At 45.6% G+C, this 44,126-nt stretch carries 44 protein-coding genes and 1 tRNA gene; 20 read left to right on the top strand and 25 right to left on the bottom strand.

The window, feature by feature from the left end:
• Positions 1–270: 270 nt before the first annotated feature.
• The gene (locus JGK22_RS22845; RefSeq protein ID WP_293175109.1) at positions 271–3,687 is read right to left on the bottom strand and encodes a PAS domain S-box protein; all 3,417 of its coding nucleotides are present in this window, start codon (positions 3,685–3,687) and stop codon (positions 271–273) included.
• Positions 3,688–4,480: 793 nt separating this feature from the next.
• On the opposite strand from JGK22_RS22845, the gene JGK22_RS22840 reads away from it, so the two are divergent.
• The 6 genes from JGK22_RS22840 (at position 4,481) to JGK22_RS22815 (ending at position 11,038) form a co-directional block, all read left to right on the top strand.
• A complete protein-coding gene (locus JGK22_RS22840) occupies positions 4,481–5,476 on the top strand; it encodes a LysR family transcriptional regulator (RefSeq protein ID WP_293175107.1) in 996 nt (331 codons plus the stop codon).
• 173 nt (positions 5,477–5,649) lie between these two features.
• The gene (locus JGK22_RS22835; RefSeq protein ID WP_293175105.1) at positions 5,650–6,714 is read left to right on the top strand and encodes an anthranilate phosphoribosyltransferase family protein; all 1,065 of its coding nucleotides are present in this window, start codon (positions 5,650–5,652) and stop codon (positions 6,712–6,714) included.
• 134 nt (positions 6,715–6,848) lie between these two features.
• On the top strand, positions 6,849–7,454 hold the full coding sequence (locus JGK22_RS22830; protein ID WP_293175103.1) for a molybdenum cofactor guanylyltransferase: 606 nt from the start codon (positions 6,849–6,851) through the stop codon (positions 7,452–7,454).
• A 73-nt stretch (positions 7,455–7,527) separates the two neighbouring features.
• Complete coding sequence (locus JGK22_RS22825) at positions 7,528–8,727, top strand: aminotransferase class V-fold PLP-dependent enzyme (RefSeq protein WP_293175101.1); 1,200 nt, start codon at positions 7,528–7,530, stop codon at positions 8,725–8,727.
• 596 nt (positions 8,728–9,323) lie between these two features.
• Positions 9,324–9,668, top strand: a complete 345-nt coding sequence (locus tag JGK22_RS22820) for a DUF6717 family protein (RefSeq protein WP_293175099.1) — start codon at positions 9,324–9,326, stop codon at positions 9,666–9,668.
• Between the two features lie 17 nt (positions 9,669–9,685).
• Positions 9,686–11,038: an LCP family protein gene (locus JGK22_RS22815; RefSeq protein WP_293219615.1), complete on the top strand. Its 1,353-nt coding sequence runs from the start codon at positions 9,686–9,688 to the stop codon at positions 11,036–11,038.
• A gap of 49 nt (positions 11,039–11,087) precedes the next feature.
• Here the strand turns inward: JGK22_RS22815 and JGK22_RS22810 are convergent, their stop codons facing one another.
• The gene (locus JGK22_RS22810) at positions 11,088–11,213 is read right to left on the bottom strand and encodes a hypothetical protein (protein WP_293313760.1); all 126 of its coding nucleotides are present in this window, start codon (positions 11,211–11,213) and stop codon (positions 11,088–11,090) included.
• A 24-nt stretch (positions 11,214–11,237) separates the two neighbouring features.
• Between JGK22_RS22810 and JGK22_RS22805 the strand changes: the two genes are divergently transcribed.
• Positions 11,238–11,747 carry a pentapeptide repeat-containing protein gene (locus tag JGK22_RS22805; RefSeq protein WP_293175093.1) on the top strand — a complete coding sequence of 170 codons (510 nt, stop codon included), beginning with the start codon at positions 11,238–11,240 and terminating at the stop codon, positions 11,745–11,747.
• A 264-nt stretch (positions 11,748–12,011) separates the two neighbouring features.
• Here the strand turns inward: JGK22_RS22805 and JGK22_RS22800 are convergent, their stop codons facing one another.
• Positions 12,012–13,265: an S-layer homology domain-containing protein gene (locus tag JGK22_RS22800; RefSeq protein WP_293191808.1), complete on the bottom strand. Its 1,254-nt coding sequence runs from the start codon at positions 13,263–13,265 to the stop codon at positions 12,012–12,014.
• Positions 13,266–13,810: 545 nt separating this feature from the next.
• Positions 13,811–14,503 (bottom strand): GDSL-type esterase/lipase family protein, encoded by a 693-nt coding sequence (locus JGK22_RS22795; protein WP_293175089.1) that lies wholly within the window; start codon positions 14,501–14,503, stop codon positions 13,811–13,813.
• Positions 14,504–14,582: 79 nt separating this feature from the next.
• Here JGK22_RS22795 and JGK22_RS22790 point away from each other — a divergent pair, with 79 nt between their 5' ends.
• From JGK22_RS22790 to JGK22_RS22775, 4 genes are all read left to right on the top strand, one after another.
• The gene (locus tag JGK22_RS22790) at positions 14,583–14,816 is read left to right on the top strand and encodes a DNA-directed RNA polymerase subunit omega (protein WP_293175087.1); all 234 of its coding nucleotides are present in this window, start codon (positions 14,583–14,585) and stop codon (positions 14,814–14,816) included.
• Positions 14,817–15,164: 348 nt separating this feature from the next.
• The gene (locus JGK22_RS22785; protein ID WP_293210639.1) at positions 15,165–15,809 is read left to right on the top strand and encodes a hypothetical protein; all 645 of its coding nucleotides are present in this window, start codon (positions 15,165–15,167) and stop codon (positions 15,807–15,809) included.
• A 227-nt stretch (positions 15,810–16,036) separates the two neighbouring features.
• A complete protein-coding gene (locus tag JGK22_RS22780) occupies positions 16,037–16,402 on the top strand; it encodes a DUF1818 family protein (RefSeq protein WP_293195992.1) in 366 nt (121 codons plus the stop codon).
• A 37-nt stretch (positions 16,403–16,439) separates the two neighbouring features.
• Positions 16,440–16,513, top strand: a tRNA-Pro gene (locus tag JGK22_RS22775).
• Between the two features lie 122 nt (positions 16,514–16,635).
• Here JGK22_RS22775 and JGK22_RS22770 read toward each other — a convergent pair.
• The 7 genes from JGK22_RS22770 to petB all read right to left on the bottom strand — a co-directional run bounded on the left by JGK22_RS22770 (position 16,636) and on the right by petB (position 23,881).
• Positions 16,636–17,262, bottom strand: coding sequence for a hypothetical protein (locus JGK22_RS22770; protein ID WP_293175049.1), 627 nt, complete (start codon positions 17,260–17,262; stop codon positions 16,636–16,638).
• Between the two features lie 187 nt (positions 17,263–17,449).
• On the bottom strand, positions 17,450–18,496 hold the full coding sequence (locus JGK22_RS22765; RefSeq protein WP_293175046.1) for a PDDEXK nuclease domain-containing protein: 1,047 nt from the start codon (positions 18,494–18,496) through the stop codon (positions 17,450–17,452).
• 173 nt (positions 18,497–18,669) lie between these two features.
• Positions 18,670–19,215 carry a hypothetical protein gene (locus JGK22_RS22760; protein WP_293175043.1) on the bottom strand — a complete coding sequence of 182 codons (546 nt, stop codon included), beginning with the start codon at positions 19,213–19,215 and terminating at the stop codon, positions 18,670–18,672.
• Between the two features lie 225 nt (positions 19,216–19,440).
• Positions 19,441–20,781 (bottom strand): cytochrome 450, encoded by a 1,341-nt coding sequence (locus tag JGK22_RS22755; protein ID WP_293195994.1) that lies wholly within the window; start codon positions 20,779–20,781, stop codon positions 19,441–19,443.
• A gap of 536 nt (positions 20,782–21,317) precedes the next feature.
• Positions 21,318–22,025: an HAD family hydrolase gene (locus JGK22_RS22750; protein WP_293175037.1), complete on the bottom strand. Its 708-nt coding sequence runs from the start codon at positions 22,023–22,025 to the stop codon at positions 21,318–21,320.
• 136 nt (positions 22,026–22,161) lie between these two features.
• Positions 22,162–22,644, bottom strand: coding sequence for a cytochrome b6-f complex subunit IV (gene petD, locus JGK22_RS22745; protein WP_293175034.1), 483 nt, complete (start codon positions 22,642–22,644; stop codon positions 22,162–22,164).
• A gap of 568 nt (positions 22,645–23,212) precedes the next feature.
• Positions 23,213–23,881: a cytochrome b6 gene (gene petB, locus JGK22_RS22740; protein WP_293175031.1), complete on the bottom strand. Its 669-nt coding sequence runs from the start codon at positions 23,879–23,881 to the stop codon at positions 23,213–23,215.
• Positions 23,882–24,016: 135 nt separating this feature from the next.
• Here petB and JGK22_RS22735 point away from each other — a divergent pair, with 135 nt between their 5' ends.
• Both JGK22_RS22735 and ctpA read left to right on the top strand, forming a co-directional pair.
• Positions 24,017–24,289 (top strand): hypothetical protein, encoded by a 273-nt coding sequence (locus JGK22_RS22735; protein WP_293175028.1) that lies wholly within the window; start codon positions 24,017–24,019, stop codon positions 24,287–24,289.
• 183 nt (positions 24,290–24,472) lie between these two features.
• The gene (gene ctpA, locus JGK22_RS22730; protein WP_293195996.1) at positions 24,473–25,762 is read left to right on the top strand and encodes a carboxyl-terminal processing protease CtpA; all 1,290 of its coding nucleotides are present in this window, start codon (positions 24,473–24,475) and stop codon (positions 25,760–25,762) included.
• Between the two features lie 203 nt (positions 25,763–25,965).
• On the opposite strand, the gene JGK22_RS22725 is transcribed toward ctpA, so the two are convergent.
• Both JGK22_RS22725 and psaM read right to left on the bottom strand, forming a co-directional pair.
• Complete coding sequence (locus tag JGK22_RS22725) at positions 25,966–26,382, bottom strand: hypothetical protein (RefSeq protein ID WP_293194033.1); 417 nt, start codon at positions 26,380–26,382, stop codon at positions 25,966–25,968.
• Between the two features lie 280 nt (positions 26,383–26,662).
• On the bottom strand, positions 26,663–26,758 hold the full coding sequence (gene psaM, locus JGK22_RS22720; RefSeq protein ID WP_015174804.1) for a photosystem I reaction center subunit XII: 96 nt from the start codon (positions 26,756–26,758) through the stop codon (positions 26,663–26,665).
• A gap of 535 nt (positions 26,759–27,293) precedes the next feature.
• Here psaM and JGK22_RS22715 point away from each other — a divergent pair.
• Positions 27,294–28,307: an RNA-guided endonuclease TnpB family protein gene (locus JGK22_RS22715; protein WP_293313756.1), complete on the top strand. Its 1,014-nt coding sequence runs from the start codon at positions 27,294–27,296 to the stop codon at positions 28,305–28,307.
• A gap of 146 nt (positions 28,308–28,453) precedes the next feature.
• Positions 28,454–29,236 (top strand): DUF475 domain-containing protein, encoded by a 783-nt coding sequence (locus JGK22_RS22710; RefSeq protein WP_293198801.1) that lies wholly within the window; start codon positions 28,454–28,456, stop codon positions 29,234–29,236.
• Positions 29,237–29,677: 441 nt separating this feature from the next.
• On the opposite strand, the gene JGK22_RS22705 is transcribed toward JGK22_RS22710, so the two are convergent.
• The 10 genes from JGK22_RS22705 to JGK22_RS22660 form a co-directional block, all read right to left on the bottom strand.
• Complete coding sequence (locus JGK22_RS22705) at positions 29,678–29,806, bottom strand: hypothetical protein (protein ID WP_293198799.1); 129 nt, start codon at positions 29,804–29,806, stop codon at positions 29,678–29,680.
• 259 nt (positions 29,807–30,065) lie between these two features.
• Positions 30,066–31,118 (bottom strand): hypothetical protein, encoded by a 1,053-nt coding sequence (locus JGK22_RS22700; RefSeq protein ID WP_293275219.1) that lies wholly within the window; start codon positions 31,116–31,118, stop codon positions 30,066–30,068.
• A gap of 106 nt (positions 31,119–31,224) precedes the next feature.
• The gene (locus tag JGK22_RS22695) at positions 31,225–31,584 is read right to left on the bottom strand and encodes a hypothetical protein (protein WP_293226241.1); all 360 of its coding nucleotides are present in this window, start codon (positions 31,582–31,584) and stop codon (positions 31,225–31,227) included.
• Between the two features lie 246 nt (positions 31,585–31,830).
• A complete protein-coding gene (locus JGK22_RS22690; protein WP_293313753.1) occupies positions 31,831–32,493 on the bottom strand; it encodes a Na(+)/H(+) antiporter subunit B in 663 nt (220 codons plus the stop codon).
• A complete protein-coding gene (locus JGK22_RS22685; protein WP_293210649.1) occupies positions 32,490–33,092 on the bottom strand; it encodes a DUF4040 domain-containing protein in 603 nt (200 codons plus the stop codon). Before JGK22_RS22685 ends, JGK22_RS22690 begins: the two co-directional genes overlap by 4 nt.
• On the bottom strand, positions 33,089–33,391 hold the full coding sequence (locus tag JGK22_RS22680; protein WP_293186455.1) for a monovalent cation/H(+) antiporter subunit G: 303 nt from the start codon (positions 33,389–33,391) through the stop codon (positions 33,089–33,091). Before JGK22_RS22680 ends, JGK22_RS22685 begins: the two co-directional genes overlap by 4 nt.
• A complete protein-coding gene (locus JGK22_RS22675; RefSeq protein ID WP_293143050.1) occupies positions 33,388–33,639 on the bottom strand; it encodes a hypothetical protein in 252 nt (83 codons plus the stop codon). Before JGK22_RS22675 ends, JGK22_RS22680 begins: the two co-directional genes overlap by 4 nt.
• A complete protein-coding gene (locus tag JGK22_RS22670; protein WP_293186457.1) occupies positions 33,636–34,019 on the bottom strand; it encodes a Na+/H+ antiporter subunit E in 384 nt (127 codons plus the stop codon). The genes JGK22_RS22675 and JGK22_RS22670 overlap by 4 nt, the downstream gene beginning before the upstream one ends.
• Before the next feature lie 291 nt (positions 34,020–34,310).
• Positions 34,311–35,753, bottom strand: a complete 1,443-nt coding sequence (locus JGK22_RS22665; RefSeq protein WP_293313750.1) for a cation:proton antiporter — start codon at positions 35,751–35,753, stop codon at positions 34,311–34,313.
• A gap of 8 nt (positions 35,754–35,761) precedes the next feature.
• Positions 35,762–36,097: an NADH-quinone oxidoreductase subunit K gene (locus tag JGK22_RS22660; protein ID WP_293198789.1), complete on the bottom strand. Its 336-nt coding sequence runs from the start codon at positions 36,095–36,097 to the stop codon at positions 35,762–35,764.
• Between the two features lie 269 nt (positions 36,098–36,366).
• Between JGK22_RS22660 and JGK22_RS22655 the strand changes: the two genes are divergently transcribed.
• The 5 genes from JGK22_RS22655 (at position 36,367) to JGK22_RS22635 (ending at position 40,365) form a co-directional block, all read left to right on the top strand.
• Positions 36,367–36,609, top strand: a complete 243-nt coding sequence (locus JGK22_RS22655) for a hypothetical protein (RefSeq protein ID WP_293186461.1) — start codon at positions 36,367–36,369, stop codon at positions 36,607–36,609.
• A gap of 55 nt (positions 36,610–36,664) precedes the next feature.
• Complete coding sequence (gene mnmG, locus JGK22_RS22650; RefSeq protein ID WP_293220609.1) at positions 36,665–38,581, top strand: tRNA uridine-5-carboxymethylaminomethyl(34) synthesis enzyme MnmG; 1,917 nt, start codon at positions 36,665–36,667, stop codon at positions 38,579–38,581.
• A complete protein-coding gene (locus tag JGK22_RS22645) occupies positions 38,578–39,024 on the top strand; it encodes a hypothetical protein (RefSeq protein ID WP_293313747.1) in 447 nt (148 codons plus the stop codon). Before mnmG ends, JGK22_RS22645 begins: the two co-directional genes overlap by 4 nt.
• A gap of 27 nt (positions 39,025–39,051) precedes the next feature.
• Complete coding sequence (locus JGK22_RS22640) at positions 39,052–39,579, top strand: hypothetical protein (protein WP_293186466.1); 528 nt, start codon at positions 39,052–39,054, stop codon at positions 39,577–39,579.
• Positions 39,580–39,732: 153 nt separating this feature from the next.
• Positions 39,733–40,365: a hypothetical protein gene (locus tag JGK22_RS22635; protein WP_293313744.1), complete on the top strand. Its 633-nt coding sequence runs from the start codon at positions 39,733–39,735 to the stop codon at positions 40,363–40,365.
• 191 nt (positions 40,366–40,556) lie between these two features.
• Here the strand turns inward: JGK22_RS22635 and guaA are convergent, their stop codons facing one another.
• Together guaA and cbiD are read right to left on the bottom strand one after the other, a co-directional pair.
• Positions 40,557–42,170 carry a glutamine-hydrolyzing GMP synthase gene (guaA, locus tag JGK22_RS22630; protein ID WP_325315854.1) on the bottom strand — a complete coding sequence of 538 codons (1,614 nt, stop codon included), beginning with the start codon at positions 42,168–42,170 and terminating at the stop codon, positions 40,557–40,559.
• A gap of 335 nt (positions 42,171–42,505) precedes the next feature.
• Positions 42,506–43,633, bottom strand: a complete 1,128-nt coding sequence (cbiD, locus tag JGK22_RS22625; protein ID WP_293313741.1) for a cobalt-precorrin-5B (C(1))-methyltransferase CbiD — start codon at positions 43,631–43,633, stop codon at positions 42,506–42,508.
• Positions 43,634–44,126 lie beyond the last annotated feature (493 nt).

Raw genomic sequence — 44,126 nt, 5'->3', positions numbered from 1 at the left:
TGAAAAAAGCCTCAAATGATTGCAGAGCAATTATTTGAGGTTTTGAGAATTCTGAATTCTTTTGAAATTAAATCCGATCGAATATCTGCGGAATGTGGGTAGTAGAATTAAGAAAAGACGGCGAATAGAATTCGCGACTACACAAACGATGTCCGCCTCCGCGGACTGAAGAGGATAAGGTAATTTCAACCGGACACTCTTTAACCCGCGGAGGCGGGTTTTGTCTGTTTAGGCGCGGTTTCAACCGCCGTCTGTCTTCTTCTGTCTTCTTTACCTCTTTTCAATAGGCAATCGCACACCGAAAGTCGAGCCGAGTCCCAGGCCGGGACTTTGGGCCCAGACAGTGCCGCCGTGGAGTTCCACGAGATGGCGGACGATCGCCAATCCGATTCCCAGCCCGCCGTAATTGCGTGTATGACTGCTGTCAGCTTGGCGGAAGCGATCGAACACAAACGGCAAAAACTCCTTGCTGATGCCAATTCCCGTATCACTAACGGCGATCGTCACAGAGTGAACCGGAGACGGAGACAACATGGCACTACCAGCCGATCGCGGTTCCCCCTCCTCCGAGAGCCTGATTTCCACGCTACCGGACGGTGGCGTAAACTTAATGGCATTCGAGACCAAATTCCACACTACCTGCTGCAAACGAGTAGCATCGCCCCTCACCAAGCTCACCCCTTCGCCATAAAAAGTCGCCAATTCAACTCCCCGAGCTTCAGCATCAGGGGCGAGCGCTTTGACTGCGGTTTCTACAATCGGCACCAAATCCACGGGGCGCAGCTTCAAACATACTTTGCCACTCACAATCCGGGAAACGTCCAGCAAATCCTCAATCATCTGAGTCTGCAACCGCCCGTTTCGCTCGATCGTCTCCAAACCCACAGCCGTTTTTTCGGCACTCAACTTGCGCTGTCGCAGTATCTGGGCCCAGCCGACAACTGCATTCAGAGGCGTCCGCAACTCGTGAGAAAGCGTTGCCAAAAACTCGTCTTTAATCCGGTTGGCCTCCGCTGCTTCCCGGTAAAGCCGCGCATTATCGATCGCCACCGCCGCATCCCGCGCCAAATCCGAGAGCAAAATCAAATCGCCCTCGCCGCAGCGGCGGCCGGACTCTCCGCACAGCAACGAAATCGCTCCCAGCGTCCGCCCGCGAGCGATCAGCGGCACGCAGATTGCCGACAGCGGGTTCTGGTAGCACAGCACTTCCAACAGTTCGTTGTCCGACAGCACCGCCTCGATCGCCCAATGCGGTATTTCTGGGTAGAGCTTCGATTCTCCAGTCCGCAGCACCTTTGCTACTCCGTGGCGTCCCTGGGGGTCTACCGGCAAACGGCGATTGATTTGCCACAACAGAGCGACTTTGCTCGGATCTGAGTGAGCAACTGCTTGCAAGCCGATCGAGCCGTCGGCCTCGATTAAATGCACGCAGCACCAATCCCCCAGCCCCGGTACTGCTAAATCTGCCAAATCTTGCAGCGCCTCTTGGTAATTCAAAGAAGCCGATGACAGCACAGCCAAAGCTCGGGCGCGCAAATCCGCTGTTTGGGCCGATCGCTGGCGATCGTCAATATCAGTAGAAGTCCCGAACCACTTGAGGATGTTTCCGTCAGCGTCCCGTACTGGCATGGCGCGACCCAGATGCCAGCGGTAAACCCCGTCAGATGCCCGTTTCAAGCGGTATTCCACCTCGTAGGTCTCCCCCATCTGCACCGACTCATTCCAGCGTTCCAGGGAATTTTTCAAGTCATCTGGATGCACCACTGGCTGCCACCCCCAGCCTTGAGTTTTTTCTAGGGTCAAACCGGTGTATTCAAACCAGCGTTGGTTGTAGTAGTCGATCCAGCCGTCAGGCCAAGCAGTCCAAACTATTTGGGGGATAGTTTCAGCGAGAATGCGGTACAACTGTTCGCTGGCTTCGGCTGCGCGGCGGGCGGTTTGTTCCCGCGCCCAAGCCTGATTTCGCTGTTCTTCGGCCTCTTTGCGATCGCTGATGTCGCTAATCACGCCGATCCATTTCCACGGATGGCCTTGTTTGTCAAGAACTACTTTGCCCCGATCGATCCAGTGGAGCAAGCCACCACCGGAGCATTGCACGCGGTATTCCTGAAAAAATGGGGCAGTCCAATTGTCTGGCGCGCTCAAATATCGATCGACTGCGGCCTCGATTTGCGATCGGTCTTCCGAATTTAAAATACTGTTCCAAGCTGCTCTCGTCCTCGGAAATCTGCCTTTTTCGTACCCCAAAATTTCATCTACACGACCAAACCACAGCACGATACCGGTCTCGATATCCCATTCGTAAATTAAATCGCTAGCACTTTCTGCCGCAATCCGAAACCGCTCTTCTGACTGTCGCAGCACTTCCATAAACTTAAAGCGTTCCGTCACGTCCAAAACCAGAGACAGCATCGAGATCAACTGTCCAGAATCGCTGTAAAAAGCCGAATTGTGCCACTCGCAATGCACCAAAGAACCCGACTTATCATAATTGCTGTTGCGAACGACATTGCACCGTTCGTGTTGGTTTTTCAAACTCTCAATTGCCGCTTGTACATCTTTCACATCGCCGTCAAAAATAAAGTTCCATTCGCTAAAATGCTTGCCTAAAACTTCTGTTGCCTTCCACCCAAAAATCTTTTCAGCAGCCGGAGACCACCCACTGAGGCGAAAATTTTCATCCCACTCAATCACAGCTAGGGGCGTATTTTCAAAATGAGAAGTGAGTTTTTGCAGGGCGTCGCGCAGGGATGCTTCTACTTGCTTGCGGTCAGTAATATCGCTAAAAGAAATAGCCATGCCGTCGCCCAATTTAACGGTCACAATCCGAAACCAGCCGACAATACCTTCGCTGTTGTAAGAAATCTCAGTATTGAGGGGAATTCCTGTTTCTACAACTTGCACGTAACGATCGAACAAACCGCTATCTTGATGACCGGGCAGGACTTGCAGCAATCGCTTTCCGACCATTTCTTCAGGAGTGCTTTGCTGAATTTTTGCCGCAGCGGGATTGACGTATTCCCATTCAAAATCGACAATTTTAGAGCCGTCACGAATGCTGCGAAACACGTTAAATCCGTCTAGAGATAATTCCTGAAAAGCGCGAAAGCGTTCTTCGCTTGCTTGCAGCTTGTTGGCAATTTCCAGCAGGAGTTGTTGGACTCCCTCCGACTGCGCTATTTCTAGGAGCAATTGCTGGTTAATTGGCCCGAGTTCGCTGCTGGGGGATGGGACGGGATTTTCAATGGTACAGCCAGCTTGCGGTCGATCGGCCTTTTGACTTTCCAGCGCTGTATTTGCTGCTAATTGTGTCGCCCGCGTCACCGCCAACACTTGAGAAAGCGAGGGCATCAATTGGGCCACAGCCCACACAGAAATGATAGCGGTAACGGCGGCGAGCAAACTTGACAGCGCGTAGCTGGGATGAACCAGCATCGAAACTTGCATCAGGTGAGTTGTCCCACCGCAGAAAAACCCGAGTCCCAATAGGATAAAACCCTTGCTTGCAGGCACATACCGCTGCTTCCTGGCAAAGTAGATCAGCATCGCTGGAATTGAGTAATAAGCCAAGGCAATTAACAAATCGCTCACCGCGTGCAGTCCCATTAACTGCAATTGCCACTCTTCCCATCCACCTTGGGGCATAAAATTGTGCTTAAATGACATAATCTTAAGAAAATTCTGCATTTCGCCTTTCCTGTGCGATCGATCGTACTTGCACTTGTGTTGCTGACCCGCTAATTCCTAGTCTATACACAAAAAAACAGAAAACAACAGTGACTTTAGGCAGGGATGAAAGTTCATCGGAGGTTTCAAACGGGCGGCAAGATTCGGACATTTATTGACAGTAATAGGGAGAGCCAGGTACTATAATCTTGAAAGATGTACGATCTAAAATGCTAGCTTTTAACTTTTAATCTTACATACAAACAAGTTAGCTAGAGTGATTGAGGAAACCCCTATGACAGTGCAATTCATTAAATCTGTTGAGTTACAAACTTAAAAACATCGAACGCTCAACTTTGCTGAATTAAATCGTTTTATCAATCAAGTTTTCCAGTCATATAATGGATTTAATTGGGAGCATCTCAGTTTTGCATTTACAGTGCTGTCGGGAGCTAAAAAAAGTTTCGTAGTACGGACTTCAGTCCGCTCTTTAAAAAATGCAGTGCTGTCGGGAGTTCAAAAAAGGTTCGTAGTACGGACTTCAGTCCGCTCTTTAAAAAATGCTTCTTGCAAAACAGAGATGCTCCCATTTAATCTCAGAGAATGGAATAGTCTAAGTCTAATTTAGCCTAATAAATCCTGACCGAGCAAATTAATTTGTAGAGCCAAGCATCCGCGCCTCTAGAACCAGAATCCAAACTAATCTGCACCTGTATCAAGACGTACTAAATTATTCTACTAAATCGGTTAAGGTCTCTAATGTCTCTGACGATCTCCCAGTCAAAGTTCTCAAACCATCTCGAATTAAACATCCATGCGCTTAGAGCAGCTTCAAGCATTTCTTTCAGTTGCTGAAACCGGTAGCTTTCAGCAAGCAGCCCGGAAGTGCGGCGTCACCCAATCGACTATTAGCCGTCAAGTGCAGGGACTTGAAGCGGAAGTGGGTTTGTCGCTGTTTCACCGCACCGCCCACGCCAAGCTGACAGTGGGAGGGGAACGCCTGTTACCTCACGCTCGCAAAATCTGTCAGAGTTGGCGAAATGCTGCGGTCGAATTGGGAGACTTGCTGGCGGGAAAACAGCCGGAACTTTGCGTGGCTGCGATTCACTCGGTTTGCGCTGCTTATTTACCGCCTGTGCTGCAAAGGTTTTGTCGCAGCTATCCTGAGGTGCAGTTGCGCGTGACATCCCTAGGAAGCGATCGAGCTTTGAAAGTTCTCAAAGACGGTTTGGTGGACATCGCGGTGGTGATGAACAACCGCTATTTTACTCAAGCCCCGGAAATGTTGGTTGAGGTGCTCTACAATGAGCCGATCGAGGTATTAATGGCCGCGAGTCATCCCCTGGCCCAGTACGATCGAGTACCTTGGCCGGAATTGATTTGTTACCCGCAAGTGGTGTTTAAGGACGGGTACGGAATGCAGCGCATGGTACAAGAGCAATTCGGACGCATCGGTGCTAAACTTCATGCTGTTTTGGAACTCAACACTCTCGATGCTTTTCGAGGCGTGGTGCGCCAGGGAGAATTGATTGCTTTGCTGCCGCATTCAGCTTTGCTAGACGCTAAGGCCGATCGCACTTTAGCAATTCGATCGATCGCTCTTGAGCGCCCAAATTCCAAGGTTTCGGCGATCCTCTTCGAGGGCTTCGCTAACGGACAATCGGCGATCGATCCGACTTGGACTCGCGAAGTGGTGTTGGTAACAACTCACGATCGAATGCAAATTCCGCCGATCGCCCATTTCTGGAATCTGGTACGGGAACTTGTACCACCATGTGATGTCATCAAAGTAGTAAAATCCGGAAATTAATACCTGTTTATAATTGAGATTTGAAATTTGAGATTTTATGGCGTTACGAATAACCAATAACGAATAACCAATAACGAATAACGAATAACCAATAACGAATAACCAATAACCAATGCCCAATGCCCAATGCCCAATGCCCGATGCCCAATGCCCAATGACCAACTTCAATAATTATGAGTGACGCATTTAGAGAATTGCTACGAAAAATTGGCAGTGGAGTACACACAGGAGAAAACTTAACTCGATCGCAATCAGCAGCAGCCACGCGAATGATGCTGCTAGGAGAAGCAACACCGACTCAAATCGGAGCTTTCATGATTTCCCATCGCATCAAACGGCCCACCGGCGAAGAATTAGCCGGAATGCTGGATGCTTACGAAGAATTGGGGCCGATGCTTGCCCCTCCCAACCGAGAAAAAGGATTTGCCGTTTCTAGCGTCGCCGTGTTTGGCGTAGCCTACGACGGGCGATCGCGCACCGCTCCAATTAGCCCAATAACCGCCCTAATATTAGCCGCCTCTGGCGTCCCAACCGTCATGCACGGAGGGGAGACAATGCCAACCAAAGAAGGCATTCCCCTAATCGAAATTTGGCGCGGTTTAGGAGTTGACTGGAGAAAACTCCGTTTAGAAAAAGTCCAGCAAGTTTTTAACAGTACGGGTTTAGGTTTTGTTTACCTTCCCAAGCATTTTCCTCAAGCCGCGAGTTTAGTGCCCTACCGCCGCGAAATCGGCAAACGGCCGCCTTTTTCGACAATGGAATTGATGTGGTGTCCCTGCGCCGGCGACGTTAACGTCATCTCAGGCTACGTGCACCCGCCTACAGAGGGTATGTTTCAAGCAGCCTTTGAGTTGCGGGGAGTCAAAAATTATACCACAGTCAAAGGATTGGAGGGCAGTTGCGACTTGCCGCGCGATCGAACTGCAATTATCGGCATTGCTAAACCGGGCGCCGAGTTCGAGCGAGTGCTTTTAGCCCACGGAGATTACGGTTTTAGCAGTACAAATCCCGCCTTTGAATCAGCATCTGAGTTATTCAAACAAATGCAGGAAGTTTTGTTAGGAAAACACTCAGAAATGATGCAATCTGCTATCTGGAACGGCGGATTTTATCTGTGGCGCAGCGGAATTTGTTTGGATATGGACTCTGGTTTGATTGAGGCAGAAACCTTATTAAGCAGCGGTCAAGTAGTGCAAAAACTTGAGGAAGTTAGCAAAGCCGTTAGTGCTTTGAATTGAGAATCAATCAGGTTGAGTGCTAATGACAGTTGACAGTTGACAGTTGACAGTTGACAGTTGACAGTTGACAGTTAACCGTTAACTAATGACCAATGCCCAATGCCCAATGCCCAATGCCCAATGCCCAATGCCCAATGATTAACCATAAAATAGCAGTAATTGTGCTCGCAGGCGGTCAAAGTTCGCGGATGGGTACGGATAAATCTCTCCTAGAAATTGAGGGTAAAAGCCTGTTGCAGCGGGCGTGTGAGGTTGCAGCAGTTGTAACGCCACAAGTGTATGTTTTGACAGCTTGGCCCGATCGCTATCGATCGACCCCAACCCAAAAATCCCAATTTCTGGTAGAGTACAATCCGGGTTCCGGCCCCTTAGTGGCATTAACTCAAGGACTGACGGACATTTCTGCCGACTGGATTTTGCTATTAGCTTGCGATTTGCCCTTATTAGATTCCCGAATCATTGATAATTGGGCGAGTAAGTTAACAGAGTTTCCCCCATCTACCTTAGCAGTTGTCCCCTATCAAAATTCGCGCTGGGAGCCATTATGCGGTTTCTACCGCAAACAATCTCTGTCCAGCTTGCAAAGTTTTATTGACAAAGGGGGACATTCATTTCAACAGTGGTTAAATCAAATCCAAGTAATCCCTCTACCCGTAGGGGAACGAGAAGCAGTCATGCTATCGAATTGCAATACACTAGAAGAATTTGAGCAATTAAAAGGTAAAATGGTTGACAGTTGACAGTTGACAGACTAATGACTAATAGGGTTCGCGAGCGGGGACGCTCGCACTAATAACTAATGACTAATAACTAATGATTAACGAATATTGGTTACTCGATCGCGAAATCACATTCCTCAACCACGGTTCCTTTGGAGCCTGTCCGATTCCCGTACTGGAAGCGCAAACCAGTTTTCGAGAACAACTGGAAAGAGAACCATTGCGCTTTTTAATGCGGGAATTTGAGCCGCTGTTAGATAACGCCAGAAATCAGTTAGCCACCTTTATTGGTGCAGGCGAAGAAGAATTAGCCTTTGTGCCGAATGCTACCACTGGAGTCAATGCCGTTTTGCGATCGCTCTATTTTAGTCCGGGCGACGAATTGCTAACCACAAATCAGGAATACAACGCCTGTCGCAACACACTAGATTTTATCGCAGAGCGCACAGGCGCCAAAGTAATAGTAGCAGAAATACCATTTCCCATTGAATCGCCAGAACAAATTATTGAAGCAATAATTAAGTGCGTTTCCCCGCAAACAAAATTAGCCTTATTAGACCACATTGTCAGCCAAACAGGTTTAATTTTTCCCATCAAACAGTTAGTCGGCGAATTAGCTAATCGCGGCGTAGATGTATTAGTAGACGGAGCTCACGCACCGGGAATGGTAGCACTGAATTTAGAAGAAATCGGCGCCGCTTACTACACAGGAAATTGCCACAAATGGCTGTGCGCGCCGAAAGGTGCAGCTTTTCTGTACGTGAGGCGAGACAAACAAGATAGCATTCGGCCAACTACCATCAGTCACGGCGCCAACTCACCGCGCGCCGACAAATCACGCTTTCAACTAGAATTTGACTGGATGGGAACAGTCGATCCAAGTCCCTATTTGTGCGTACCTGTAGCCATTGATTTCATGGGTTCTTTGTTGAGTGGCGGCTGGCCGGAATTGATGGCAAAGAATCATGATTTAGCATTGGCTGGGAGACAAATATTAGCAGATAAATTAGATTTGCCGCTGCCTTGTCCCGATGAAATGGTAGGTTCTATGGCTGTTATACCACTAGCCGACGAACAGCCTGACGCCGCTGCAACGGGTGGAATTCCACCATTGCAAGAGGTGCTGTGGCAGATTTTTAAAATAGAAGTGCCGGTTATTCCTTGGCCAGATTCTAGCAAGCGGCTGGTGAGGATTTCAGCTCAATTTTACAATACCTTGCCACAGTATGAATATTTAGCGAAAGCGCTAGCTGAGCTAACAGGAAATTCAGCGGGAGATTCCCAAAAAACCTAAACCTTAACTATAGTAATCCTCAAAAAAAAAGGTACGTTGTTGGGCTTGGACCCTCCGAAGATTTGTGATCTACCAACTTACCCAACAACAGCTTTTACCAAATATACCTAAATACGCTTGGATTAAAGCTTTCAAATGAGTTTAATCTCACGAATTTACAGGAAATACAAGCATCTTTTAGCAGCCTGACTATTCTTAAATGAACCGTATTGGTCTACAATCTACGGTAAGAGGGCTGAAGCCCAACAACGTACCTTATCTTTCTGAGAGCCACTATATCAAAATAAATATTGCAAAAAATTATATTTAAAATATTCACTATCTAAAATTAAGCAACTAATACGAATCCTAAAAAAACTGGCAAAATATTATAAATAGTATGCGAGCATCTGTAGGGATACGACAATACCGTCTAGTTCACAGAACTGCGAGTTTTAATAATTGGTACAAGATTAAGAATTGTAGCAATTTATTTTAAATTAGCATTAAAACACGGTACGAAAATCGGATTTTACACAACTTCCGCTGCACCGAATATAATGTATCAAGACTTGTATTTATATCCCCAAAAAACAAAATAAAAAGAGGAGAATACGATGTCAAATGCCATGATGGTAATTTTCCCCTATCGCGAACAGTACACCTGGGTTTTTGACGACGAGCGAGCCGGACTTGTCCGAGAACCATTTGTTCAGGGCGTCCCCGAAATGATTAACGTACTTGTCGCAGACATTCCCAACGCCGCTCAAGGTTTCCGACTATTATTTTCAGCCAATCCATTTCCCGGATATCAAGCAGAAATGGCTTGGTTTAAAACAGAATACGGCGGAAACTGGTATCGGTGGGAAGCCGAAAATCTCGAAGGCTGGCTTTGTCCGGCTTTGTTTAAATACTTTCTAGAAGCACCGCCCAAGTTTTATTGCAAAGCTGAAAAAATGTAATAATCAAGAGCAAGTCAATGAAAAACTTGTCAATCTTTAAGAGAAACTTTGTTAAACCAGCCGATCGCAAATCTAGACAAAAGCTCAAATTAGCACTATGTATATTTGGGCTATTTGTGCTAATTGTCACAGCAGCCATCTCCGCAGGACTCGGGGCAATTACCGCCCTCTTAGCACCCGTGGAACCGCAAATGATTAGCAAAGTCCTAGACGCTACAGGCTTTAACTATATATCATCCAACCGCTCTGGATACCGCCTCTCGCGGCCTGTTAATATCTTAATCCTGGGAATTGACCGCGTACCCGGATCTGTCCCCAATTCCCGCAAGATTTTTAACGGCCGCAGCGATACAATACTCTTATTCCACCTCGATCCTAGAGAGAAATCTATTAGTTTGCTTTCAATTCCGCGAGATACAAAAGTCGAAATTCCCGGAATTAGCTTCAGCAAAATTAACGAAGCAAATGCCAGAGGAGGAGCAGTTTTGGCGGCGCGATTGGTGAGCACTATCGCCAACAATGCAACAATTGAAAGATACGTGCGAGTCAGCAGCGTTGCGTTTCGGGAATTAGTCGATTTGTTGGACGGAGTTGAGGTATTTGTACCTCGGGCGATGTCCTATACAGATAAAGCCCAAAAGTTAAGCATAAATTTAGCACAGGGATGGCAAAATCTCAACGGAGAAGAAGCAGAACAATTGGCTCGATTTCGCAACGACGGTTTGGGAGATATCGGCCGAATTGGGCGACAGCAATCTTTAATTCAAGCTATTCGCAACCGCCTCGCAAGTCCATCAGTATTGGTGCGATTGCCACAAATTGTGCGATTGATGCAAAAATATGTAGATACAAACCTAAATTTTGAGGAAATATTGACGATCGCAAATTTCGGTTTGCAATTGGAGCGAGATAATTTTAAAATGGTGATGTTACCGGGACGCTCTAGCTCATCACAAGGGGATTTGAGGAGTTATTGGATTGTCGATGTTGCTGGGCGCGATCGCATTATGACACAATATTTCAAACAAGGCGCAGCGGATTTTGCCCAAGGGCGAACCGCCAATCCCAGCCAGCCGGTTTCACCCAGCAGCCTCAAAATCGCCGTCCAAAATGCTTCTAGCAACCCAAAAACCGCCAAAACCGTCGCTGAATTTCTCAGAAAAAAGGGCTTTTCTAACGTATCTGTAGTCAAAGATTGGCCCGACAAGCAACGTCAAAGTCAAATTATTGTACAGCAAGGCGATTTAGAAGCAGCAAATCTTCTGCAAAAAACTTTAGGCTATGGTAAAATAGAAGCATCTTCTACTGGTGAAATTGAATCTGACTTGACACTTCGCGTCGGCGAAGATTTGGTAAAGCGATTTAATTAGTTATTAGTTATTAGTTATTGGTTATTAGTTATTGGTTATTGGTTATTGGTTATTGGTTATTAGTTGCTTGCAATGCCCTGTTTTCCCTTCTTCCCAATGCCCAATGCCCAATGCCCAATTCCCCATTCCCAATTCCCCATTCCCAATTCCCAATTCCCAATTCCCCATTCCCCATTCCCTATTCCCTATTCTCATCATCATGAAAAGTCTATTCCGAATTTTACTGAGCCTAATTATAAGTGTAGTGTTAGCCTTTGGGTGGGTAATGCTGAGTGCTACTCCGGCATTTGCGCTACCAAAAAAAAATATTAATTACACAAATATTAACTTGTCCGATCGCGATTTCTCCAATTCTGACTTAGCGGGCGGAACATTCGTCGCCGCCGAGATGCGGGGAACCAACTTTCAAGGCGCTGATTTAACCAATGCGATTTTGACTAAGGGAGTTTTGTGGAAGGCTAACTTGTCAGGTGCAAATCTGTCCGGTGCTTTAGCCGATAGAATTACATTTGATGGCGCTAATTTGACGAATGCTAATTTCACCGAAGCAATTATGACTCGAAGTCGTTTTTTTGATGCAGCCATTTCCGGGGCTGATTTTACCGACGCAATTATCGATGCTTATCAAGTAACAATGATGTGCGAAAAAGCCGATGGTGTCAATCCCGTGACGGGAGTTTCTACGCGAGAAAGTCTGGGATGTTCGTAGAAATTTTGATTTAAATAAGGCTGACGCGCCAGGGCGAGAAACCGGGTTTCTACGAGTTTTTTGGTTTAGTAACAATCAATCTCCAAAGAAACCCGGTTTCTGAGTTCAGCCTGTACACTCTTCGGCTAGAAACCGGGTTTCTACGAGTTTGTTAGTTTAGTAACAATCAATCTCCAAAGAAACCCGGTTTCTGAGTTCAGCCTGCATCACTTACATCCGTTACGTTCGTTACATCCCGTACATTGCTCGTTGCGGAAATTCCTTTTATCGAGCGCGACAAATGCCTGTATTTGCAGTACCCAATACCAAGTCAGAATTCAACAACAAATCTAAATCGGTGTCGGGATTAACAGCATACAAATCGACTTTATCTCGACCCAAAAATACCCCAACCAAAGTACCGACTCCTGCGCCGCCGAGTACCTCTTCAGTGGCGATCGCCCGATCGCCCGTAACTCCCGCAATCGCCGCCGCCGCTGCTGCACCCAAAGCCGTGTTCTTAATCAGATTACCAACATTCACGCCCTTAGTCACAGTTTCTTTGCGAGTAATCACCTGCGAAGTAGCATTCAGAGGAACTCTGCTACCGTTGATGATACTTAACTCTTGCGCCACAAACTGAACGCCCTCAGCAGTCGATCGCAATTCGCCACTAATTTTCGAGCCCTCGGGTATCATAACCTTGCCATTACTTCCTGCGATATCCGCAGCCACAGTCAGCGTAATCGGAGACTTGTCATTGGGGGCGAGCAAAATTTTGCCTTTGGCGTACTCGATGGGAATAGTCACCCCGCTGGGGATTTTCACAGCAACACTCTGGCCAATATCAATCTTAGCAATGTAAGGAGAATTAATTGCTCTTGCTTGATTGGTACTGACTAATGTTTGATAGATAAAAGCAGCTACTTCCGCCCGCGTGGCTGACTGGTTTGGCTTCAGGGATTTAGGATTGGGATAGCTGACAACCAACTGTTTTTCAGTAGCAGCAGCCACACTTTTCACAGCATAACTTTGAATTTCACCCGCATCATTATAGTAGCTGAGAACATCTTGAAAATTGCAAGCAGGCTCATAACCCAGCCCGTTATTTAAAGCCACTACAACTTGAACGCGAGGAATCTGCTGTGATGGCCTGAAAACATTGCCGGGGTAGCCAGACATCCATCCCATTTCATAAGCTTCGGCGATCGCCCCCCGCGCCCAAAAATTAGACGGAACATCGACAAAACCTATAGCAGCGCGAGTTTTCGCCTTTTTCACAGAACGGATCATTGCCGCGAATTCCGCCCGCGTTACCAGTGCATCCGGGCGGAAAGTGCGATCGGGAAAACCTTTAATAATGCCTCTTTCTGACAAATCTTGAATAAAGTCTTTCGCCCAATAGTTATTACTAACATCCGAAAAAGCTGTTTCAGCAATAGCAGGCGCAGGAGTCAGCATCGGCGCTGCGGTTCCGGCAACGGTTGCCAATGTTAATATAACAGATGTGCCGAATTTAATGCGTTGAGATACAGACATTTTTGATTCTCCAATTTACACAAGTTTTTTATTGAGAAAAAAGCAAGCCTTTATCCGGCTATTTATCGTTGATTGATTCTTGCCTAGCTTGCTCTTGTGCTCAGTGATGTCATCATTATTAAATGCTTTTATTTGTGGCGAGGGGAAGATACGGTCTTTTAAAATAAATATTTTTATGCTGGTTGGTCGATTTTAAAATGCTTAAATTCCTTAAAATCCTTATGTTGCTTATCTTCCTTATCTACCTGGAACTTATAAAGGTACGTAAAAGGTATGTAGTTGCGCTTCAGCGCTCTTTTGGGATATCGGAAAGAGCGCTGAAGCGCAACAACGTACCTAGAGCAAGGTATGTAGTTGCGCTTCAGCGCTCTTTTGGGATATCGGAAAGAGCGCTAAAGCGCAACAACGTACCTAGAGCAAGGTATGTAGTTGCGCTTCAGCGCTCTTTTGGGATATCGGAAAGAGCGCTGAAGCGCAACAACGTACCTAGATTAATGACTAATTGAAAAGAGCGCTAAAGCGCAACAACGTACCTAGACTAATAACTAATGACTAATAGCGAGTAGCGGTTCCCAACTTGTCACATCTTCAAATAAACATTGATAACCGACTTCATTGGGATGGAGACCATCCGAAGTCAGACAAGAACGCCACCAAATATTACCGCGATCGATCCATTTATCAAAAATATCTAAATAGGGAATTCCCCGTTCCAAACAAGCTAACTTTGTGGCTTCTTTATAGCGATATTGGTCAGCGTGATTGTAGTACAAACAATCTTGAAAAGGCATTTTGCTTTCATCCACCGGCACCATCCCGACAAATATCACCGGACAAAGTTGTTGCGATAAATTTAACAAATTATCCAAAACAGTTTTAAAATGTTCAAAATCAGTATAACTGCGCCCAGTCGGCGATTGCACTCTCGCCGTATCGTTGAGGCCTACCGACAGTATGATGGCATCCGGGACGCGGTTTCTGAGCTCGCCCCGGTGCCGAAACTCGTTTTCGAGGCGCTGGGCGACTTGATACGTGCGATCGCCCCGAACGCCCAAATTGTATAAAACGTGTCCTGCACTCTCCGTTAACATCCACTGTCGCCGCAATCTTTCCACCCAACCCCCGCCTACACCGTCGCCGAAACCGTAGATTAAACTGTCGCCGAAAGCAACCAATTTGAGGGGATGAGAATTTACCTGATGCAAGTGACCAAAGGAATAGGCTGTTGTTGCCTGCATAAGCAATGATACTCAGTTAGTAATTTTGAATCTTCGCATACTAGACTAGAATGTAACATTAGATAAAGTAGGTAATCTCATGGTTAAGCGTCCAACCTTCGATTCAACTCAGCTAACCCGTCGGGCAGAAGAGTTGATCGGTGCTGCATCCAATCGCTATCGGATTACGGTGCAAGTGGCGAACCGCGCCAAACGCCGTCGCTATGAAGATTTTGACAATATGGACGACCATCAAATGATGAAACCTGTGATGCGGGCGATATTTGAGATGTCGGACGAACTCACTCAGCCGGAAATTATCGGGGATATCTAGACTTGGGGAGTTTTGAGTTTTGAGTGGTGAATTTCAACAATTTTTGTTAATTCAAAACTCAAAACTTTCTTCAACCAGACTGGCGCGACTGGCAGAAAAATCCGGTTTATTTTTAGCTTTCAAACGAGTGCTAGCCGGAGACCAAGTTACATCTATATACGCAAGCAAGTTACATCTATATACGCAAGCGAGCGGGACGCTCGCACTGCGAAGAAACGCTTTTTACCAAATCGGGATGCTCCCAACCGGGTTGATTTTCGTAAATCCTAAGATGAGAGATTAGGATATAGGCTGGTAGGTGAGTTTAGGAAATTATTCTATTTTTGAATTGAAATTATTGTCAAAACCGTGAAAAAGAAATTCAAGCTGGGCTTCAGTTTTCTGTTAGTTACTTTGAGTGTGGCGATTTTTACGCTTTTGAGTGGCGTATTGGAATCGGGCGAACTGAGTGTGTCGGCTTTGGAACCTTCGCTGCTGCGTGGTTCTGGGTCTAGAGGACTGGTTGCTCAACAATCGGCGCCACAGCAATTGAGGGCGCAGGATGCGTGGAAATTGGTGTATGAAAAAGTGCCGGATTTGCCGATCGAGAATAACTACATTTCTAAGGAAACCGGCAAAGTAGATCCCAACAATACTTTAGTCGGGCGCTTGATTAGATATCATGTGTTTGTTAAAGGACGGCCGCCGAATTACCGTTTTGATTGGAAGTTGAGTTTAGCTGACTATCTGGGGGCGACTCCCGATTATTTGGTGGAAGGCGTGTATCCGGGAAAAGATGTTTTGCGAGAAAATCCGATGGAACGCGATCGCGCTGCTATTCAAAGTTTAAATAGAAAACAGCGGGATGCTTTGGTTCAAGCTTTGGTTGATGTTTTTACCGAGAATTCGGGGCCATCGCGCACACCGGCGGCGGGCGAAACACCAAAAGGGCGATCGACTTCCCCGGAAATACCCCAGCCACAGCCGGGAGATGCAAAGTTGCTGACACCGTAAGCTTGAAGGAGGCCTAGAAACCGGGTTTTTGGCTAATCTGCCTGGTGTAACGCGTCTTTTCGGCATAAACAGATTGGTTCGTAGTGCGGACTTCAGTCCGCAGCGGGAGTGCGGACTGAAGTCCGCACTACGAACCGTTGTTGTTATCGTAATCGACTGGACATGATATAAGCCATAAAATCACCTAATCAATCTAAAATCCAAAATCCAAAATCTAAAATCGCCAGATGGAACGTGTAATTAAGACTGGTGCGGGCTGGCGTTTGGGATGGAACCCAAACGCAGAAGAGTTTCAGGGTTTGGTGGCTGGGGAAGGTTGGGCGATCGAACTCACCGAAGCCGAGTTAAACGATTTTTGCCGGTTGTTGGGACAATTAGCCGCCACAATGAGTCAAATGGCCTCTGAGTTAATGGACGAGGAAAAAATCGCCATTGAAGCCGAAAGCGACTTGTTGTGGGTGCAGTTAGAAGGCTATCCCGAAGCTTACAGCGTGCAGTTGATCTTGAATGCTGGTAGGAGGTGCGAGGGTTTTTGGCCGGCGGCTGCGGTTCCGAGTTTGGTGCAGGCAACCAAAGTTTTAAAAGTTTTTTGACTTTTTCTGAGATTCTATGCTAAGCTGTTAAAGCTGTCGGGGCGTAGCGCAGCTTGGTAGCGCACTACTTTGGGGTAGTAGGGGTCGTGGGTTCAAATCCCGCCGCTCCGATTGTGATAAAGATCGTGATAAAACCTTCTCAAACGAGAAGGTTTTGTTGTTTTTAGCAGTGACTCTTGGTATTGCTGAGTTCGTGACAGTGGAGTACAAAACGTCATCCTCTGGATCCTCTTTTAGGCAAAACCAGGAAATTTCTCACTCAAACTTTGAGAGAAATAATACTGACACCAAAATTCTGCTACTTCTAACAACATCGGTACAGATTTAGGAGTTATACCTGAACCATACTCCGGGGCATAACTTTCTACGTATTCTTTAGCTAGTTTATAGATCCAATAAGGAAAATCGTTGTCTGTGAAACAACGCAGTGCATAGTCTAATTTTAGTAAATTTCCACTGCGGACAAAATGTACTGTTCCCCAGGCAACATTACGACGATCGTCTCCTTGTAGGCTATTAATTGTTCTCAATAACTTACGGATAGATTGCTCGCCTTCATTACTAGGATTTTCTAGGTAAATTTCCATTTGGGCGATTCCTTCAGCTATTACCTGTTTGTGCTGTTCCCATTCTTCCTCGGTATAGTGTTCGGGACAAGTAGCTTGATTCATCTCGTGTTGTACTCGCTGAGAAATGTACAGCGCAAATTTTTCGGCCGCAACTCGATCGGTACACAAACTTTTGATACTTGTCAGTCTGGTTATGGATATAGCAAATCGAGTTTTTTCAAGTTCCTTGGCTGTTTGAACCCATTTCTTGATTTTAGTGGCAATAGGAGTTAGTGAACTTTTTGGTTTCATTTTAATTGATAGAATGCACAAGTTTTGTCGTAGGTTTTTTTAGATTGTACACAAACCTATGTCATAGATGGCGATCGCCATTTCGGTTATTTTCCGGGAATTTTGCTGTGACTCGGGCGATCGTAGTGTCGGAATGTGCTGTTAAATGTTGTCGAATGCCATCTCGTCAATTATTCCATTGTTTTTGTCATAACTCCTCCTCAATCTCCACATCTACCGCTTCTAACTCAGCTTCCAACTGCTCAAAAGTCGGCAAACTCCCCTGTAACTGTTCCGGTAAAGTCTCCCGCAATTGATAAGTCGAAACCCCGATCGCCTTATTCATGTCTCGCAAAGAATATTCCACAATCTTCTGCTTTTTATTCTTGCATAAAATCATCCCAATAGTCGGCATATCGTCCCGGTGTTTGAGTAAATCATCCACAGCCGAAACGTAAAAACTCATCTTTCCCGAAAATTCCGGCTTAAACGCTTCCACTTTCAAGTCAATTACCACAAAACAACGCAAACGTAAATGATAAAATAATAAATCAATATAAAAATCTTCCCCTTCAACCTCCAGGTGATACTGACTCCCGACAAAAGCAAACCCTACCCCCAACTCCAGCAAAAAATCGCGGATACGTTCAATCAAAGCCTGCTCTAAATCGCGCTCTTTTGCTGCTTTACCTAAACTGAGAAACTCAAAATTATAAGGGTCTTTAAATAACTGTTGAGCCAGTTCTGATTGAGGATTTGGCAGAGTGCGAGAGAAATTAGTATCAGCTTTCCCTTGCCGCCGGTATAGTCTACTTTCTATCTGATGAACTAACACATTTCGACTCCATCCTTGCTCGATAGTTTGGCGAATGTACCACTCGCGCTCAACCCCATCTTTCACACTATCCAAAATGCGGATATTATGGCCCCAAGGAATTTGTGCAACAACCTGCTGCACAAATTCAAAATCTGGGTAAGTTTCCGCAAAACTCCTCATATATTTCAGATTGCGAGATGAAAAACCCTTCATCTCAGGAAAAGCTTTTTGCAAGTCAGCAGCCAAAGTGTCTATAACTTTAGTACCCCATCCTTGCTGCTGTTGCCGATTTAAAATATCCTGTCCAATTTGCCAATAAAGCAACACTAATTCTCGGTTAACAGAAACTGCTGCCCGTACTTGAGCATTGCGGATGCGTTCTTTCAGTTCCCGCAGGAAAATATTATAATCTTCTGGAATTGATAAACTATCCACCATAGCTTAACCCCCACATATTTTCTTGAATCAGCGTGGTTTTATAGTCAGGATAGGAAATATAAAACTACGAAAAGTATAGCCGATCAATGTATGTAGTTGCGCTTCAGCGCTCTTTGCTAATCTTATAAAGAGCGCTGAAGCGCAACTACGTACCTAAGTTGTCCTAAATATTTTCAATCTTGAGCAATAATTAAACAATCACTGCCAACTTTCGACAGAAAATCAGGAAATGCTGCTGTGGGGCTGCTATCTTTGTTTACAACTCTGCGGAGTGTATAGCCTTTTTCAGGAGCTCTGCCGAAAAACGAGTTTCTGCGATCCCAGATATCCCCATTGGGAGTGTTCGGATCGCGATCGATCAAAAAATCCATAATCCACGGCGGTACAGACAATCCAAACGCGATCGGCGTGATGTGCCCGTGCTGCAAAGTTGCATCCGAGAAGCGGAATAAGTAGCTGAAGCGAGAAAATTTGACGGCATAAAGTAACATCCGTCCCGCCATTGATGAATGAAATGTCCAGACAACTGGTTCATAAATCCGCAGCAATAATGTTCGTTGGCCAGGATTCCATTCTGAATTGTACATCGTCAGACAATAGTCTGGCAAAATATTCCCGTCCATAAAGAAGATACCTTGCAGGGCTTCTGGAAACTCCGGTGGATGTTCTGCTTTCATCCAGGTTGCGATGTCTTTTAGTTTCTTTGTTTCAATTAACATGGTATTATTTAACCTCTAAAAAATTGTGATTTAGTCTCTGGTTATATACCCCCTTGAGTTCGTTGTGTAACAGGCATCTTGCGTGTTTTTTAAGGGCGGGCGGGACGCCCACTTTACAAGCAATTTGATGTGTTGTGGAACAGGCATCTTGCGTGTTTTTTAAGGGCGGGCGGGACGCCCACTCCACAAGCAATTTGATGTGTTGTGGAACAGGCATCTTGCCTGTTACGATCGCCGAACTTTACCAACGGTACTAATGACATCCACCAGCATCTTCAGTGCGATATCTTTAGCTGGGCAAATCCGTCCCGCACTCCGATCGCCCACCGAATGAAAACCCATATGATAAGGGCACAAATTCTCGCGCTTAGCGTTGAATTCGTACACCGTAGAACCCCAGAAACTCGCGTCTAGATGCCCCAAACTGAGCGGTATCAGTACCTTGGTTCCGGCGGGAAAAGTGCGCTGTCTGCCCCCTACCGTGGCGGTAAATGGCTCTGTCGCGACTCGGTGGGTGGCGCTGACGGGAGCCCAGAGGCGCCCGCATTCCAACAGGAAAAGCTCGATCGACTGGCGATCGTCCAAATCGAGATCGTCCCAAAACTCCGTCGGATTAATTTGAGCCGTCTGTGTTCCTTTATACGCCGGGAGAGGGCGGTATCCCATAGCCGTGTAGCCTAGGTGCAGGGGGCCTTGCAGTCCCGCTATCCCCATAATTGCTGTCATCAGCTTTGCCAATTCCCGCCTAGTCATTCCGTTGTTTTCCGAGCTCACCTCGAAGTCGGCTAGGGCGGGAGAATTTTCGTAGATAGTCGCCGCGCGCTCGATTAAAGCCGACAAATCCCCGTGTCCAAACAGGTTCAGGCTTTGCAGCAGGCTGCCCGCGACGGCGAAGTAGTGCGCGGGGCTTTGGCGGATGTAATGTAAATCGGTGAGAAGTTCGATCGCAGACTTGTCATCTGGGTTAATCCCAAAAATTACGTAGTGCAGGTATGGAACTAAAAATCCCATCCAACCGCGCCTGACATCGGTAAAAAATGTTCCCCCCGCACCGTGCGGCATCTCGGTATAATCTGATGCTAGGCGATCGAGCAACCGCCTGCTGATTTCGTCTTCTTGGCGATCGGTTGTGGCGCTGTTGAAAAGATACTTTTGCATACAGCTTCGGAATGCTGCGTGGTTGCTGCTACCGTCTGGTTCGCGATCGGACAAAGACAGCAGAAAAAGGTTCCTACCGCCGACATCTTGGTTGGGGGAGAGATCGGCATCAAGCACAGAAGTACCCAGCCGCCATCCGCGCGCCTGAGGCGATGTGAGTGCTTCTTCCAGTGTTGCAAATTCTCCCATCACGACTTGTCCCGCGCAGCAAAAATTAGCCCCGAAAGCCAGCCGTTTTATTGGCAAATAGGTGGGTTCGTTGGCAATTAAACCTTCTATAAGACTGATTATCGGCAGGAACGTTTTGCTGAGGCTTTCTGTCGGATTTTCCAAAGTCCAAGTCTGAAACTCATGCAGTGCCGGGTTCATAAATGATGAGAAGACACCTTCTAAATTTAGGTTCGTCATAATTAAGATACTTTTTGCTAAAAGTTGCTAAACTTTAAAATCAATTGTCTTTGATTGATTAGTACGAGCGGCATCGATCGATAGTTAACTTAATATTTATGCCGTTTGCCCTTGGGTAAAACCGGAAGATTTCTCTAAACATTAAGAAACAGATATATAGTTATACCAATTTTACATCAAGTTAGATATAGCCTTTCTCAAAAAAGTGAGGTATGCCCGCTAGTCTTATGCCCTATGCCCACGGAGGCCTATGCCCCATGCCCATGAGTACCTGATATGAGAGCTTGAAAGGCTATAGAATAAAGATACTGTTGAGAGGTCATGAGTTATGGCACACTGATTCTGGCGATCGCAGAAAGTGCACAGAGCAAGCGAGCAACAACTAAAAAACAGTCGCACCGCTCAAGGGAGAAGTATTTCTGACACTTGTGGAATTGCATGAACGACTGAATCTTGTTCTGCAACAAATCACACCTGAATAAATTTGTTCGCTATCTTCTTACAATTTCATTTTTGAATCTTTATTCGAGGCAGCTTCATATTAAATTGCTATCAAACATCTCTTTCAAACTTGATAGATCGAAAATTTTTGTGCCTTTATAGTCAAAATATTTTCCTTCTCGATCGACTAAAACTGTTTTAATTTTAAGCTGCTTAGCCCCTTCGATATCGTCTTCGATTGAGTCACCAACCATTAACACTTGTGATGGTTCTATATTTAAATCATCTATAACAAATTTAAAAACTTTAGAGCTAGGTTTGCCAAAACCAATTTCTTCACTAATATAGATTTTGTTAATATATTCCTCTAATTTTAATGCCTTGATTTTGTCCCTTTGTCCGTCGGAAGGTCCATTTGTAAGAATAGCGGTATTAATTTCTTTTTTTCGTAAATCTTTTAGCGATGGAATAACATCATCAAATAATGTTATTCCGTGATTTGCCTCTTTCATATAAATATCATTTAGTGCTGAAGAAAACGCTAAACGATTTTCGCGTTCGCCTGGTATAACATCAGCATAGCGACGCAACCTATACTCGTCCCTAGAAATAATTCCCTTAACAAACTGTCGGAACAAGGTAGGCTCTATCAAGCTATAACTATTCCAAAATTGATTAACATCTATGCCAGATGATTCAAGAACTCGATTAACAAGACTGATTGCATTTTTTTTAGCTTTCTGATAATCACAAAGTGTATCATCTAGATCGAAAATGACATATTTTATTCTATGCAACTTCATGTAAAATTGGTATTTTTTATATCGATCTGTTTAAAGTCTAAAATCCCAAATAAAATGACGCCCGCGAAAGTTTCCTAGCAGTACAAAAGCACTTTATCGGAAACCCGCGGGCGTCAAAATCAAACAAACTTAAATCTTAGAACAGACCAAGCGTGAAAGATTTGTCGATCGGGAAAATAGCACCAATACCCAACCACAGAGTTACCGCAGTTCCAAAAAGGAAGACTGTAGTAGCAACAGGGCGGCGGAACGGATTTTGGAACTTGTTAACATTCTCGATGAACGGAATCAAAATCAAGCCAACTGGAACACCGGCCATGCAAGCAATACCCAACAATTTGTTAGGCAAAACGCGCAGGAGTTGGAACACAGGCCACAAATACCATTCCGGAAGAATTTCTAGCGGAGTAGCAAAAGGATTGGCAGGTTCGCCAATCATAGCCGGGTCTAGTACAGCCAAGCCGACGCACAGAGAAATCGTTCCCATGATCACAATTGGGAAAACGTAGAGCAAGTCATTGGGCCAAGCTGGTTCGCCGTAATAGTTGTGACCCATGCCCTTAGCGAGCTTAGCGCGTAGCTCTGGATCGCTCAAATCTGGTTTTTTGATAATAGACATAGTGAGAGTGTTCTCCTTTTAGTTTTGCCCGGGCCTGGCATTCCGCTGTATTCGTTAGTCCGAATCAGCGGGGCGATCGCACGAAGTATTGACCGTAATAAATATCTTGACATCCTCACCGCCGTAAAACGGACGGTGATTCCTAAACCTCACGATTTAGGTTTCTGCTTCATCGCAACTGCCTCCACCCTAGGCGCGAGTTTATGGCCTTACGTTCGCTCCACAGACTATCCCCGCAAGCCTTGCGGTTCTTGTGTGTCGAAATCCAAAAAAGGAGTTCTCATTTTTTTGGTTGATTCTAGGGGTGGACTGTCCATTGCCCTATCCTCTTTTCCCGGTCTACCGATTTGTCTGCGCCACCAGTTTTACTGGACTTCGCTCGTTAGGCTGTCTGAATCCATCGTCTCGGGTGGGTCAAGGACCACCTTAATTATACTGAAAGATTTGTAAAGCCGTCCTGGAAGGACGGGGTTTCAAACCCAATTTTCTGATGAGAGATGAATTCTGAATTTTCAACCCAAAATTCCGCAGGGGGGCAAAAAAAAATACCGCCCCAGCAACTCAAAATTTACAACGGGCCAGAAATGCCTTGCTTGCGAATCATCAAGAAGTGAGCCAGCATGAAGACGATAATCAGCCAAGGCAACACAAAAGTGTGCAAGCTGTAGTAACGAGTCAAAGTGCCTTGACCGACGCTGACACCGCCGCGAAGCAGTTCTACCAGTGTAGAACCGACAAAGGGAATGGCTTCTGGTACGCCGGAAACGATTTTAACTGCCCAGTAACCGATTTGATCCCAAGGCAGAGAGTAGCCGGTCACGCCGAAAGAAACAGTGAGAACCGCCAAGATTACTCCTGTCACCCAGGTTAATTCGCGGGGCTTTTTGAAGCCGCCGGTCAGGTAAACCCGGAAGGTGTGCAAAATCATCATCAGTACCATCATGCTGGCAGACCAGCGGTGGATTGAGCGGATCAGCCAGCCGAAGTTGACTTCATTCATCAGATATTGCACTGAAGAAAAAGCTTCTGCTACCGTGGGACGGTAATAGAAAGTCATGGCGAAGCCGGTGGCAAACTGGATTAGAAAACAAACTAGAGTAATGCCGCCCAAGCAATAGAAGATGTTGACGTGGGGAGGTACATACTTTGTAGTGATGTCGTCTGCGATCGCCTGAATTTCCAGGCGTTCATCAAACCACTGGAAGGTTTTTGAGTCGGTGATTTGTTTAGAAAACATGGAGCCAGAATTCCTAAAAGAATATTGCTGTGGTTGAGGTTCATTCTCAGCAGCCACAAGGTTTTTTTGTCGCCCCGCGCCGAGCAGTTGGCTTTTACTAGCAAATGCCTGAGGCTATTTTTAAATTTGGAGCTCATGAAAGGAAATCTCTTGTGCGATCGCCCGCGAGCACTGGGAAACCAAGCTAGAGCTGAGCCCTACTCGCTGGCGTTGCGCGATCGAATTCCAGACTGTGATAAAAAATGTAACATAATTGCTGTACAAATTTCACGGAGCGATGCTTTTGCCTTCGTCTCAAATAGCATTTTCTGCCAGCTCAACATCCGCCCCAAGCTCGCATACAGCCAAGAACCCAGCCCAGGAGCAAAGTCCGAGTCCGCCAGAGGGTGGCTGGGAGGTAAAATTTAATATTCATGATAAAACTTCACTAATTTTGCGATTAAATGTTACAATTAACTAATTTTTTGTTCGCGGCTGGGCAATGATGAATCCTGAATGTCTCCGGGACAGTTGACTGCACAAAAGCTTAAAAGCTTACAAACTTAAAATACAGGAAATGCCATACTTGCCTATCTTTGAGACAAAAAAATCATGCAGAGACGAGTTTTCCAGACAGCAATTATCTTCTTCCTCCAAGTCGTCCTGGTTCTAGGCGCATGGGCTCTTCCGGCGGCGGCGCTAACTCCAGAACAGCAGTTGTTGAGCGAAGCTTGGCGCATTGTCAATCGTTCCTATGTGGATGACACCTTCAACTCGAAAAACTGGTGGTCGATTCGCGAAAAAGCCGTCAAGGAACCGCTCAACGACAGACAGCAGACTTACACGGCGATTCAAGGGATGCTGGCAAATCTTGACGACCCTTTTACTCGACTGCTCAAACCGGAACAGTACCGCAGTTTGCAGGTCAACACTTCGGGAGAATTGACGGGAGTTGGGCTACAAATTGCGATCGACCCCGAGACAAATACTCTGACAGTGGTGGCTCCTTTGGCGGGCTCGCCGGCGGATAAAGCCGGCATTCAACCGCTCGATCGCATTTTGAAAATTGACGGCACTCCTACCTCAGAATTGAGCCTGGACGAAGCAGCAACTCGAATGCGGGGCCGCATCGGCACTCCTGTTACTTTGACCTTGGGACGCGAAGGAAGGGAGGTTCCTGAAGACATTGAGCTGGTGCGCGATCGCATTGCTCTCAATCCGGTTTATGCCGAATTGCAGTCCGGGCCGGACAATTTACCGCTGGGCTACATTCGCCTGAGTCAATTCAGCGCTAACGCCACCGAAGAAGTCGCCCATGCGATCGATCGTTTGGAAAAACAAGGCGCTGCCTCCTACATTCTCGATTTGCGGAACAACCCGGGCGGGCTGTTGCAAGCGGGGATTGAAATTGCGCGCCTGTGGATCGATTCTGGGACGATCGTCTACACAGTCAACAGACAAGGCATTCTCGGCAGTTTTGAGGCTTCTGGACAAGCCTTAACTGGCGATCCGCTGATTGTTTTGGTGAACAAGGGAACGGCCAGTGCTAGCGAAATTTTGGCGGGTGCGCTGCAAGATAACGGCAGAGCTCAACTGGTGGGCGAAAAGACTTTCGGGAAAGGACTGATTCAGTCGCTGTTTGATTTGTCCGACGGTTCCGGGTTGGCTGTAACTGTTGCTAAGTACGAGACACCGAACCACACGGATATTAACAAATTGGGGATTTCGCCCGATCGCGCAGTGCCGCTAGAACCGATTGCGCGCGATCGAATTGGCACTGAAGACGACTTACAATATCAAGCTGCACTGCAACTACTAAAAGAGAAAACCGCGATCGCAAAGACGGCGGTTGAAACCGCGCCCAGACAAACAATGTCCGCCTCTGCCGACGGAAGACAATAAAGTAATTTCAACCACCCTTTCTTCAACCCGCACTCCTGCGGGTTTTGTTTGTACAGGCGCGAATTCCATTCGCCCCCTCTTGTTTCTTGAACCCGCATTCCTGGGGTTTTGTTTGTATAGGCGCGAATTCCCTTCGTCCACTCTTCTGTCTGCGCGGTGCACATCCTACAACAATCTTCAGATTAAGGTTGCTGTCTGACAATTTAAGGTTGCAGCGTAGATTCCTCAGAATCGGGTGCTTCGGGTTCCTGCAAAATCACCGGACGTTGCTGAGGATCGGCTCGATTGCTTTGCTCTTGCATCACAGTTTTAGCCTGACTGGGGTCAAAATAGCGGTTAAAGTCCGATCGCGACTTATCGACTCGCGCTTGAGTAAGATTCACTTCAGCTTGGATTTCGTGCAACTTTTCTTGGACTCCCCGGTAGTGGGGCCAAAGCTGAATCAAAGCAGAAGTCGCACACACTGACAGAACTACATTAACTGCTAACTTGACTCCTGTTTCGGCGGCGAGCGTTTGATGAGGGTAGGAACGCTGGCTGCTGCTGCTGCGACGAGGAGTAACCCGAGGGGGAGTTTTTACAGGACGTAGTGGGGTAACGGTAGGTTGAATCGCTTGCATAATTTTTTTTTCAAATACCTGAGACTGACTTTTTAGAGCTGACCACAGAAAATTCTGAGTTTAACGCACACCCGCCCCTGTTTGTCAGGGTGCTCGCAGCCCAAATTTTTGAGACTGGGTGACGGCTGAGGACGGAATTTCCCAATAAAAATGCCTGCCCTTGCAGTCTCGTCTTCGTGACCACAAACAATCTACTGCACGATGACAGCAATTGTCTGTAATTTCGAGATTTAACTAAGGAGGACAGGCGACGGTGCGGTTCGCTACTGGTGTCTCGAAACTACTTGTACAGTTCTGTTGACAGCCGGAAAGCCAAGATTCCGGGAATCAAAGCAATTACGAGCGCTACGTAGACTTGGGTATCTGTTAAAGACATATGAGGAAAACTCCATTTTACGGGCACGAGCTTTCATCAATTTGAGACAAATTGGCGCTTTTGGGAATCTTTTGTTACAAATCGACAAGTAATTCGGTGCCGTTGGGGAGGAGTGGGAGAGGGGGAGAGGCGGAGAGGGGGAGAGGCGGAGATGGGGAAAATCTTTATGCTTGACTTCTCGTTCTCGGATTGAGTTCGATCGCTATAAATCCGCTAAATTCGTTAAAACCCCCTAAATTGGCCGTTTCCGAACTGCCTTGGGAGCGATCGGCCGCGACAAAGTTGCCGGACTAGGTTACGATCAGTAAACGTGACACTCATTTTAGACAGAGCCAGTGATTTGCGCTGAGCTAGTACCTAGCTAGCGATTAAATAGACAAGGTGGTACACTTGTTGACAAATCACCCTGCGCGATTCCCAAAAAACCTTGGATTGTCAGTAAAGACACTCGCTTGCGCTGGGATGTTTCGGGGAAGTTACCAGCCAAACCCACCCTGTCGGGCGATCGGTGAAATTAGCGTGTTGAGGTCGAACAATGCTTTTATCCATCAAAACAAAGTTAAAACTAAACAAGATTCAGGCAACAGTCATGAGCAAGCACGCTGGAATAGCGAGGTTTACTTATAACTGGGGATTGGCTACTTGGAGTAATCTTTACAAAGATGGATTGAAGCCCAACAAATACCTGCTCAAGAAATTCTTTAACAATCATGTAAAACCTGAGTTTACATGGATTAAAGAAGCGGGAATTTGCCAGAAGATCACTCAATATGCTTTTGACAATCTAGGGGATGCTTTCACTCGGTTCTTCTCTAAAAAAGGTGAATATCCCAAATTTAAGAAGAAGGGTCATCATGATTCCTTCACGATAGATGCAGGTGGCAAACCAATCCCGGTAGATGGTACGTCCATAAACCTACCAACCATCGGTTGGGTAAAAACCCAGGTCGGATTGCCTCACACCACCTGCAAGTCAATTACAATATCTCGAACTGCCGACAGTTGGTTTATTGCTTTTGCTTACGAACAGGAGCATGAACCAACTGTAAAGCAACACGATGCGGTGGGTGTTGACTTGGGAGTTAAAGAGTTAGCAACACTTTCAACGGGTGTTGTTTTTCCTAACCCAAAGCATTACAAAACGCATCTCAATAAGTTGCGTAGGCTGTCAAAGGAGTTATCGAGAAAGACGAAAGGCTCTAGCAATAGATTTAAGGCTAAACAAAAACTAGCGAAGCATCATGCAAAAATAGCAAACCTCAGAAAAAATACTCTTCATCAAATCACTACTTACTTAGGCAAAAACCACGCAACGATAGTAGTAGAAGATTTAAATGTTTCGGGGATGCTAGCCAATCACAAACTAGCTCAAGTCATCGCTGATTGTAGATTCTATGAATTCAAACGTCAACTGGAATACAAAGCTAAAAAGTTTGGCTGTGAAATAATCATTGCTGACCGCTGGTTTCCTTCGAGCAAGACTTGTTCAAACTGCGGACATATTCAAGATATGCCACGGGCAGAAAGGACTTACAACTGTGGAAATTAATTTATCGCGCTTGGCTAAAACGTGAAAGCTTACCGAGGGATAACCGCTCCCATGCTCCCGATGAAGTAAGAAGCAAATGTCTAGACTTGTCTAGGATTTGTATAGCAGCTCGACCCTTGCAAATCGTTAGGTGTACAAAATAATTAATGCTAGATCAATTTCTCGAGGCTTCACCCAATTTGGGAGTTGACACCTTTTTATTATTGTTGGTTTTGGTAGCTTTGGAGGCGGTGCTTTCGGCTGACAACGCGATCGCCCTGGCATCTATTTCCAAAGGTTTAGAAGAACCCAAGCTACAGCAACAAGCTCTCAACATCGGTTTGATAATTGCTTTTGTACTGCGAATAGCACTAATTTTAACGGCGACTTGGGTGATCCAGTTCTGGCAGTTTGAACTGCTGGGAGCCCTGTATCTGCTGTGGCTAGTTTTCCAGCACTTTGCGTCAGAGGCTGACTCTGATGGAGAACATCACGGCCCCAGATTTGCGTCTCTGTGGAAAGCAATTCCAGTAATTGCTCTGACGGATTTAGCTTTTTCTTTGGATAGCGTTACAACTGCGATCGCGATTTCTGACCAAACTTGGCTGGTGTTGACTGGCGCGACAATTGGCATCATAACCCTGCGATTTATGGCAGGCTTGTTCATCCGCTGGCTCGATGAGTTCGTACACCTTGAAGATGCTGGCTACATTACAGTCGGTTTCGTGGGAATGCGATTGCTGGTGAAAGTAATTAATGAGAGTTTAGTACCTCCCCAGTGGCTGGTAGTTTCTTCTATCGCCTTAATGTTTGTCTGGGGATTTTCTAAGCGCACTCCCGAGGCATTAGAAACTGTAGAATCTCTTGCAGAATCCGCAGAAGTTGCTGTCAATCTACCGGATGCAGAAGTTAAAGTCCCGGAAGCGCAAGCACAGAAGTCCGAAATTTAACATACTTTCATCTGGGTGCAAGTCGCTTAAATCTATTAAATGAAAAAGATTGAAGGCAGATTTCAGCTTGCAATTGCCTCACATCCCCGGACAAAAGTCACGGGGTTTTTAGGCTTTTATTTTGTAACACTAAGAGTGGAAATGTTTTATTGTGAATCTGAGACGTGTGCGGGCCGTGAAACATCAACTGCTTATGTCAACAATCGATAGAATCGCTTAGACAAAGTTGTCATAGAATCAAGCTTTTCTGGAGCGCCACCAGGCAAAATACTATAAAAAAGTGTTCCTCGATCGCCCTGGGTCAGCATAGCATAATCGTGAGCGCATAAAGCAATCTCTATCGTCTGGAACCGAACGATCGCAGACATTACTCGATCGACCTAATGGAAGTAGAATTAGCCCTATAGGAAGTTAGCTATCTGCGATCGGACGTGGCGATGGTTACGTTGGCGAGATAGCGAGGGGTAGAGGAAGTGGTTCAGGTGCTGTCTGGGGAGGTGGCGGATGTGGAGAGATTTGTTGGGTAAAGTGCGATCGCGCCAAAGCTGCTGTCTCAATGTCGATCGCCACTATTTTACCGCGATCAGCTGTATCGACTTGAGGCAGGACTTGAGATTGATAAATCCGATCGCCCGCTACAGCAAATTCTTGTTTGCTGTAGCGGGGTTGTCGGGCTATCGTCGTTTTATCTCATTTCAACGATTGCTCTTTAATTTTAACCTGGGCGATCGATCTTCTTAACGAAATGGAGTGACGGGTGCAGACACATGATGAATGTCGTCGAGCGAGCTTGCTGCGAAAAAAGGGCGGTAATTGGGGGAATGGGTGTTTATTTATTGGGTCGTTTTCTATAATGTGCTTTGACCTGCGAACCATTTCTGTCATGCGCTTTAACAAATACATAATCAGTTTTATTCTCTATTTTTTCATATTCTTCGGGTGTAATAGTGGCATTTTCAATATCTCTTTGCAATTCGGATATTGAATTTTGTAGGCTGTTTATATTAGCCTGCTTTTCTTGGACAGATTCCATTAGATTTTGAATGTTTTTTTTCAAATCAGCTATGTCAGCATCACGGTTTGATATTTCTCTATACAAATCAGACATATTTGTTGTAAGATTATAAATCTCTGTTATACGTCTGTTTGTCTCATTTGTATTTTCTTTTTTGGTTCTAAGTAAATTGTTAAACTCTTTGGATAAAAGAGCTATCCGAGATTGCAACTCCTTAATAATTGCTCGCTCGTTACCATCAGCTATAGATACATCATCACCTAAAACTAGCTTGGCTGATAAAACCTTGATTAATTCCTCTATTTTATAAGCAAGACGAAGACGATAAGGGCTAATTTGATTAGAATTTTGTCCTATCTCCGCAGCTAATTTGGTGATTGCTTCTGAAAGAATGATTGGCGACGGTTGCCTGGTTCTCGTAAAAAGAACCAGATTACTTACAATTTTCTGAAGCTGCTCATAATCTTTTTCAGCCTGACTAGCTAAAATAACACGAGCAGCATCTTGTATTCCCGTTAGTATCTGATAGTTTCGAGGTCTTCGAGGCTCTAGTTCTTGTAGAAGTTCACTTCTTTTATATTCCAATGCCTCAAGTGTTCTTGCAATTCTTTCATGATTTGCAAAAGGATCTGCACCAAGACGTTGCAAAATACCCTCATATAACCATGCTTGAGACTCTAAGTTATTCAGTTTTGGAACTTGTTGCTTGTTGTCAAGCTGGGGAACTACATCTGTTCTTTGGAATTGCTGTTGTAGTGTATTAACCCTTGCTGAAATAGTACCTTTGAAACAAGCAAGCATTAAATCTAGAGCTTGACCAAAGGGAAAAGAGTAATCAGCCAACCAACCAAACAATAACCAAAACAATATAGTACATATCAAAAATGAAACTACTTTAATGTAGTTTAAAAGCCTTCTAAAAAAGTTTTTATTTGGCTCTAAGTCTATGTTTTGAAGGTCAAGAAAAAGCTTGTCAACGAAAAAATTGGTTTCCTATTTGTTGCCCAATTACTGTTCCGGGATTATTGTCAACATTAACGTTTACGCCTGATTCATTATTCTGAGACACATGGGAGGTACTTTGTATCTGTTGATACTGAGTTACCAGTTTTTCTAGATCTTGTTGAAACTTCTTGTCACACTCGGCTTCACTTAGAATCGCAGCTTCTAAAAGTTTTGGTTCAGAACCCTTGATCTGGAGTTTGTCTTGAAATCGTTTTTCTAAGAAATCTAGAACATTTGCTCCAGCCTTCTCCAAAGCCCCGCCGGAAACCTTATCACTTAGCCAAAGTACAATATTTGCTGCTTGTAAAGCTAGTACAGATAATTCCATGTTGGTAATGATTTTGTTAATTAGGAATTTATTCAGATACCGGATTATACCAAATAGACAGAAAAATTACAAATAATTTACTGGATGTCAGTATACCGATCGCCATTTCTACACAAATCGATCGCACAACCGCTATCCTGTAACAGTAGCTCAGTCTTTGGAAAAGGCGATCACCCATAACAACAGAACAACAGCAACCCAAAAATAGAACCACTGTTTCCCCCCAAAACATTCCCTAAAAATCCATCACAACAAACCGCGATAGCGAATAAAAATCAACACCACCGCCCACGAACCCAAAGCAACCTTGATCGCCACCAAAATATTCAGTAAAGGCACTACACCACCACTCACCAAAGCCCCAAACTGTCCGTGCGGCAACTCGTACCCACACAAAGTGATCGCAGACAACACCACAAAAACCAATACCGAAATCTTCTCCCAAGTCGCCGCGTGCGATCGCTCATAAATCCGCTGCATCCACTCGGATGACGAAGTAATCGCCACCAAACCGATCGCAGTTCCCCCCGCGACACCCGCCGCAAAACCGCCTCCCGGAGTCAAATGTCCCCGCAGCGACAATTCAATACTCACCAAAGCCGCAATAGTCGCTCCCAAACGGGCTAACACAATTGAAGGTTGATCGGTAAACTGATAAATTGTGCAGGATGGTCTTTCCGTGGCTAACAGAAAATTAGCGCCCATAATGGCGATCGTAAATACCACTACTTCAAAAATCGTGTCATAAAGGCGATTGCGGAAAATAATCGCCGATACTGCATTCGGAATCCCGCTATCTTTGACAATCAATTCTACGATCGCCAAACCTGATAAACCTGATGTTGGATTGGCAAAAAATAGCATTTTAATGTAAAGCACTATCCCCGCCGCAATGTAAACCCATTTCATTGATAATCCTCCGCTAAATCCGTAGCATTTTTGTAAGTCAGACTGGTATTTACTGATGAAATTTCGACCTGCATGATGTCATAAAGCCGTTGGATTCTAGTCACAGTTTGATAATGTTTGGTTTCGGGATCGCTATCTAACACAGGCACACAAGTTGCATGAATTTCTTTCTCCATCAAGGCGCGATGTAAACCCTCCAGACTGGTGAAAGGTACTACCTCAATGCGGAGATAATACTTGCTAAAAATCCGCCGAAAATCCTTCATCAATGAGTTAAAATCGCGGGGACTTTCTACTGTCAACTCTACCTTCAAAACATCACCATCCGACTCGACTTTCTCCTCTTCCAACACGCCCAAACGCATCACCAAGGACGATCGCACCGCCACCGCATACAGAGTTATTGCCAACATCGTACCCATCAAGGCTTCCGTCAATGCCACATCCGCCGCCCCAAACACTGAATATACCAATGCTGCGATCGCGCCTAATATGCCGCGAATGACTAGGGCATGGTAGGGATTAGCCTGAACTACTACCATACAAGCAGCCAAGGGCAACAGCGCAGTTAAGATATAGATATAGCTATCATCATTCATAATGTCTCTGTTGGAAACTCCTTCTGATTTTCTGCCTCTTCACTCGAACAGTGTGCAAACACATATCCCAGCATTGTATTCCAGATTGCCAAGGAAATAATTGCTAAAGTTAGCAGCGGCCATCTACTAGGTATTTTGATCAGCAGCCCGACAACGATTAGGATCGAACCCAAGGTATCGGCAACCGAAAGACTGTGTAACTTAAATAATACCGATCGCTTGCCGACTAGGTGAGAAGTTCCCCAAAACCAGAAGAATATTCCTACACCAAAAAAGACATAACTCACCACATCAATCATAAATCATCCATTCGTTTTATTATGTGTGCTAACAGCATTAATCCCGCATTTCCCACAGTCAGGATTATCGCCCCTACAGCGCCAATCATCCAATCGTCACGCAAGACAGAGATGAACAAAGTCATAATTCCTGCCTTGGTGGAAATACTGCCCAAGGCTAACATTTTCTGCCAAATATCATCATCCGTCAATGCCTCGTACATGGGGATGAGCATGGCTGCAATCATCGCAATTAAGAGCAAATTCATGGTTTTTTAATCGGGAAAACCCGGTGAACTTCGTAGCAGCCTTCTTGGTTGTGTCTCACCACAATTGTTTTGGGGGTAAACGTGATTAGGAATACATCCAAAAATATCATGATCGGCGATCTTTTCATTTTTGCCCGTTCCAAAATCATGTCTTCTCCGTTATGGGGACGAATGATAATTTCAAAGGCCTCAATGTATGCTACCGGAATCGCAATCAGGATTTTTTTGAGCATACTTAGCCATTCCTTGATCCTTTCCGGGGATGTATTGCCGCGGGGTAGGAGAAATGCGATCGCTATACCAATGATGATATTTGGCACGGTGAAATCGGCTGTAAGCAAAAACCAAATTGTCAATCGCAATATCAAACTTCCAATCATCTTTTTTCCTTCTTAGACTTCTTGCATAAATCTTTGATGTGCAACAACCGCAGATGTCAGACAGATAAACAGAGATAAACACAGATAATTACAAGATACTTTCTACTTTTACTAGATATCTCTTGCATACCCTTACTGCGAGCGATCGCAAGGCTGCATCTGGTTTTTGAAGAGGGCGAAGCATGACCGCATATAAGCTATTACTGATAATCTCATATTTACTGCGGTCATGCTTCGCCCCTACACACATATTTACCAAACTGAGGTGCATCCGATCGCAATTTGGATTATTTAAGTGTGGGTTCCTGTCGCTAATGCCATCCAAAACAGTACGATCAAGGTTAGAGTCATCACACCTACCAGATGATCGAATTGCTCGGCTGCACGCGGCAGGGCGATCGCTAACCGTTTAATAATTAAAACATAAATCAGCCACCCGATCGCGATCGTCCCCACTGCTTTGATGATACTTTCAATGCTATAAGCATCTAAGTACACCACATTTGCGATAATTAGCCCGCCAATTAAGAGGATGACTGCTGGCCACAAACCCGGCTTGACTTCTTGTTTCTCGCCGCGCGGGATAAAGATTAATTTGGCGAAGGTTATAGCTGTACCTACGGCCGCAATATTCATAGGGATCGCCTGCCAAGGTGCTACACTTTTCAAGGTCAACACTTTTGCCCCAAATCCTGCCAACAAAGGAAAGCCGGAAATGGAGAGACTGGCGATTACTAAGGCTATCCAAATTTTTGGATCGATCGCCTTAGATTGCAGTTCTTTGAAGTTGCGACTTGGTAAGGAACCGGCAATTAAGAAGAGGCTTGATTTAACTAAACCGTGAGTCAGCGCATAAAAACCACCGACTTCCGGTGCTGCTAGAATAAAGCCTAACTGGGCAATTGTGCTGAACGCTAGCATCCGTTTTGTATCTTTTTCAAAGATGGCATAGGATACTCCCATTAAAGCTGTCGCCACGCCAAATATTCTGACGATAGTACCGAGATCGTCGGAAACCAAAGCACAGCGCAACAAAGGTAAGATACTAGCTTTGATGACTATTCCTGAGAGTAATGCTGAAACTGGGGTTTCTGATTCTGAGTGAGTTAGTGGCAGCCAGAATCCCGATACAAAAATCCCGCCTTTGAGCAATAATCCCAGAAAAATTAGGGCTAAAGCTTCTGGTGGCGCACCTTTTAAACCGTCAAAAACAAAGGAATTATGTTTTTGATAGACTAGCACCGCGCCCACGAGGTAAAATAGCATGGCGGTGTTGCTGATAAACAGATAGCGCAGGGCTACCCATAAAGAGCGATCGGTGCGAGGATAGGCAATTAACAGAAAAGCTGCAATCCCGCTGACTTCTAGGGCGACGTATAAACTGACAAAATCTGCACAGATAAAGGTAGCATTTATACTGCCATGCAGAATAATCATCTGGGAGTAAAAGAAGGCTGATTTACCACTGTGCCAACAGTAAAAAATCACCGCAGCAGTTACTAGGGCATTTGTCAAGATAAAGTAGGCGCCTAACTGATCGGCAACTACTTGAACGCCGAAATTATCGAGTAAGTTGAGTTTGAGGGGCGATTTTTCGAGAAATAGTTGTAGCGCGTAGCCTGCTGAAACAAAGGTGACTGCTAATGCGAGATATTTGTCAAGCTTGGGAAGTAGATAAATGACGAACCCGATAAAAAATGGTATGGTCAGCCAAGCGATCGTAATAATATTCATGGATGGGTTTACGGCGTGTTATTTTTCTCGATCTCGCTGGTTTCCAATGTGGGATTATCCCGTGCTAGCTTCATCACACCTACCAGCATCAGGGCTTGAATCGAAAAGCCGATGACGATCGCAGTTAAGATGATTCCCTGGGGGACTGGATCGGCGAAAGCTCTATTTTTGACATCTCCCATAATTGGCGTGAACAAGCCATTGAGGGATGCAACCACGACATAATAGGCAATTACACCGGTGCTCATTACGTCCATAGAGACGATCTTCATCACCAGGTTCTTTTTAAGGATGATACCAAAAAATCCGCACAATACTGTGGCAAATACGAAGGCTTCTAACACGGAAATTTTTGTTGCTTAAGGTTTGGTGACAATGATACATTACTTGGGTGCTACTAATGTAGGGCGAGTCGATCGATTTTAGATTTTAGATTTGGGATTTTAGATTGACTTGGCAAGTAATGCGATCGAGGTTGGGAAGCTATCGTAAAGTTATGTTAATTTTTGGTACTGATTTTAAATGGGAGTACAGAGTGTAACTGGGGCGATCGCGATCGCGCGTGCAAGGCGATCGGGCGATCGCACGCCCGATACACTGGAATGGGAGTACAATGAATGATATTTCTATTCAAAGTGATGCGCTGAGTGGAGCCCGCTTCGGAACTGGCAAGATGCCCGTTCCACAAAAAAAGGATTTTTTTGATTTATTCTGGGGTGAAATTATCCCCGGCTGCGGAACAGGCAAGATGCCTGTTCCACAAAAAAATATTTTTTTGATTTGTTTTTTGTCGGTGGAATTGTCGCCCGTTCACCAATTATTTGCCAAATATTATGGTCTTTTTATACTTACCTAATTATCCAAATTACTGCTAAAATAAAGTACGAGTCCTTGCCGCTCAAATGCAGACCATGACCGCACAAACCCCCGTACAATTCCAAGACAGTTTCGACATCATCGTAGTAGGTGGCGGACACTCCGGCTGCGAAGCCGCCCTCGCCACATCTCGCCTCGGATGCCGCACGCTTTTACTCACCCTCAACCTCGACAAAATTGCGTGGCAACCCTGCAACCCAGCCGTCGGCGGCCCCGCTAAAACTCAACTTACCAACGAAGTCGATGCCCTAGGTGGAGAAATCGGCAAAATGGCCGATCGCACTTATCTACAAAAGCGCGTCCTCAACGCTTCGAGAGGCCCCGCAGTTTGGGCGCTGAGAGCCCAGACAGACAAGCGGGAATACGCCGCTGTCATGAATAATATTGTCGAAAATCAAGAGAATTTGACCGTCCGCGAAGCGATGGTTACAGACTTAGTTTTGGGCAAAAATGAAGAAGTCATCGGCGTTGAAACCTACTTCGGCGTCGGCTTTGGATGCAAAGCCGTAATTCTCACCACAGGAACTTTTTTAGGTGGCACAATTTGGGTTGGCAACAAGTCGATGCCGGCCGGACGTGCCGGAGAATTTGCAGCCGTAGGTTTGACAGAAACTCTCAACCGTTTGGGCTTTGAAACCGGACGGTTAAAAACAGGAACTCCGGCAAGAGTTGACAAACGCACTCTCGATTACACAAACCTGGAACCGCAGCCGGGAGATGCAGATGTTCGCTGGTTTAGTTTCGATCCAGAAGTCTGGGTGGAACGCGAACAAATGCCCTGCTATTTAACTCGAACCACGCCCGAAACTCACCAGTTAATTAGAGACAACTTGCACCTTTCTCCAGTTTACGGCGGTTGGGTTGATGCGAAAGGCCCGCGCTATTGTCCGAGTATTGAAGATAAAATCGTGCGCTTTGCAGATAAGGAAAGCCACCAGATTTTTATTGAACCGGAAGGTAGGGATATTCCTGAACTTTATATCCAAGGATTTTCGACTGGTTTGCCGGAAAGTTTGCAATTGCAAATGCTGCGGACTCTTCCAGGTTTGGAAAAGTGCGAGATGATGCGCCCTGCTTATGCTGTGGAGTACGATTATTTGCCTGCAACTCAGTGCTTTCCGACTCTGATGACTAAGAAGATTGAAGGGCTGTTTTGCGCGGGACAGGTGAACGGTACGACGGGATATGAGGAGGCGGCTGCACAGGGGATTGTCGCAGGTATTAATGCGGCTAGGTTTGCGAAGAATCAGGAGATGATTGTGTTTGCCCGCGAGCAAAGTTATATCGGCACTTTGATTGACGATTTGTGTACGAAGGATTTGCGGGAACCTTACCGGATGTTGACTTCGCGATCGGAATATCGGCTGTTGTTGCGATCGGACAACGCCGACCAACGCTTGACCCCGCTTGGACGGGAAATTGGCTTAATTGGCGATCGGCGCTGGGAGTTATTCGATCGCAAACAAGCTAATATTGTCGCGGAAAAAGCCCGTTTGTACTCAACTCGCGTCAAAGAACACGAAGAGGTTGGCAAAGCAATTTTTGCTGACACTCAACAAGTGATTAAAGGTTCAATAACTCTGGCTGATTTGCTGCGCCGTCCCGGTTTTCACTACGTCGATTTAGAACGCTACAACTTAGGCAATTCCAGTCTAAAACTAGCTGAGAAAGATGGTGCAGAAATCGAACTCAAATACTCCGGTTATTTGCAAAGACAGCAAAATCAAATCGATGACATTGCCAAACACGAACGCCGCCAATTACCTGCGGATTTGGATTATATGGCAATTACAACTCTCTCGAAGGAGTCGCGGGAGAAGTTGACTAAAATTAGACCCTTGACTATTGGCCAAGCAGCCAGAATTGGCGGGGTGAATCCGGCTGATGTTAATGCTTTGTTGATTTATCTGGAAGTGCAAAACCGCAAGCAGCCGGCTGCTGTGGGAAAATGAATAAACTTTACTATCGTGGCATGGCAGAGCAAAATGGTAAGCCGAAAATAGGTCGCAGTGCTAGATTACTAGGGGTAAGACCTGGTATTGACATAGATATTGAGAAAATGCCCACAGGTTATCTGAATGAGCAAGGCTATTTGTTAGCAGAGTTAGAACGTGAGTTTCGAGGAGAGTTGGTTGCTGTTGCTGTCAGGAATACAAAGGGAATGTCGGTTTCCATTTCAATTGAAAGTTTACCAGCATTTCGCAGACCTACAAAATTTGGTGGGACTGGAAAAGACTCTCTATGGCAAATTGATGACATAAAAATTATTGGAGATTTGCAGGCTGTCCAAGATAGCCCGACGCACGTTAGCATCTTGCCAAGAGCTACAATGTCTCTGGAAATGTACGAGGCCGCATTGGCAAACACCCAAAATGATTGGGAAAGAGTTGATTAATCTCATATATCATAGGAGTCTATAACAATGGCATGGATATTCAGTTTATCGGCAGAATGTGGCTCAGATGAAAGCAATGTTAATAAATTTGCTCAACACTTTGAGAAAATAGAATGGCTACTCTCAAACGATCGCCAATGCCTGTGTCGCACAGACACTTTTCAAGATATCGATCAAAACTGGTGGTGTCGAGTTTATCCAAATAATATTAGTCAAGTGGGAATAGATAGCCCTGAAAGTGCTTATATAATGACAGAGTTAGGGATTTTACTGTATCACACTCTACGGTTTGCTCCATCGTTTCGCTATGCTTTGGTTGGTGTTGAAGTTGATGAATTTAGAACTTACAGTGAATTGATTGAGGATTTGTCAAACTTATCTCTTCCCGGATTAGTTTTAGCAAAAGAACTTATTCAGGGGCGAGAAACCTTACCAGTTTTTCGACCATTTAGTTCTAGTTATGTTTGGCAACCCTACGAGGGGGAAGTTTATAATCCATTAATGGCATCTCCCGACTTAAAAAATAAGCTGAATGAGCTTCTGGTTGTGGGTTAACTTTGTTATATTGATGTCTAATGAATTAACCAACTTCGAGATTAGGTTTTGTATCGATGTCTAATGAATTAACCAACTTCGAGATTAGGTTTTGTGACGATGAAAATACAACCATTTGTTGACAATATATTAATATTTTCACAGGAAATAAGTATGCCCTTCAGTGCTTACAAAACCATTGATGCAGTCCTCAAAGAATTTCAAATTACCTACACTCAGTCCAACTTTATAGTTGAAACCGAATTCAATATTCCTGACTACTTTCGAGAAGACTTAGAAATAGTCATGGAAGAAGGCGCCGCCGACTGTTCGGAATTTGCTATCTGTGAAAATCTGATTTATCCAGTTCTCAAAGAAGTTTGGAAGTGCTACCGACAAAAGCTGATTTTATGGAGTCATAAAGCTCTAATATACGATCAAAATTTAACCGTATTTCCAGAGTATATCTTAGCTAAGAAATCTCCCTTAGGAAATATTGTTTTCGATCGCCCTTATTTCGTCTTGATTGAAGCGAAACAAGATAACTTTGAAGCTGGCTGGGGACAGTGCATTGCCGAAATGATTGCCGCTCAAAAAATGAATGAAAATCCCGCACAAACTCTATTTGGGATTGCTTCTAACGGAGACAGGTGGCAGTTTGGAAAATTAGAAGCTAATATCTTTACTCGCAACCGCACTTTTTACACCATTCAAGAACTCGATCGACTTTTTGCGGCTGTTAATTACGTATTTAAACAGTGCGAATTGATGTTAGATGCTGACGCGAACATATCAGACGGCGGTTGAAACCGCGCTTAATTTTAATTATTGTGGGATGGGCGTCCCGCCCGTCCAGAAAAGACGGGCGGGACGCCCATCCCACTTTCTTTGTGTAAGTTATTAAATTTTCGTTCCTTAGACAAACAAAGTGCGGGTTTTGTCTGTGTAGGCGCGATTTCCATCCTACGTCTGATTTACTCGATCGCCCTAACTAGCAATCATTCCCACTCGATCGTACCAGGTGGCTTAGAAGTAATATCGTAAACCACCCGGTTAACGCCCTTAACCTCATTCACAATCCGGTTCGAGATCAATTCCAACAAATCGTATGGAACCCGCGCCCAGTCAGCCGTCATCCCATCTTCGCTTTTGATAAATCTCAGAACAATTGGGTAAGCATAGGTGCGCTGATCGCCCATAACGCCTACACTGCGAATCGGGAGCAAAACTGCAAAAGCTTGCCAAAGTTCGTTGTACAATCCGTGGCGGTTGATTTCTTGGCGCACGATGAAGTCAGCATCCCGCAAAATATTCAGCCTCTCTGCGGTAACTTCTCCCGTAATCCGAATCGCCAATCCCGGGCCCGGGAAAGGTTGTCGGTTGACGATTTCTTCGGGAAGCCCGATCGATCTACCGACTTTTCGCACCTCATCCTTAAACAACTTTCGCAGCGGTTCGATCAGCTTAAAACACAAATCTTTAGGTAATCCGCCCACATTGTGGTGGCTTTTAATCTTAACAGCAACTCGTTCGCCACTTTTCGGGTCTACATTCGTGTCAGCCGACTCAATTACATCCGGGTAAAGAGTACCTTGAGCGAGGTAATCGAAGGGGCCGAGGCGCTTCGATTCTTCTTCAAATACACTGATAAATTCGTGGCCGATCCGCTTGCGTTTTACTTCAGGATCGGTAACGCCTTCAAGTTGAGCCAAAAAGCGATCGCGAGCTAGAACGTACTGCACCGGAATGTGGAATTCATCTTGAAACAATTTCACCAACCGTTCCGGTTCGTACTTCCGCATAAACCCTTGGTCGATAAACATACACGTAAGTTGGTCGCCGATCGCCTTGTGCAGCAAAAAAGCCAATGTTGAAGAATCAACCCCGCCAGATAGAGCCAACAAAACTCGTTGGTCTCCCACTCTGGCTCGAATTTCGCGAATAGTTTCCTCAACAAAAGTAGCTGTCGTCCAAGTCGGTTCGCACTCGCAAATATGGTAAACAAAATTGCGAATCAAAGCTTGTCCGCCGATCGAGTGAACCACTTCTGGATGAAACTGCACCCCGTATAAACTTTTCTCGTGGTGAGCAACAACAGCAGACGGAGTATTGTTCGTGTGAGCGAGAATCTCAAAACCAGTCGGCAACTCGCTACAGGAGTCTCCGTGGCTCATCCACATCGTCGCGCCTTCTTCGACATTTGTGAGCAAATCCGTCGGATCGTCAATAAATAGCGATGCCTTGCCGTATTCGGCCAACTTAGCCCGCTCAACAGTCCCGCCGAGTTGCTTTACCATCAACTGCATCCCGTAGCAGACGCCCAACACTGGTATTCCCAGATTCCAAATTTCCGGGTCGCATTGGGGAGCTCTTTCATCGTATACAGAACTCGGGCCTCCTGAAAGAATAATTCCTTTAGGATTGATAGCTTTTAACTGTTCTGCCGTAGTGCGGTAAGAAATAACTTCTGAATATACTTGAGTTTCGCGAATGCGTCGAGCAATCAGTTCGGAATATTGCGAACCGAAGTCGAGAATCACGATCATCTGGCGGTCTATTTGCCCCAGAGAAGAATTGGTGAGGTCGGATTCAGTTTCTATTTGAGTAGTCACGGTAATTGCGTAGTTGCTAATTGCTAATTGGGCTGAACGTAGCGGAGGTATTTGTCGCCGCCTCAGTCTAATACTGATCGATGCGAGCGACCGTTAGTCGCTAGAAATAAATCTTATTTGTACTAGATTGCTCTCAGCGACGTTACTCGATTAATAGGGCTTGCGGTAAGCATAGATTCACTTCGACATTTACTCTAATTAATTGAACTCTTGCATCAGAAATTGCGTCAAGCAGCAACCTAGTATAATTAAGATCTAGGGACTGAGAATTATTACTTGTTAAATATTATCCCCGATCGCTCTTTTAAAAAGAATTCAGGGATATTCACACTACATTAACAAATTTGGGTCAGAAATGTATCCCCTATGTCACTTTTAACAATAATTTTGCGATCGCGCCCAAACATCACTGAACCCACGGGGATACGCTGGTTAGTATGAGTGAAAATGCAATCGGACGATCGCAAGTCGATTTCTCGGGCGATGTCGCCGTAAATTCGATCGACCCAATGGCTGCCAGTTGCCGCATCTAGAGCCCGCAGTTGGCCGAGAGCCTCTTCGGCTGTCGCCGCAGCAAAAATCGCGGAACACGCAGCAGCGGGCATTCCAGCTTGAGCACAGAAAGCTGTCAAAATTTCCCGGCGCCCGTCAGCGAGGTGGTGGTGAGTGTGAAAAATCCCCGCCGCCAATTTCATCAATTTGCCGTGATAGCCAAACAGCAAGATCGATCGCACGCCCTGACATCCAGCCTCTGCCAGGAGCGGGCCCAGCCAGTTAGCCGTTTTCACCAGCCGCTGCGGATCGATGCCCAGTTGTCGCGCCAAATTGGACCCATTTTCGCCGATGCAGAAGACTAAAGTGTCAAACAGTTCGGCTTTTTGTTGCAGTTGTTCGCGGTAAATTTCCAACTGTCCGGGGGCGCTCAGGGGTTGAGAAATGCCAGTTGTACCCAGCAGCGAAAGTCCTTCGACGACGCCGAAAGCTTCGTTAGAAGTGCGGGTGGCGAGTTGGCGCCCTGACGGCAGAATCAGCGTGACAGTAATTCTTTCTCCCGGTGCGAGTTCTCGGCTCAGATTCGATCGCAGCAGCCGCATCGCGTAATCATAGATTGCCGCTCCACCACCTACTTTGTGATGTCCAATTCCCTCGCCCCCGACAATCACAATCTGCTCCCCCTCTCCCTCCGCCTCTCCGAGCAATTCCACCATTGCCCAAACGGGTGTATTGCGAGTCAGATCGAGGTTGTCTCCCGGATCGGAGCGAGTCACGCCTAAAGCTGTACCAGTTTTGAGTACAGATGCTTGTTCGATCGCAATTTCTGCCGTAATTGGCGGTTCCAGTAAATCTACTGATACGCTACCTACAGACTGAGTACCTACGCGCAAGCACCGCAAAGCTGCAAGTGCGGCCGCACAGGCAAATACTGGCAGTGTATACCCGGATAAAGGTTGAGTTTTTGTCACAAAATGCAGAAATCCTTAAATTAGTCGGCGATCGACATCACAGTGTGGTAGTGATACCCCTCAAGCACTTAAGCTTCATTCTAGGGTTTGATATTATTAGCAGTTAGCCTCATTTTTGTCAAGCAAGAATTTTGTCCTGCCTGTTGTCTTGAAGCAAGCAACATTTTTTTTCAGGTGCGATCGTCAACAACCCACACCGAAGCCTTACGCGCACGTGGCGGTATCTTCAAAAAACCCGGAATCTCGTGAACCAAAGCTATCGGGAGCATCAATCGCGAGTGCGCTTAGACTGAGACACCGCTTCCCGGAATCAAGTACAAATATTGTAAACAGGTTCAAAAAACAAGATGGTTATGGCTATCTTCGACATACCTTGCACCCTTTTTCCTCGCATCAACCGCTCGTAAAAACCTGGACAAAGCTACCCAAAAGTAGTCAATGTTAGACATCTACGTTAGTAATTTTAGTCCACAGTCCTAAAACTACAGGAATA

This window comes from Microcoleus sp. PH2017_08_TRC_O_A, assembly GCF_020738665.1.
Lineage (GTDB): Bacteria > Cyanobacteriota > Cyanobacteriia > Cyanobacteriales > Microcoleaceae > Microcoleus.
This window is presented reverse-complemented; position numbering and strand designations above follow the sequence as displayed.

Excerpts from the sequence above, each read along its gene's own strand:
- JGK22_RS22845 (WP_293175109.1), bottom strand. The coding sequence starts at position 3,687 with ATGCAGAATTTTCTTAAGATTATGTCATTTAAGCACAATTTTATGCCC.
- JGK22_RS22840 (WP_293175107.1), top strand. The coding sequence starts at position 4,481 with ATGCGCTTAGAGCAGCTTCAAGCATTTCTTTCAGTTGCTGAAACCGGT.
- JGK22_RS22835 (WP_293175105.1), top strand. The coding sequence starts at position 5,650 with ATGAGTGACGCATTTAGAGAATTGCTACGAAAAATTGGCAGTGGAGTA.
- JGK22_RS22830 (WP_293175103.1), top strand. The coding sequence starts at position 6,849 with ATGATTAACCATAAAATAGCAGTAATTGTGCTCGCAGGCGGTCAAAGT.
- JGK22_RS22825 (WP_293175101.1), top strand. The coding sequence starts at position 7,528 with ATGATTAACGAATATTGGTTACTCGATCGCGAAATCACATTCCTCAAC.
- JGK22_RS22820 (WP_293175099.1), top strand. The coding sequence starts at position 9,324 with ATGTCAAATGCCATGATGGTAATTTTCCCCTATCGCGAACAGTACACC.
- JGK22_RS22815 (WP_293219615.1), top strand. The coding sequence starts at position 9,686 with ATGAAAAACTTGTCAATCTTTAAGAGAAACTTTGTTAAACCAGCCGAT.
- JGK22_RS22810 (WP_293313760.1), bottom strand. The coding sequence starts at position 11,213 with ATGGGGAATGGGGAATTGGGAATTGGGAATTGGGAATGGGGAATTGGG.
- JGK22_RS22805 (WP_293175093.1), top strand. The coding sequence starts at position 11,238 with ATGAAAAGTCTATTCCGAATTTTACTGAGCCTAATTATAAGTGTAGTG.
- JGK22_RS22800 (WP_293191808.1), bottom strand. The coding sequence starts at position 13,265 with ATGTCTGTATCTCAACGCATTAAATTCGGCACATCTGTTATATTAACA.
- JGK22_RS22795 (WP_293175089.1), bottom strand. The coding sequence starts at position 14,503 with ATGCAGGCAACAACAGCCTATTCCTTTGGTCACTTGCATCAGGTAAAT.
- JGK22_RS22790 (WP_293175087.1), top strand. The coding sequence starts at position 14,583 with ATGGTTAAGCGTCCAACCTTCGATTCAACTCAGCTAACCCGTCGGGCA.
- JGK22_RS22780 (WP_293195992.1), top strand. The coding sequence starts at position 16,037 with ATGGAACGTGTAATTAAGACTGGTGCGGGCTGGCGTTTGGGATGGAAC.
- JGK22_RS22770 (WP_293175049.1), bottom strand. The coding sequence starts at position 17,262 with ATGAAACCAAAAAGTTCACTAACTCCTATTGCCACTAAAATCAAGAAA.
- JGK22_RS22765 (WP_293175046.1), bottom strand. The coding sequence starts at position 18,496 with ATGGTGGATAGTTTATCAATTCCAGAAGATTATAATATTTTCCTGCGG.
- JGK22_RS22760 (WP_293175043.1), bottom strand. The coding sequence starts at position 19,215 with ATGTTAATTGAAACAAAGAAACTAAAAGACATCGCAACCTGGATGAAA.
- JGK22_RS22755 (WP_293195994.1), bottom strand. The coding sequence starts at position 20,781 with ATGACGAACCTAAATTTAGAAGGTGTCTTCTCATCATTTATGAACCCG.
- JGK22_RS22750 (WP_293175037.1), bottom strand. The coding sequence starts at position 22,025 with ATGAAGTTGCATAGAATAAAATATGTCATTTTCGATCTAGATGATACA.
- petD (WP_293175034.1), bottom strand. The coding sequence starts at position 22,644 with ATGTCTATTATCAAAAAACCAGATTTGAGCGATCCAGAGCTACGCGCT.
- petB (WP_293175031.1), bottom strand. The coding sequence starts at position 23,881 with ATGTTTTCTAAACAAATCACCGACTCAAAAACCTTCCAGTGGTTTGAT.
- JGK22_RS22735 (WP_293175028.1), top strand. The coding sequence starts at position 24,017 with ATGAAAGGAAATCTCTTGTGCGATCGCCCGCGAGCACTGGGAAACCAA.
- ctpA (WP_293195996.1), top strand. The coding sequence starts at position 24,473 with ATGCAGAGACGAGTTTTCCAGACAGCAATTATCTTCTTCCTCCAAGTC.
- JGK22_RS22725 (WP_293194033.1), bottom strand. The coding sequence starts at position 26,382 with ATGCAAGCGATTCAACCTACCGTTACCCCACTACGTCCTGTAAAAACT.
- psaM (WP_015174804.1), bottom strand. The coding sequence starts at position 26,758 with ATGTCTTTAACAGATACCCAAGTCTACGTAGCGCTCGTAATTGCTTTG.
- JGK22_RS22715 (WP_293313756.1), top strand. The coding sequence starts at position 27,294 with ATGCTTTTATCCATCAAAACAAAGTTAAAACTAAACAAGATTCAGGCA.
- JGK22_RS22710 (WP_293198801.1), top strand. The coding sequence starts at position 28,454 with ATGCTAGATCAATTTCTCGAGGCTTCACCCAATTTGGGAGTTGACACC.
- JGK22_RS22695 (WP_293226241.1), bottom strand. The coding sequence starts at position 31,584 with ATGGAATTATCTGTACTAGCTTTACAAGCAGCAAATATTGTACTTTGG.
- JGK22_RS22690 (WP_293313753.1), bottom strand. The coding sequence starts at position 32,493 with ATGAAATGGGTTTACATTGCGGCGGGGATAGTGCTTTACATTAAAATG.
- JGK22_RS22685 (WP_293210649.1), bottom strand. The coding sequence starts at position 33,092 with ATGAATGATGATAGCTATATCTATATCTTAACTGCGCTGTTGCCCTTG.
- JGK22_RS22680 (WP_293186455.1), bottom strand. The coding sequence starts at position 33,391 with ATGATTGATGTGGTGAGTTATGTCTTTTTTGGTGTAGGAATATTCTTC.
- JGK22_RS22675 (WP_293143050.1), bottom strand. The coding sequence starts at position 33,639 with ATGAATTTGCTCTTAATTGCGATGATTGCAGCCATGCTCATCCCCATG.
- JGK22_RS22670 (WP_293186457.1), bottom strand. The coding sequence starts at position 34,019 with ATGATTGGAAGTTTGATATTGCGATTGACAATTTGGTTTTTGCTTACA.
- JGK22_RS22665 (WP_293313750.1), bottom strand. The coding sequence starts at position 35,753 with ATGAATATTATTACGATCGCTTGGCTGACCATACCATTTTTTATCGGG.
- JGK22_RS22655 (WP_293186461.1), top strand. The coding sequence starts at position 36,367 with ATGAATGATATTTCTATTCAAAGTGATGCGCTGAGTGGAGCCCGCTTC.
- mnmG (WP_293220609.1), top strand. The coding sequence starts at position 36,665 with ATGACCGCACAAACCCCCGTACAATTCCAAGACAGTTTCGACATCATC.
- JGK22_RS22645 (WP_293313747.1), top strand. The coding sequence starts at position 38,578 with ATGAATAAACTTTACTATCGTGGCATGGCAGAGCAAAATGGTAAGCCG.
- JGK22_RS22640 (WP_293186466.1), top strand. The coding sequence starts at position 39,052 with ATGGCATGGATATTCAGTTTATCGGCAGAATGTGGCTCAGATGAAAGC.
- JGK22_RS22635 (WP_293313744.1), top strand. The coding sequence starts at position 39,733 with ATGCCCTTCAGTGCTTACAAAACCATTGATGCAGTCCTCAAAGAATTT.